Source organism: Nonomuraea maritima (genome assembly GCF_900100395.1).
Lineage (GTDB): Bacteria > Actinomycetota > Actinomycetes > Streptosporangiales > Streptosporangiaceae > Nonomuraea > Nonomuraea maritima.
Window position 1 is genome coordinate 1 of record NZ_FNFB01000005.1, and the last position, 56,614, is coordinate 56,614.

Here is a 56,614-nt window from a genome sequence, read left to right on the forward strand (position 1 = left end):
AGGACCCGGCCGACCGAGTCGATCATCGCTGCGGTGTGGGTGTCCTGGTGAGTGTCCACGCCGCCGGCGACTTCTGGCATCGGCGGGTTTTCGGGTGTAATGGAAGTCATCGTCGTCCTGTCGTCTTGACCGGGGGCAGGGCGGCACGCACCAGCCGGGCAACGCGGACAAGACAGTGATGGGGCCTCTGGCCAGGCTCCTATGAAGTCACGGGCGCCACGTCCGGTGAGTGCAGATGAGCGCCTCCCGGCCAGGGCCGACAGATCCCGTTGAGGACCCAAGGTCAGTCAGTCGCTGGGTCAGACCCTGGCGGGAGACGCTCATCTACATCATCACTGTCAGTCGTGGCCGTGCTCACCAGGTCTCCGCAGTTTGCTCACATTGGACCACAGGCGGCGGCACGCTGGGGAAACCGGGCTGGGCCTGGCCTGCGCGACAAATCTAGCGTGCGGATTTCGTTGCCGTTACAAAGCGCTTTTGCGGATCTCGGTTTTCTTGCAGAGTGTCACGACCGATTCACTTGGCAAACGGGAAGTCACGATGCAGACTGTGATGAGTTCAGACACGAGGGAAGATATTCATGACGCAGCCGGAAAACGACGTCCTGAAGGCCGCTCAGGACCACCTGTGGTTGCACTTCACGAGGCACAGCGCCTATCAGCAGAACGAGATCCCGACCATCGTCCGCGGTGAGGGCTCGTACGTCTACGACATCCATGGCAAGCGTTACCTCGACGGTTTGGCCGGGCTTTTCACGGTCCAGGTCGGCCACGGACGGCAGGAACTCGCCGAGGCCGCCGCCAAGCAGGCGCAGGAGCTGGCCTTCTTCCCGCTCTGGTCGTATGCCCACCCCAAGGCGGCGGAACTGGCCGAGCGACTGACCTCGTACGCTCCTCGCGAACTCAACCGTGTCTTCTTCACCACCGGCGGCGGCGAGGCGGTCGAAACCGCCTGGAAGCTCGCCAAGCAGTACTACAAGCTCGTCGGCAAGCCGCTCAAGCACAAGGTCGTCAGCCGCCAGATCGCCTACCACGGCACCCCGCAGGGAGCACTGTCGCTCACCGGCATCCCCGCGTTCAAGCAGATGTTCGAGCCGCTCGTGCCCGGCTCGATCCGCGTGCCGAACACCAACCACTACCGCGCCGACGAGATCACCGGTGTCCCAGGCATGACGCCCGAGGAGTACGGCCGCTGGGCCGCCGACCGGGTGGCCCGCGCCATCGAGATGGAGGGCCCCGACACGGTCGCCGCCGTCTTCGCCGAGCCCGTGCAGAACGCGGGCGGCTGCTTCCCGCCGCCCCCCGGCTACTTCCAGCGCCTGCGCGAGATCTGCGACGAGTACGACGTGCTGCTCGTCTCCGACGAGGTCATCTGCGCCTTCGGCCGCCTCGGCACCATGTTCGGCAGCCAGAAGTTCGACTTCGTGCCCGACATCATCACCTGCGCCAAGGGCATGACCAGCGGCTACTCGCCGATCGGCGCCATGATCGCGCACGAGCGGCTGTTCGAGCCGTTCAAGAGCGGCGATGCGATGTTCGCCCACGGCTACACGTTCGGCGGCCACCCGGTCTCCGCCGCCGTGGCCCTCGCCAACCTCGACATCTTCGAGCGCGAAGACCTGCTCGCCCACGTGACGGCGAACGAGCCGCGCTTCCGCGAGGCCCTGGAGGGCCTGCACGACCTGCCCATCGTCGGCGACGTGCGCGGCTCCGGCTACTTCTGGGGCATCGAGCTGGTCAAGGACAAGGCCACCAAGGAGACCTTCACCGCCGACGAGTCCGAGCGGCTGCTGCGCGGGTTCCTGTCGAAGGCGCTGTTCGACGCCGGCCTCTACTGCCGCGCCGACGACCGGGGCGACCCGGTCATCCAGTTCTCCCCTCCTCTGATCGCCGGCCAGAAGGAGTTCGACGAGATCGCGTCGATCCTTCGCGGTGTGCTGACCGAGGCGTGGAAACGCCTCTGAACCACTCCGGCGCACTGGGCGCCGGTTCCCGAAAGGATTCACCCTCATGAAGATCGGCGTCCCCGCCGAGGTCAAGAACCACGAATATCGCGTCGCCGCGACCCCGGCGGGTGTGCACGAGCTCGTGCGCGCCGGGCACGAGGTGGCCGTGCAGCGTGGTGCCGGCCTCGGCTCACACATCACGGACGAGGAGTACCTCTCCGCCGGCGCCAAGATCGTCGACAGTGCCGACGACGTGTGGGGTGGCGCCGAGATGGTGCTCAAGGTCAAGGAGCCGATCGCGGAGGAGTACCACCGGCTGCGTGAGGGCCTGGTGCTCTTCACCTACCTCCACCTCGCCGCCTCGCGTCCCTGCACCGACGCGCTGCTGCAGGCCAAGACCACGGCCATCGCGTACGAGACCGTCCAGGTGAACGGCGGGCTGCCGCTGCTCGCCCCCATGTCGGAGGTCGCGGGCCGGCTCGCGCCGCAGGTCGGCGCCTACAACCTGATGCGCTTCAACGGCGGACGGGGTGTGCTGCCTGGCGGCGTGCCCGGCGTCGCCCCCGCCAAGGTCGTCGTGATCGGCGGCGGCGTCTCGGGCCTGAACGCCGCGCAGATCGCCGTCGGCATGGGCGCCGACGTCACCGTGCTCGACACCAACATCGACCGGCTGCGCCACATCGACGCGATCTACCAGGGCCGCCTGAAGACGCTGGTCTCCACCCGGTACGCGATCGAGCAGGAGGTCCTCCAGGCCGACCTCGTCATCGGCGCGGTGCTCATCCCCGGTGCGAAGGCCCCCACCCTGGTCTCCAACGACCTCGTCTCGCGCATGAAGCCGGGCTCCGTGCTCGTGGACATCGCCATCGACCAGGGCGGCTGCTTCGAGGACTCGCGTCCGACCACGCACGCCGAGCCGACGTACAAGGTGCACGAGTCGGTCTTCTACTGCGTGGCGAACATGCCGGGCTCGGTGGCCAACACCTCGACGTACGCGCTGACGAACGCGACCCTGCCGTACGCGCTCAAGCTGGCCAACCTCGGCTGGCGCGACGCGGTGAAGGCCGACGCGGGCCTCGCGGGCGGGCTCAACACGCACGCCGGCCTGCTCACCAACCAGCCGGTCGCCGAGGGACTCGGCCTGGCGTACACGCCGGTCTCCGAGGTCGTCTGAGCACACCGCTGAACGGAGGGTACGGCGCCGCCGTGCCCTCCGTTTCTCGTTTGTGCTCCACCGGGCGCTGATCCGAGTTGAAAATGAAAATCATTCTCTAATAGGGTGACGCTGTCCGTCAGGGGCCGGGCTTCTCGTGCTCCCGGCGGTCACGTACGCCTGAGGAGAGTGTTGTGTCATCAGTGCAGCTCGCACCGGCCCGATCCAGCCCCGCCCACACGGTGGCGGGAGCCCCGTGGAGCGCGCGGCGGCTGCGCACCCCCCTCGCGTTCTTCCTCGTCACGCTGGCCCTGCTCGCCAGCCTGGTGCTGTCGACCGCGTTCGGCGCCGAGGCCCTGTCACCGGCCACCGTGCTCGACGTGCTCGTCAGGCGGATGACCGACAGGCCCGTCGCGGACCTCGCCCACGACACGATCGTGTGGCAGCTGCGGGTGCCCCGCGCGCTGCTGGCGGCTGTCGTCGGCGCCGGCCTCGCGCTGGCCGGGGCCGCCATGCAGACGCTCGTGCGCAACCCGCTGGCCGACCCGTACCTGCTTGGGGTCTCTTCAGGGGCGAGCGTCGGCGCCACCGCGGTGATCACCTCGGGCCTGTTCGCCGGGGCAGGGGCGTTGACGCTGTCCGGGGGCGCGCTGGCCGGCGCGCTCGGCGCCGCGGCGCTGGTGTTCGCGGTCGCCACCGCCCAAGGGGGACTGACGCCGTTGCGGCTGGTCCTCACCGGTACGGTCCTCGGCTCGGCTTTCTCGGCGATCGCGAGCTACCTGGTGTTCCGTAGCCCCGATCCGGCCGCGGCGCAGTCCGTGCTCTTCTGGTTGCTCGGCAGCCTGGCGGGCGCGGAGTGGTACCGCCTGGCCATACCGGCGATCACCGTGGGGGTCGTCGCCGCGGCGCTGCTGGCCGGCAGCGGCTGGCTCGACGCGCTGGCGACAGGTTCCGACACCGCGGCGTCGCTCGGCGTTCCGGTCCGGGCGGTGCGCGCCGGCCTGTTCGTCCTGCTCGCGATTCTGGTCGGCGTGCTCGTCGCGGTCTCCGGCGGCATCGGCTTCGTCGGGCTGGTCGTGCCGCACGCGGCACGGCTGCTGGTCGGAGCCCGGCACCGGGTCCTGCTGCCGGCCTCGGCGATGTGCGGCGCCCTGTTCCTGCTGTGGGTCGACGTGGTCACCCGCATCCTCGTGCGGCCCACCGAGATCCCGCTCAGCGTGGTGTCCGGGCTGATCGGCGCGCCTGCCTTCCTCGTCCTGCTGGGGCGCCGTCGCTACCGCTTCGGGGCTGACGGATGACCGCGCACCTGCGTGCCGAGGGGCTCGCCTGCTCGGTGGGGCAGCGCACCGTCGTACGGGACGTCGACCTCGACATCCGCCCGGGCGAGACGATCGGGATCGTCGGGCCGAACGGCTGCGGCAAGTCCACGCTGCTGCGCGTCCTCGCCGGGCTCCGCGCCCCCTCGGCCGGCCACGTGCTCGTCGGCGGCGTACGGCTGCACCGCCTCGGCGCCCGGCGGCGGGCGCGCGAGGTCGCCCTGGTCGGCCAGGAACAGGACCTCCCCTCCGACCTGCTCGCCCGCGAGGTCGTCGAACTGGGCCTGACCCCCTACCGCGCACCCTGGAACGGGACCGGCCCCCGCGAACGGGCCGCCGTCGCGGCCGCGCTCGCTGCGGTCGAACTCGCCGACCTGGCGGACCGGCCCGTCGACCAGCTGTCCGGCGGCGAACGCCGCAGGGTGCTCCTGGCCCGCGGGCTGGCCCAGCAGACCCCGCTCCTCCTGCTCGACGAACCGACCAACCACCTCGACGTGCGGCATCAGCTGCACCTGATGCGCCTCGTCCGCAGACTCGACCGCACCGTGGTGCTGGCGCTGCACGACCTCACGCTGGCGGCCACGACCTGCGATCGCGTCCTCGTCCTGCACGAGGGCCGCGGCCTGCCGCTCGCACCGCCCTGTGAGGCGCTGAGGCCCGGCGTCGTCGGCGCCGTGTTCGGCGTGGACGCCACCCCGATCCGCCATCCCGTCACCGGTGACACGCACCTGCTGATCGCCCCGCTCACACCGGAGCACACACCATGAACCGAACCGTCCTCCCCGTCGCTCTCGCGGCGGCCGTCTCCCTCACCGCCTGTGGCACCTCCGCGCCCGCGCGGGCCACCCGCGCGGAGATCACGATCACCAACTGCGGTGCGCCCGCGCGGTTCCCCTCGCCCGCCAGAAGGCTGTTCGTCAACGACGGCAACATGATCGCCATGGTGCTGGCCGTCGGGGCCGCCGACGAGGTCGCCGCCGTCTCCAGCCTCCAGCGCGACGCCGTCACCCTGCGCCGCCACTACGGCGACGCCGTCGACCGGCTGAACGTCGTCGCGCCGCAGTACCCTTCCCGCGAGACCGTGCTCGCGCAGCGGCCCGACGTCATGGTCGCCGGCTGGAACTACGGCTACAGCGAGGAGACCCACCTCACCCCCGACTCCCTGCGCGCCCGCGGAATCGCGCCGTACGTGCTCACCGAGAGCTGCCGGCAGCGCGGCGAGCAGCGCAGGGGGATCGCCGAACCCTGGCAGGCCCTGCGCGACGACCTGTCCAACCTCGGGGCGATCACCGGGCGGACCCGGCAGGCGCGCCAGGTCGTCGACGACGTCAACAGGCGGCTGACCGCGCTGCGGAACGCACCACGCCCCGAGAAGCCGCCCACGGTCTTCCTGTTCGACAGCGCGAGCGACACGGTGTTCTCCAGCGGTCGGTTCGGCGCTCCCCAGGCGATCATCGACAGCGCGGGCGGCCGCAACGCGATCGAGGACGTCGACGACAGCTGGACCGCGGTGTCCTGGGAACGCGTCGCCGCGGCGCGGCCTGACGCGTTCGTCTTCGTCGACTACCCGCCGCAGACCTTCGAGCAGAAGGTCGATCTGCTGGAGTCACGGGCGGGCATCAAGGACCTGCCCGCGGTGACCGCCAGGCGCTTCCTCAACCTGCCCTACGCCCTGTGGACCAGCAGCCCGCTGAACATCGACGCCGCCGAGCAGATCCGCAAGGCGCTCGAACGGTGGCACCTGGCGCCGAGGTCCACGATCGTGCCGCGGTCCGACGACCGCGTCGGCGGCGAGCCGGAGTGAGGGCGCTGTGAGCTGCCAGAACGCCGAACAACTGGCGCGCTGCCTGCCGGCGGCGCGCCGGACGCGGCAGCGGGGAGCGGTCCTGCACGTGCTGGTGGACTGCACGGAATTCGTCTCCGCGCAGCAACTGCACGCCCTGATCACCGCCGACGGGATCGCGGTGGGATTGACCACCGTCTACCGCATGCTGCGCGAGCTGGAGGTCTACGACCGGGTCGACGTCGTACGCGATGAGGCCGGAGAGCGGCTCTACCGTCTGCGCCCGTTCGGCGGGCACCGCCACTACCTCGTCTGCCGGTCCTGCGGCCGGAGCCGGCCGGTGGACGCGGAGGTGGTGGAGGCGTGGGTCGACCGGGTCGGCGAGACCACCGGCTACGCCGCCGTCGAGCACACCGTCGAGCTCACCGGCATCTGCGCGACCTGCCGCCCCACCTCCTGAACACAACCCCCACACCCAAGGAGTCCCACCTGATGAGCACCAGCCAACGTGTTCCCGTCACCGTCCTGACCGGCTTTCTCGGCTCGGGCAAGACGACGCTGCTCAACCGCATCCTCACCGAGCGGCACGGGATGCGGATCGCCGTCATCGAGAACGAGTTCGGCGAGATCGGCATCGACGACGCCCTCGTGGTCGACGCCGAGGAAGAGATTTTCGAGATGAACAACGGCTGCATCTGCTGCACCGTGCGCGGCGACCTCATCCGCATCCTGGGCGCGCTCATGCGCAGACGGGAGAAATTCGACCACATCCTCATCGAGACCACCGGTCTGGCCGACCCGGCGCCCGTCGCCCAGACCTTCTTCATGGACGACGAGATCGCCGCCCAGCTGCGTCTGGACGCCATCGTCACCGTGGTCGACGCCGCCCACGTCCTGCGCCATCTGGACGAGGAGAAGCCCGAGCACGTGGAGAACGAGGCTGTCGAGCAGATCGCCTTCGCCGACCGCGTGGTGCTCAACAAGACCGATCTGGCCGACCAGGCCACCGTCGACGAAGTGATCTCCCGCATCCGGGCGGTCAACGCCTCGGTCGAGATCATCCCCACCCGGCACGCCGAGGTCGACCTCGCCCGGATCATGGACGTCGGCGCGTTCGACCTCGACCGGGTGCTCCGCGACGACCCGGCCTTCCTCACCGACACCGAGCACCAGCACGACACCACCGTCACCTCGGTCGGCATCGACCTGCCTGGCGAGCTGGACGAGGACCGACTCAACCGCTGGCTGGGCGACCTGCTGCGCACCAGGGGCGCCGACATCTTCCGCTCCAAGGGCATCCTCGCCCTCGCGGGCGAGCCCCGCCAGTACGTCTTCCAGGGCGTGCACATGCTGCTCGACGGCGACTTCGGCAGGGTCTGGCAGGAGGGCGAGGCGCGCCGCAACCGGCTGGTGTTCATCGGCCGCGGCCTCGACCGCGACGCCCTGGAACGCGGCTTCACCGGCTGCCTGGCCGACGCCGGGGTGGCCGCATGAGCGTCACGACTCCCTCTGCGGCCCCCGCCTGGGAGGCCGCCGTCGACGACGCCCCCGTCGCGATCCACGTCCGACGCGACCTCGTCGCCGTCGCCGGCGCCGAGGGCACGGTCTGGCTGCTGGACGTCGCCTCCGGCGCCGTGACCGAGGCGCTGACGCTGCCGGGCGGGCTGCTTGACGTGGCCCTGGCCCCCGACGCGCGGCACCTGGCGGCCGCCGGCCCGCTCGGCCACGCTTTGTGGGCGCGCGACGGCGGCCGTGCGAGCGTCTTCGAGACCGGCAGCTGGTCGTCCAAGGCGGCCTGGGCCAACATGGAGCGGGTCGCGGTCGTCTCCGGTCGGCGCGCTCTCGTCCTCGACGCCGAGGGACGGGAGCTGTGGGCTCCCGAACCCGCCGCCAGCACCGTCACGGACGTGGCCTGGATGCGCGCCGGCCGCCGCCTGGCCGTGGCGGCCTACGGCGCGGTGCGCTGCCACGAACGCCACACCCCTGCGCCGGTGGCGACCTACCGCTACGTCGGCTCGCACCTGGCGCTGGCCGTCCCCGCCACCGGACGGTGGATCTGCAGCGGCAACCAGGACGCCTCCATCCACATCTGGCGCACCCGCGACGGGTCGGAGCTGACGATGTCCGGTTATCCGGAGAAGGTGTCCCGGCTCGCCTTCGACGACACCGGCACCTGGCTCGCCGCCGACGGGGCGCCCGACGTGACCGTGTGGGACTTCTCCGGCAAGGGCCCGGCCGGCACCGCGCCTCGTACGCTGACCGCCCACGAGACCGTCACCGCGCTGGCCTGGCGGCCCGGCCCGGCCGGGCACCTGGCCAGCGGCGGTGACGACGGCACCGTCGCCCTGTGGCGCGCCACGTCCGGCCGGCCCCAGGCCCGGCTGCGTCCCGCCCGCACTTTCGCCGGCGCGGCCGCCGTGGCCGCGCTGGCCTGGGCCGCCCCCCACCTGCTGATCGCCGCCCACCGCGACGGGCGCGTCGTGGCCCACCGGGTGCCCGACCTGTGACGGTGCTACCGGATGCCGAGGCGGCGGCGCAGGTCGCGGGCGGTGGTGAGCACGTACTGCAGCTCGCCGGGGCTGGGCCAGGGCGCGCTGCCCGGCCGCAGCAACGTGCCGCGTACGGATGCGAGATGCTCGACGGCGCTCTTGTGCACCCCGCTGCGCCGCGTCAGCCAGCCGACGACGTCGGAGTGGTCGTGCAGCGGACGGGTCACCACGTCCCAGGTGCCGAGCACCTCGGTGAGGTCGGCCACGTCCAGCGCGACGCCGCCGGCGCGACCGGTGGCGGCGGCGGCCAGTTCGGCCCGCGCGGTCAGCTCCGGCTCCGCAGGACGCCCCCAGGCAGGCGGCGGCGGATCGGACAGCCACTCCTCGGCCTCGGCCTCCGCCTGGCGGCCCGTCGCCGACAGCAGCCCGCTCAGCTCGACGGCCGCCGCGTGGTGCCCGGCGCGCGCCGCCTGCCGGAACCAGTGCTGGCCACCCGCGAGGTCGCTGTGCTCGGCGATGAGCAGCAGGCCGTAGTTGAACGCCGATTCGGCGTCACCGCCCGCGGCGGCGCGCCCGAACCAGTGGCTGGCCGCCGCGGTGTCGCCCAGCTCGACGCAGACGAACCCGGCCATCCGCTGGTCGTCGACGCGGCCCGCTCCTGCGGCCTGCTCGTACCAGGCGCGTGCCGTACGCAGGTCGCCCCGCGACAGCGCCACCCCGCCGAGCCGGGAGGCGGCTCCTGGGTGCTCGTTCTTGGCGGCCAGCCGGTAGTAGGCCTCGGCGCCCTCGGGGTCGCGGCTGGCGTGCAGGTAAAGACCCATGCAGTACGCGGAGTCGGCGTTGCCGCCCCGGGCCCCGCACTCCCACCAGCGCACGGTCTCCTCGTCGTCGCCCACCGCGTACGCGAGGAACCCGAGGTCGTGGGCCGAGGCCACGTCGCCGTCGGCGGCCGCCTGGCGGTGCCACTCGCGCGCCGCGGCCAGCTCGCCCGCCTCCTCGCACAGCAGCGCCAGCCGGCGGGCGGCCGTCCTCGACCCGGCCATCGCCGCGCTCTCGAACCACACCCGGGCCGCCGCGCTGTCGCCGCGCTGCTCCAGCAGGAGCGTGGCGAGGTTGGTCGCCGCCTCGGCGTCGCCGCTGCTGGCGGCGGCCTCGTACCAGGTGACGGCCTCCTCCAGGGTGCCGTGCTTCTCGTGCCAGATGCCCAGGTTGAAGGCGCTGTCGACGCTGCCGAGGCGCGCTGCCCGCTCCCACCAGAACCTGGCGGCGGCGCGGTCGCCGTGCTGGGCGTAGAGCCTGCCCAGCCGATGCGCCGCCTGGGCGTCGCCCGCACGCGCGGCGGCCAGCAACTCGGGTTCGTCTCCCACGCGCGGCGCCGGTACGGAGGGCGCCGGCGACTGTCCTTGCCAGGCCATGGCGACAGAGTGGCACGTGACGGCCCGGTTGCCCACCGTAATCGACGACAAATGACTCAGGAGAAGGTGATGAAGCCCGCGTACATGCCCATGCCGCAGACGTAGCGCAGCGTGCCGGGCGGCTGCGGCGGCAGCCGGACGGTCGCCGGCAGGGCAACATCGCGCCCCGCGATCGTCACCGTGCCGGTGCACCCGGGGTCGGCGACCTTGAACACCACCTCGACGGGCACGCCCGCGGGCGCGCTCACCATGCCCGGGCGGTACCCGTCGCGCGTCGCCCAGACGGTGACCTTCTGTTGCGGGGTGCCGGCGGCGGCGGGCGCGGGGGTCGCGAGCCAGCCGCCGAGGCTGAGGCCCGTTCCGGCGGTCCACAGCCCGGCGGCGACCGCCACGACCCCGGCCAGCCGGGCCAGCCGGGTGCGCGAGACGCGCCGCAGCACGTAGCCGAGCAGCGCGAACGCGGGCGCCGTACCGAGCACGAACCCCGCCATCGCCGCCGCGCCCGCGAGGGGCGAACCGCTGGAGACGGCGAGCAGCTCGACGCCGAGCGTCACCCCGCACGGCACCAGGATCGTGGCCGCGCCCAGCAGCGGAGCCCGGTAGGCGCGGGGTGGCACGGGCGCGCAGGCCGGTTCGCGTCGCATGAGCCGTACGGCGAAGACGACGATCATGAGCCCGGCGGCGACGAGCAGCGCCGCGCGGGCCTGCGGGGGCAGGCTGACGGCCGAGCCGAGCAGGCCGAGCAGCGCCCCGGCCGTGGTGTGGGAGGCGAGCCGCCCGGCGAGGAACCAGCCCACCGCCGCGCGGTCGCGTCCGCGGCGGCCGTCGACGAGCCCGATGAGCAGCCCACCCTGGGTCGCCGTGCAGGTGGCGGCGCCGGCCACGAGCCCGGCCGCGACGCCGCCGGCGAACAGGGCGGCGGCCTGCGCGCTCAGGGCCGGACGAGGGGCTGGAGGGAGTGCCGGCGGCGGGATGCGCGGAAGAACCTCATCGTCGTCCCCACTCTCCATGAAGTCGTGCACGTAACGTAACGCGACCGCATGGACGTGAACAGTGACTACGCCAGGCAGAACTCGTTGCCCTCTGGGTCGGTCAGCGTCACCCAGTCGTCGTACGTCGCGATCAGCCGGGCGCCGAGGCCGAGCAGCCGGTCGATCTCGGCGTCGCGGTCGTCGGCGCGCAGGTCGAGGTGGAGCCGGTTCTTGACCGTCCTGGGTTCGGGCACCCGCTGGAACCACAGCCGCGGCGGACCGCCGTCGACCAGCACGGTCGGGTCGTCCTCCGGGTCGAGGACGCCCTGCGCGCGCAGCCGCGCGAGCTCCTCCTCGTCGTACGGCGCCACGGCGTAGCCGTCGAGTGCCTGCGCCCAGAACCTGGCCAGCGAGGCCGGATGCCGGCAGTCGACCACCACGTCATGCAGCCGTGCCACCGGACCTCCTCGCCTCGATCAGGAAACGGGAGGAGTGGGCGACGAACGGGCCCTTCGCCTCGATGAGGTCGTGCAGCTCGCGCAGCCGGTCGCCGTAGCGCTCGACGGAGAAGTCGGGCACGGTCCAGATCACCTTGCGCAGGAAGTAGATCACCGCGCCGACGTCGTGGAACTCCATGCGCAGCCGCTCCGAGCGCAGGTCGACGACCTGCAGCCCGGCCTGCTCTGCGGCCTTCACGGCCCTGGCGGGATCGCGGGAGGAGCCGTCGAACGGGCCGATGAAGAACTCGCTCAGCTCGGCCACGCTGTACGGCCCGACCTGCTGCGAGAAGTACGTGCCGCCGGGCCGCAGCACGCGCGCGATCTCCGCCCACCACGTCGAGACCGGATGGCGGCTGGTCACCAGGTCGAAGGACGCGTCACGGAACGGCAGCCGGGGCTCGTCGTCGTCGGCCACCAGCCACGCGCCACGCGGGCGCAGGCGGTCCGCCGCCAGCGGCAGGTTGGGCGGCCACGACTCGGTGGCCACGGTGACCGGGGCCAGCGCGGGCAGGCCGGCGAGGATCTCACCGCCGCCGGTCTGCAGGTCGAGGGCGGCCTGCGCCTCCGCCATCCGCTCGGCCAGCAGCCTGGAGTAGCCCCACGAGGGACGTTCCTCGGTGGCGCGGCCGTCGAGCCAGGAGAAGTCCCAGCCCGCCACGGAAACCGCGTCGGCCTCACGGACCAGATCGTCGTACGAGCGTCCCATGCTCCGACCCTGCCAGCGGGGGAGCTTGCCCAGCAACCGGATTTCCCTCAGATCCAGCCGGGCTTGACCAGGCCCGACTCGTAGGCGATGACGACGAGCTGGGCGCGGTCGCGGGCGTGCAGCTTCGTCATCGTCCGGCTCACGTGGGTCTTGGCGGTGGCGGGCGACACGAACAGCTTGGCCGCGATCTCGTCGTTGGTCATGCCGGTGCCGACCAGGGCGAGCACCTCGCGTTCGCGCTCGGTGAGCTGGTCGAGGCCGTCGGTGGCGACAGGCTCCTTGGAGTGGGAGGCGTACTCGGCGATGAGACGGCGGGTGACGCTCGGCGACAGCAGCGCCTCGCCGGCGGCCACCACCCGCACCGCCTGGATCAGCTCGGCCGGTTCGGTGTCCTTGACCAGGAAGCCGCTGGCGCCGCCGCGCAGCGCCTCGAAGACGTACTCGTCGAGCTCGAACGTCGTCAGGATGATGGTGTGCGGCCCCGGCGGCATCTGCCGGGTGGCGGTCAGGCCGTCGGTGCCCGGCATGCGGATGTCCATCAGCACGACGTCCGGCCCGTGCTCGGCGGCCAGCCGCACCGCCTGCGCGCCGTCGGACGCCTCGGCGACCACGGTCATGTCGGGCTGGGCGTCGAGCAGCGCCTTGAAGCCCGCCCGTACGAGCGCCTGGTCGTCGGCCAGCAGCACCTTGATCATCAGTCTTCCTCGGGTAGGGGGAGCCGCGCCTCCACCTGGAAGCCGGGGCCGGACGGGCCGGCGTGCAGCGTACCGCCGAGCGCGGAGGCCCGTTCGCGCATGCCCGGGATGCCGTTGCCGCTGCCCGACCCGGACAGCACGGCGGGCGTGGTGGCGCCGCTGTCGGTCACCTGGATGACGAGCTCCTTCCCGCCGTACTCCAGGCGCACGCCGACCTCGGCGCCCGGCGCGTGCCGGGCCGCGTTGGTGAACGATTCCTGCACGATCCGGTACGCCGCCCGTTCCACTTGTGGCGGCAGCGCGCGCGAGCCGGTCCGCGCGAGCGTCACCGTGAGCCCGGAGCGCTCGATCAGCTCGTCGAGCCGGTCGAGCCCGGCGGTGGGGGAGCGGGGCGCGCCCTCGCGCAGCACGTTCAGCACCGAGCGCATCTCGCCGAGCACCTCCTTGGAGGCCGTCTTGATCGTGGCGAGCGCCGTTCTCGCCTGCTCGGGGTTGGCGTCCATGAGGTGCAGCGCGGTGCTGGCCTGCACGTGGATGAGCGAGATGTTGTGCGCCAGCACGTCGTGCAGCTCCTGCGCCATGGTCAGGCGCTCCTCGCTGGCCTGCCGCCTGGCCTCCTCCTCGGCGGTGCGCTCCCGCTCGGCCCGGCGCTCCCTGACGATCCTGACCAGCTCCGCCACGACCATCAGCAGCATGACGAACGTGAGGATCCACACGTTGTGGAACCAGTCGCGGTTGCCGACCAGCCAGGCGTAGCTCAGGAACGACAGCAACGTCATCCCCGCCATGGTCCACGCCATCAGCCGGCGTCCCCGGGTGACCAGCAGGAACAGCAGCACGGCCGGGCTGACGAAGCACGGGCCGTAGGGGTACCCGCCGATCAGGTACAGGTCGCAGGCGCCCAGCGCGGCGGCCGTGGTGAGCAGCGGGAAGCGCTTGCTGAGCAGCACCGCGACCGGCCCTGCCCACAACAGCGCGTAGGCGTACGCGTCGAGCGGTTCCCTGGTGTCCTGCTGGCCCCACGCGGCGCCCTCGGCGATCACCATCGTGACCGCCGCCACGACGAGGGCGAGATACGGGTCGAACGTCCTGCGCACGACCTTCACGTTAGGCCAGCGGCGGAAGGGGCGCGTCGTCCCGGCGTGTGACGGGCCACTACCGCGATGGACGTATGTGAGTCATTGTGGACAGATGCGCCGTGCGATCATTCCCACAGCAGCAGTCCTCACCATTTCCCTCCTGCACGCGCCGCCCGCGGCGGCCCATCCGTCCGGCAAGACGCCGGTCGCCGAAGGGTCCGGCGGCGCCGTCGCCACCGTCGATCTGGACGCCAGCAAGGCGGCCATCGCCGTGCTGAAGAAGGGCGGCAACGCCGTGGACGCGGCGGTCGCCGCGGGGGCGGTGCTCGGGGTCACCGAGCCGTACTCCGCGGGCCTGACCGGCGGCGGCTTCATGGTCTACTACGACGCCCGCAAACGTAAAGTCTTCACCATCGACGGGCGCGAGACCGCCCCGAAGGCGATGGGGCCGACCTCCTTCGAAGGCATCCCGTTCGATGAGGGCGTCACCAGCGGCCTGTCGGCGGGCGTGCCAGGCACGGCCGCCACCTGGGACGTCGCCCTGCGTGAGTTCGGCACGCTCTCGCTCGGACAGGCGCTCCAACCGGCGATCGAGGTGGCCTCCCGGGGCTTCGTCGTCGACCAGACCTTCTACGACCAGACGGCCCAGAACGCCGACCGCTTCAAGGACTTCACCTCCACGGCCAAGCTCTACCTGCCGAAGGGCGCCCCGCCGCCCGTCGGCTCGGTGTTCAGGAACCCCGAGCTCGCGGCCACGTACCGGGAGCTGGGCAGGCGCGGGCCAGGGTGGCTGTACGGCGGCCGGCTCGGCAAGGAGATCGTGGCCACCGTCAAGCGCCCGCCGGTCACCCGCGGCAGCACGCGCAACGTGCGGCCCGGCCTGATGGAGCTGTCCGACCTGCGCGACTACCGCGCGCTGCTGCGCCGGCCCACGAAGGTGTCGTACAAGACGCTCGACGTGTACGGCATGGCGCCGCCGTCGTCCGGAGGTTCGACCGTCGGCGAGGCGCTCAACATCATCGAGGCGCTTCCCGAGGCGGGCCTGCACGAGTACCTGGAGGCGTCCCGGCTGGCCTACGCCGACCGGGGCCGGTATGTCGCCGACGTCCCCGGCGTGCCGCTGGAGCAGCTGCTGTCCGACGGGTTCGCCAAGGAGCGGGCCTGCCTGATCGGCGAGCGGGCCATGCCGAGCCCGGCCGCTCCCGGTGACCCCGACGGCTCGTACGGGCCGTGCGAGCAGCCCACGGGCGAGTCCACGCCGGTCGCGAAGGAGGGCCCCGAGACGACGCACCTGGTGGTCGCCGACCGCTGGGGCAACGTGGTCGCCTACAACCTGACGATCGAGTCGACCGGCGGCAACGGCATCGTGGTGCCCGGTCGCGGCGTGCTGCTCAACAACGAGCTGACCGACTTCACGTTCGGGCCCGCGCCCGGCGACCCGAACCTGCCCGGCCCCGGCAAGCGCCCGCGCTCGTCGATGGCGCCGACGCTGGTGCTGAAGAACGACCGGCCCGTGCTCGCGGTCGGCTCGCCCGGCGGTTCCACCATCATCACGACCGTCCTGCAGATCCTGCTCAACCGGTACGAATGGGGCATGGACCTGCCGGAAGCGCTGGCCGCGCCGCGCGCCACCCAGCGCAACACCCCGCAGACGCAGGCGGAGCCGGAGTTCCTGGCGAAGTACCAGGCCGAGCTGGAGGCCAGGGGGCACGCGTTCACGTCGACGCCGGAGATCGGCGCGGCGACGGCGCTGGAGTTCCTCGGCCGCGACCGTGTGCAGGCCGTCGCCGAGCCCGTCCGTCGCGGCGGCGGCAGTGCGCTGGTGGTCCGCCCCAGGAAGTGAGGTCAGCCCTTCGCCGGGCCGGCCTCGGCCCGGCGAGAGGCCGTCCTGTCGACGAGGCGCCGGCCGAGCCGCTGCGCCGGCGCCTCCACCCACCGCCAGGTCAGCGCGCACAGACCGAGCAGCACCGCGTACACGCCCGCCGTCAGCGCCATGCGCGCCGCCACCGGCACGGAGGCCGGGTCGCTCAGAAAGTGCTCGACGCTCTCCATCAGCAGCGGGTGCAGCAGGTAGATCGAGTACGACACCAGCCCCAGCCAGGCCGCCCACGACGGCCAGACGCGGTGGCGCAGCGCCAGCCCGGCCGCGAACGTCAGCCACGCCGCCGCGGTCGCCGTCTCCGTCCCGAGGTCGCCGCGCCCCAGCCACAACCCTGCCAGCGGCACCAGCGCCACCCAGGTGGCGTGCCGGTGGGTGAGCTGGCCTGTGCCGGCCCGGTACAGGGTGCTGCCGGCGAACATGGTGGCCAGGATGAGCAGCCCCTGCCACGGGCCGGGATAGCGCTGGTTGACCGCCAGCAGCAGCACGATGGTGCCCGCGACGGCCACCGCGCCCGCCTGGCGCAGCCGCCCGTGTCCGTACAGCACCGCGGCGAGCCCGGCCGCGAGGACGGCGGTCACCGCGACCACGACCGTGAGCATGCGGCCCGCCGTCCCGAACGACAGCAGCGCCGTCGGCAGCAGCCCCGCGCCCAGCACCGCTCCCGCCGCGAACGTGAGCGCGGCGGGAGTGCTCCGCCGCTGCGCCCCGAGCGCGAACATGGCCGTCAGCAGCAGGTAGAAGGCCATCTCGTACGACAGGGTCCACAGCACGTTGACCAGGTTGGGCACGTCGAGCAGGTTCTGCAGCATGGTGACGTGCGCCAGGACCAGCGCCGTCGGCCGGGTCTGCCACCAGACGTGTGGTTCGTCCCACCCGGCTGCCGACAGCAGGGCCATGCCGGCCGCGCACACCGCGAACAGCGGCCACAGCCGGAAGAGCCGCGAGACCCAGAAGGCCCGCAGGCCGGCCCCGCGCTCCAGGGACGCGGGCACGATGTAACCGCTGACCAGGAAGAAGACCAGCACGCCGTACCAGCCGGGGTCGAAGACGCCCTTGACGTACGGCCGGGCCTCCGGCCACAGCGGTACGAGCGCGTGCTCGAAGACCACGACGGTCGCCGCCGTCCCGCGCAGCGCGTCCAGCCAGGCCGAACGCCGGACGCGCGGGGGAGCGGCCTCGGCCGTGCCGGGAGGGGCTGAGAGCATCCGGCCATCGTAGAGACCCGCCGCCGGCCCGGCGACGATGTGCGGGCGCCCTGCCCACCGAGCCGCAGGGACCGCAGGAAACGGCGAAAACCCGCCACGGCTACCGCGGCGGGTGGCTCTGCCAGGAGGCTTACCGGAGCAGGAGGAAGGCGGCGACGCCGACGATCAGGATCGCGAGGACGACCGCGATGATGGGCAGAACGGGCGACTTCTTGGGCTTCGCCTCGGCGGCTTCCTCTTCGCGCGCCTGCGCGAACGCGCGGAAAGCCTGGGTGTTGCCCGCCGGGTCGATGTGCTGGTCAGCCATGGCCAGCAGCCTAGCGCGGATCGCCTGCGCGGTTTGCACCATATGGCGGTATTCGTAAAAGGACGCATTTACCAGATCGACATGCTTTCCTCGGCCCGGAAGAACCTACGGCGTGGGTTGATTACAGGGGCACGCCCCTCGGCGGATAGCTTTGACGCATGCTGAGGACCCTGCTGTCACCCCGCGTCGTGGGGCTGCACGTGCTGACGATCGGGGTTCTCATCGCCTTCATCCTCCTCGGACGCTGGCAGCTCGGCGTCTTCCAGGATTCCGGCAAGCCGCACGCCGCCACCGACCCCGCACCCGTACCGGTCGCCGGGCTGGCCCCGGTGGGCGCCCAGATGGACGGCACGGTCGCGGGCCGCAGGGTCACCGTCGAAGGCGTCTACGAGGCCGACCGCCAGCTCCTGGTCGCCGACCGGCAGCCCGACGTCGCCGCTCCCGGCGGCAACGTCTCGCGCGACCACGGCTACTGGGTGCTCACGCCGATCCGGCTCGACGACGGCACGGTCATGCCGGTCGTGCGCGGCTGGACGGCCAGGGCCGACGACTCCGCCGTGGCCGACGTGCCGCAGGGCAAGGTCACGGTGGCGGGCCGGCTGCGGCCGCAGGAGGGCACCGACAGCGTGCAGCGGCGCGCGGAGGGCCTGCCCGCGGGCCAGGTGCAGACGGTGTCGACGGGCGAGCTGGTCAACCTGTGGGCCGGGCAGCGGGTGCGCACGGGGTACGTCGTCGCGGCGCCGCCCTCGGGCACGCTCACGCAGGTGAAGGTCACCGCGCCAGTGGTCGGAGGCGCGCTGACCTGGCGTAATCTGGCATACGCCGCCAACTGGTGGATTTTCGCGGGATTCGCCGTCTTCATGTGGTTCCACTTCGTGCGCGACGCCGTGCGAACAGACCGCGAGCGCGGCGAGTCCACCCCCGAGATGGTTCTGGAAGGTTGAAACGGTGGAATCGGCTCTCAAGCCCTTCCGGGTGCTCGCCTACGTGGTCGGTTGCATGCTGCTCGTGCTCTGCGTGGGCATGGTGCTGCGCTACGGCTTCGACCAGGCGTCGCTGTCGAAGGTGATCGCCCCCATCCACGGCGGCCTCTACATGCTCTACCTCGTCGCGGTCATGAACCTCGGCATGAAGTCGCGCTGGGCGTGGCCGTACATGCTGGGTGTCATGCTCGGGGGCACGGTGCCGTTCCTGTCGTTCTACATCGAGCGGCGCGTGACCCGGCGCGTGCAGACGGCGGCGCAGGCCGCGGCGGGAGCCTGACCGGCCCCCGCCGCCGCGGGGTCAGCGGCCGAGGCCGCGCCGGCGGGCCCTCTTGAGCCGCTCGCGCTGCGACGGGTCGAGCATCAGGTAGCCGACCACCGGGGCCGCGACCACGCCCAGCACGACCAGCAGGGTGATGAATCCGGTGCCGAAAATGATCAGGGAGAGCAGCACCGCGGCGCCCGCGCCGATGGCGTACTTCTGAATTGGCGACATCCTGGCTTCCTCCGAACGCGGAGCGCTCGCCCCGCCTCTCACACATTCTGCGTCGCCGGTCCAACGTGTGGACCCATGCCTGAGGTTCCTGGACGCGATGTATCGCAAATGTTAGACCGGGCGGCCGGCGACGGCGAGCAGCTCGCGCCGCAGGTCGTCGATCACCGGACGCTGCGACGGGTCACGCGACAGCAGCCTGAGCAGGACGGGCCCGAGCGGGCCCGCGCCGCCGAGCGGCGTGCCCGGCGCAGGTGGACGGCCCTGCACGGCGGTGAACAGCGTCGCGCCCAGCGACCACAGGTCGGCGGCGTGCGTCGGCGCGGCCTCGGGAGCCGTGTACGCGAGCAGCGTTCCCATGCGCGCCAGCGGCAGCAGCCGGGCCCGGCCGTCCGCGTCGACGACGACGTTGCCCGGCTGCACCCCGCCGTGGAACCAGCCCGGCGCGAGCCCGTCGAGCACCCCGAGCCCGATCGCGGCCACCCGGGCGGGCGGCAGCGGTCCTGAGGCCGCGAGAAGCGCGTCGAGCGGCCGGTCCACGGCCAGCCGGTGCAGCGTCTCGCGCACCACGTTCAGCGGCGGTGTCCCCGACGGGTGCAGCATCGCCCTGATCAGCGACTTGAGCGGGCCTGGCCCCGCGGGCGCCACCTGGCCGGGCGGGCGTCCCTCGACCGCGAAGTGCAGCGTCGCGGCCAGCGACCACAGATCGGCGGACGGCAGCACGCTGAGGCTCGGTGCGCCGTACCCGGTCAGCAGCGCCCGCCCGGTCGTCGTGAGCAGCACCTTGCCCGGATCGACCCGCCCGTGCACGATGCCCGCCTCGTGTGCGGCGGTCAGCGCCGACAGCACGCACACGCCCATCCTGGCGGCCTGCGCGGTGGGCAGCGGGCCTGCCCCGCGTACGGTCTGCTCCAGTGACACGCCCGCGACGAACTCCATGACCAGCCACGGCCTGCCCCCGTCGACCAGCACGTCGAGGACCGGCACGGCGAGCGGGTGCCGCAGCGCCATGGCGCGGCGCGCCTCGCTCACCGCCGCGTCGCGCAGCTCGGGCAGCACCCACACCTCCCTGACCGCCACGTCGCGGTGCTCGGCCTCGTCGAAGGCCAGGCGCACGGACGTGCCCAAGGAGTTCAGCAGCCGGTAGCGGCCGTTCAGTTTCCTGGTCTCAGCCATGCGTGTCCATCAGGGCGAGCCCGCCGCCAGCCAGCCCTCGTGGGCCGCGCTCACCTTGAGCCAGAGCTGCTCCTTCTCGTCGGCGGAGAGGTCGTCCAGGGGCAGCCGGAAGATGTCCGCCAGGGCCGCGTAGTAGTCGAGGGCCGACGTCAGCGTGACGTACCGCCGCTCGGCGCCGAGGCGCGTCAGCAGCAGCCCGCGCAGGATGTCCACCCCGTACGCGTCGCGCCGCTGCACCGTCGCCACCCGGACGAACCCCGACGTCGGCGACGTGCTCAGGTGCTCGTGCATGCCGTCGAAGGCCGTCATCTCCGCCGGTTCGGTCCCGAAGTCCATCCCGGCGAACGAGCCGCGCGAGTCGTGGTCGAAACGCCAGCCGCCCGGCACGATCTCCGACGGCCGCAGCGCGTACGTGAAGGGGCCCTGCCGGTACGTGCCCGCCACCAGGGGCAGCGGCTCGTGCAGCGCGTCGCCGAGCCCGACGTCCACCAGCCACGCGCCGCCGGGGTTGTCGGCGGACGGCAGCCCGCGCACGGTGAGCGCCAGGTGGTTGCCGGTGATCCCGGGCTCGCCGCCGTGCGGCTGGACGCCCGACACGTGCCGGGTCACGTCGTAGCCGAGGGCGGTGAGCAACTGCGAGAAGGCGCCGTTGAGGTGGTAGCAGTAGCCGCCGCGCCCCAGGCAGACGCGCGCGGCCGACTCGACAGGATCGACCGTCGTCGTCCTGCCCAGCCAGATCTCCAGCACCTCGTACGCGACGTTCTCGACATGGGCGGTGTGCAGGGCTCGGAGGGACTCAGCGCTCGGGGGGGCTTGCGGCGACTCGGGCAGGCCGAGCCGGGCAAGGTACGCGGCTGTGTTCACCATCACAGTCTGCACCGTTTGTGCACGAACAGTGGAGTGTGGAGTGCACAGAGCCCTTCTAGGCTTTCGTCCGTGGCAGAGCAACGACGCGTCCTCGTGGTCGAGGACGACGAGACGATCGCGTCCGCGGTACGGAACCGGCTGGCCGCCGAGGGTTTCAACGTCAGGGTGGCCGGCGACGGGCAGGACGCCCTCGTCCAGTACGCCAGGGCGGAACCCGACCTGGTGATCCTCGACCGCCTGCTGCCCGGGCTCGACGGCCTGGAGGTGTGCCGCCGGATGCAGGCCGCGAGGCCGGTGCCCGTGCTCATGCTGACCGCGCTCGGCGACGAGACCGACGTGCTCGTGGGCCTCGGCGTCGGGGCCGACGACTACCTGGCCAAGCCGTTCAGCATGCGCGAGCTCGTGGCCAGGATCCACGCGCTGCTGCGCCGGGTCGAGCGGGCGGCCCAGCTCGCCGCCGAGGACACCGTGATCAGGGTCGGCGAGGTCGAGATCGACACCGCGGCCAGGCGGGTGTTCGTGCGGGGCGTCGAGGCGCAGCTCACCCGTACCGAGTTCGACCTGCTGCGGCGGCTGGCCGAGCGCCCTGGACAGGTCTTCGAGCGGGGACGGCTGCTGTCGGACGTCTGGGGCTTCTCGGAGGCGGCGGCGACCAGGACCGTCGACAGCCACGTCCGCGCGCTGCGCCGCAAGCTCGGCTCCGACGTGGTACGGACCGTCCACGGCGTCGGCTACGCCCTGGTACGTCCATGAGACCCCTCGACTTCCTCGGGCGGATCAAGGTCAAGCTCGGCATCGTCATCGTGCTCGCCGTCGCGACCGCGTTCGCGGTGAACGAGCTCGGCCTCAGCTCGGGGCTCTCCCGCGAGCTGCGCATCGCGGTCGCCGTCGTCCTGGCGTTGATCATGGTGCAGGTGCTGGCCAGGGGCATGACCAAGCCGCTGCGCGAGCTGGCGCGCGCCGCCCAGACCATCGCCAAGGGCCGCTACTCGCTGCGCGTCCGCGCCACCTCCAGGGACGAGGTAGGGGAGCTCGCCAGGGCGTTCAACGCGATGGCGGCCGACCTCGGGGAGGTGGACCGGCAGCGGCGCGAGCTGATCGCCAACGTCAGCCACGAGCTGCGCACGCCGATCACGGGGTTGCGGGCCGTCCTGGAGAACGTGGTGGACGGCGTCTCCGCGCCCGACCCCGTCACCATGCGGACCGCGCTCGCCCAGACCGAGCGCCTCGGCCGGCTCGTCGCCCAGCTCCTCGACCTGTCGCGGCTCGACTCGGGGGTGCGGCTCATCGAGGCCGAGGCCGTCGAGCCGGCCCGGCTGGTCGAGCAGGCGGTGCTGGAGGCGTCGCTGGCGCGCGACGACGTCGTCATCAGGGCCTCGGTGCCGGGCGACCTCGTGGTGCGCGCCGACCCCGACCTGCTGGCGCAGGTCCTCGCGAACCTCCTCGACAACGCCGTACGGCACAGCCCGTCCGGCGGGGTGGTCACCGTGAGCGGCGAGCCCGAGCGGGACGGGGTCCGGATCGTCGTGGCCGACCAGGGCCCCGGCATCCCGGCCGCGGCGCGGGCCCGGGTGTTCGAACGCTTCTCCCGCCTGGACGCCGGGCGCGCCGCGGACAGCGGCGGCGCCGGGCTCGGACTCGCCATCGTCAAGGAGATCGTCGAGCTGCACGGCGGAACGGTCCACATCGACGACGGCACGGGCTGCCGCATGGTCGTCACCCTCCCGGGCAGGACGGAGCTGCCCGCCGACGCGGGCCCGGCCGCCGCCGAGACCTCGTCGCCCGGACCGTCCGGCGCGGGCACGACCCCGGCCGCCGTGGCCGTCCTGACGACCACGGCCGGGAGCGCGGTGGGCGAGAAGCCCGCCGCGGGGGGGCCCGCCAGAACGAGCGCCGCCGCGCCGCCGTCGAGAGCCGCGGCGCACGGCGTGGACCCCGCGATCGGCGGGGGAGGCGCCTCGCAGGGCTCGAAGGCGGCCGGACGAGGGGAGACGTCCGAGTACGTGCCGCCGCCGTTGTTCCCGCGGCCGGTGGTGCCTGCGACGCCGGGATGGGTGCTGCCCGTGGCGGCAGCGGTCGGGGTGTTCGCGGCGCTCGTGCTGCCGGACGCGGAGATCGGGCTCGGGTTCGTGCTGGTCGTGACGGCGATCGCCGCGGCCGCGCTGTTCGCGGTGCGGTGGCGGATGACGCCGTGGACGGCCGCCTTCGCGCTGATCGCGTACGTCATGATCTCCATGGCGGCGGTGCGGGACGCCGACTGGCTGGTCGCGATCCTGCTCCTCGCGGGGGCCGCGCTGGGCGCGCTGGCCGTGTCGGGCGCGGGGGCGGGCTGGCTGGGCGTGCTCAAGGGCGTCGCGTCCGTCGCGCTCGCGCTCGGCCCCGTGCCGTGGTTCCTCGCCGGGCCGCTGAAGCGGCTCACGAGCCGGCGGCGCGTGTGGGCGGTCGTGGCCACGCTGGGCCTCACGGGGGTGCTGCTGGCGGTGTTCGGGCTGCTGTTCGCCTCGGCGGACGCGGTGTTCGCCTCGTACGTGACGTGGCTCACCACCACGCCCGAGTGGGCCGAGTCGCTGCCGGGGCGCTTCATCCTGTTCGGGGTGTTCGCGGTGTTGCCGGCCACGGTCGTCCTCGTGGGGCTCCGTCCCGTGGCCGAACCCGTGGGGCAGGTGACGAAGCTCGTCGTGGCGCGCGGCGTCTGGCTGGTGCCGCTCACGGCGGTGAACCTGCTGTTCGCCGCGTTCGTGGCGGTGCAGATCACGGCGCTGTTCGGCGGCGACGCGCTGGTGCTGCGCACGGCGGGCCTGACCTACGCCGAGTACGCCAGGCAGGGCTTCTTCCAGCTCGTGGTGGTCAGCGTGTTCGTGCTGGGCGTCGTGGCGGTCGCCGCCGGGCTGCTCAGGGTGGAGCGGCGCGAGCGCCGGGTGCTCTACGTGCTGCTCGGCGTGCTGTGCGGGCTGACCATGGTGGTGCTGGTCTCGGCCCTGCACCGGCTGCACCTCTACACCGACGCCTACGGCCTGTCGCGGCTGCGCCTGTCGGTGGAGGCGGCGGTGTGGTGGCTGGGCGCGCTGTTCGTGCTGGTCCTGGTGGCGGGCGCGGCACGGCTGGCGGGCCGCGGGTCCGGGTGGCTGCCCCGTACGGCCGTGCTGGTCACCGGCCTCGGCCTGGTCGCGTTCGCCGTCGCCAACCCCGACCTGCGGGTCGCGCGGTCGCAGATCGAGACGCGCGGCGTCGCCAGGATGGACGCCGTCTACCTCAGCTCCCTCAGCGCCGACGCGGTGCCGGCGCTCGACCGGCTGCCCGAGCCGCGGCGCAGCTGCGTGCTCTCCCGCCTGCTCCAGGTGAACCACCTGCTGGAGACGGACCCGTGGAACGGCTGGAACCTCGCCCGCGCGCAGGCCACGGCGCTGCCGGCGGAACGGCCCGTCGACAAAGCCGGACGCTGCCCTCCGGCCGGCTCTGATTGAATCAATCGGGTGAGCTTCGACGTAGTGATCAGCGGCGGCCGGGTGCTCGACGGAACGGGCGCCCCGCCGTACCGGGCGGACGTGGGCATCGCGGGTGACCGCGTCGAAGCGGTCGGCAGGCTGGACGGCGCCGCGGCCCGTACGGTGATCGACGCGACCGGGCGGCTGGTCGCGCCCGGCTTCGTCGACTGCCACGCGCACGGCGACGCGGCCGTCTTCGACCCGGCCGTGCAGCGGGCGGCGCTGCGGCAGGGGGTGACCACGTTCGTGCTCGGCCAGGACGGGCTGTCGTTCGCGCCGGGCTCGGCCGAGACGGTGGCGTACGCCTCGCGCTACTTCGCCGCCGTCAACGGCTCACTCAAGCGGGACGAGGGTCCGCTCACCGTGGGCGAGCTGCTCGGCGGCTACGACAGGGCCGTCGCGCTCAACACCGCCTACCTGCTGCCCCACGGCACGATCCGCTACGACGTCATGGGCGCCTCGCCCGCACCGGCCGGGCCCGACGACCTCGCGGCGATGCTGCGCCACGTGGAGCGCGGGCTGTCGGAGGGCGCCGTCGGACTGTCGAGCGGGCTCGAATACCTGCCAGGACGCCACGCCGGCGCCGACGAGCTGGCCGCCCTGTGCGCGCCGCTGGGCGGGCTGCCGTACGTCACCCACATGCGGGCCTACGGCGATCGGGCCGGGGTGGGGATGGCCGAGGTCATGGACATCGCCCGCCGGTCGGGCGCCGCCGTGCACGTCTCGCACCTGCACGGCCCGGCCGACGTGCTGCTGCCGCTGGTCGAGGAGGCGCTCGCACGAGGCGTGGACCTCACCTTCGACACCTATCCCTACCTGCGCGGCAACACGATCCTCGCGATGGTGGTGCTGCCGTCCGAGGTGCCCGGCGCCGAGCCCGACCGGGCCCTGGAGATGATCGCCTCGTCCGTGCTGGACGACCACTGGCCGACGCTCGACGCGGTCTGGCCCCGGCTGACCGTCTCGCACGCGCCCGGCCTGGAATGGGCCGAGGGCATGACCATGGTGGCGGCGGCCGAGCGCGCCGGGATGCGGCCCGCCGACTTCTGCCGCCGCCTGCTGACGGAGACGCGGCTGGAGGCGGGCGTCGTCTCCGCGCGTCCCGACGAGGGTCCGCAGGGCGAGGAGTCCGTACGGCGCATGCTGCGCCACCCCTCGCAGACCGGCGGCTCCGACGGCATCTACGTGGGCGGCCACCCCCACCCGCGCGGGTTCGGGGCGTTCGCCCGCTTCCTCGGCCGGCACGTCAGGGAGCTGGGCGACTGGACGTGGGAGCAGGCGGCCGTGCATCTTGCCGCCCACCCCGCGCGCCGCTTCGGGCTGGCCGACCGAGGGTTGCTGCGGCGCGGGTTCGCGGCCGACGTGGTGGTGTTCGACCCGGCCGCGGTCACCGACCGGGCGACGTACGAGGCCCCGCGCGAGCCCGCCGAGGGAGTCGGCGACGTGCTCGTCTCCGGCGTGCCGGTGCTGGCCGGGGGCGAGCTCACCGGGGCGACGCCCGGTCGCGCGCTCCGCCCGTGACACGCGCCTGGGATAGGGTCTGACGCGAACAAAGGGGGGTTCTGTGCCGGCGATCCTCGGTCAGTCGATCTTCGATGGCGGCATCGCGTTTCCCGTGATGGTGGCCCACCGGGACGCCCTGGAGCACAATGTGGCGACGATGGCGGCCTTCGCCCGTGACCACGGTCTGGAGTTCGCCCCCCACGCCAAGACCCACCTGTCGCCCGAGATCGCCGCCATGCAGCTGGCCGCCGGCGCCTGGGGCCTGACGGTGGCGACGCTCCGCCAGGCCGAGACGGTCAGGGGGTTCGGCGCCCGCCGCGTCCTGGTGGCCAACCAGGTCGTCGATCCTGCGGGGCTCGCCTGGGCCGCCGCCGAGCTGGAGCGCGACCCCGACTTCGAGTTCCTGTGCTTCGCCGACTCGGTGGCCGGCCTCGACATCCTCGCCCGCCACGCGGGCGCGCGCCCGTTCCGGGTGCTCGCCGAGCTGGGCCACGCGGGCGGCAGGGCCGGCTGCCGGACGCTGGAGGAGCTGCTCGAGGTCGTCGCGCACGCGCAGGCGACGCCGGGCGTCGAACTGGCCGGGGTCGCCGGGTACGAGGGCGGGCTGAAGGACGCCGCGCAGGTCCGCACGTACCTGTTCGCGCTGCAGGACGCCGTCGAGCACGTCCGCGTCCGCACGCCCGTCCTGTCGGTGGGCGGCAGCCAGTGGTTCGACGTGATCGGGCGCGAGCTGGCCGGCAGCCGCGCCAGGGTCCTGCTGCGCAGCGGCGCGTACGTCAGCCACGACGACGGCTTCTACCGCGAGCGCACGCCGTTCAACCGGATCGACGGCGAGCTGCGCCCGGCGCTGGAGGTGTGGGCGCACGTGCTGTCCACGCCGGAGCCGGGCCTCGCGATCGTCGGCATGGGCAAGCGCGACGCCCCGTACGACGAGGGGCTGCCGATCCCGCGCCGCGACGGCGTGACCGTGCTGAAGATGCAGGACCAGCACACCGTCGTCCGGGCCGAGGGCCTCAGGCCGGGCGACCTGCTGGCGTTCGGGATCTCCCACCCGTGCACGGCGTTCGACAAGTGGCGCGTGCTCCCGCTGGTGGACCAGGACTACCGTGTCGTTGGCACGATACACACCTACTTCTAGGGAGATTTCGTGAAAAAGGAGCTCAGGACGACGGAAGGCGCCGCCCCCATCGGCGCCTACTCCCAGGGTCTCGTGGTGGGCGACTTCGTCTACACCTCGGGCATGGGCCCCCTCGACCCGCACACCGGCGAGATCGTCGGCGACGACGTCGCCACCCAGACCCACCAGGTCATGCGCAACCTCGGCGCGATCCTCGCCGCCCACGGCCTGGGCTTCGACGACGTGATCAAGGCGACCGTCCACCTCCAGCACGTCAAGGAGGACTTCGCCGCCTACAACGAGGTCTACAAGTCGTACTTCAACCCGCCCTACCCCGTCCGCACCACCGTCGGGTCGGAGCTCATGAACATCCTCGTGGAGATCGACTTCGTCGCGTACAAGAGCGCGTAGGGTTCGCTCGTGGCCAGTGTGGACAGTTCGGTGTACGTCTTCGCCGAGGACCTGCTCGGTGAGGGCGTCGAGCGGGTGCTCGACAGGATCAGCGGCTACGGCGTGGCCGGCGTCACCGTCGGCGCCGTCCACCACGCCACCCATGACGTCACCCCGCACGGGCTGTCCCGGCTGACCCTGCGCCGCGACGGCGCCCACTTCACCCCGCCGCCCGACCTGTTCGAGGGGCTGCGGCTGGCTCCCGTCCCCGGAGACGCGAAGGTCTTCGACGGCCTGCGCGAGGCGTGCGCGGAACGCTCGCTCAAGCTGCACGGCTGGACGGTCTTCCTGCGCAACGCGACGCTCGGCGCCGCGCACCCCGACGTGACCGTGCACGACTGCTTCGGCGACCGCGGCTCGCCCGCCGCCCTGTGCCCCGCCCACCCCGACGTGCGCGACTACGCCGTCGCGCTCGCGCGGGCGGTGGCGCGGCTCGGGGTCGACAGCGTGGTCGCCGAGGCGCTGCACTTCCGCCCGCTGCGCGCGGAGCGCTCCTTCGTGCCGCTCGGCCCGATGGACGCCTACCTGTTCGGCCTCTGCTTCTGCGACCACTGCATGCGCCGGGCGACCGACCTCGGCGTCAAGGCCCAGGTGGCGCGCGAGGAGTGCGCGCGGATCCTCGGCGGGGTGTTCGGCGGCGACCCGCCCGCGCAGGGCGAGGTGACCAGGGCGGCGCTGACCGCCTACGCCGGGCCCGACCTCGTCGCCTACGCGCGGGCCCGCTCAGAGACGGTCACCACGCTGGTGTCCGAGGTGTCCGCGGCGGTCGCCGGGGAGGGCTCGAAGCTGGTGTTCCTCGACGCGACCGGCGCGGTCAAGGGGTACGCGGACGGGCTGCCCACGCCGGGCCTGGCCGCGTACGACGCCTGGCAGCTCGGCGTCGACCTGGTGGCGCTCGGCGACCTGGTGCCCGCGTTCGGGGTGCTCGCGTACGCGCGGGACGCGGCGCGCGTGGCCGACGACGTGGGCGCCTACCTGCGCTCGGTGGGCCAGGACCGCGAGGTCAGGGCCGTGCTGCGGCCCGGACACCCCGACAGCGACTCGACCGACCGGCTCGTGGCCAAGGCCAGGGGAGCCAGGGCCGCGGGGGCGGCGGCCCTCGACTTCTACGCCTACGGGCTGGTGCCGTACCCGGTGCTCGACCGGATCACCGCGGCGCTGTCGGAGACGCCGTGACCAGGGTGGCCACGCCGAGCCCGAGATAGACCAGACCGCTCACGTACCGCAGGGTCGTGGCGGCGCGGGCGAGGCGGTGGCCGAGGGTGCCGGCGGTGAGCGCGTACGCGATGTCGCAGACCAGGCCGACGAGCAGCACCGTGAGGCCGAGCAGCAGCACCTGCAGCGCGGGGGAGCCCGCGCGGGCGTCCACGAACTGCGGCAGGAACGCCAGGAAGAGCAGGACCGTCTTGGGGTTGAGCAGGTTGACCAGCACGCCTTCGAGGAACACCGCGCGCAGCGACTGCGGCGCGGGCGCGGCGGTGCCGTCCTGCTTGCCGGTGAGCGCCCGCACGCCCAGATAGATCAGGTACGCGGCGCCCGCCCACTTGATGACCGAGAACAGCGTCGCCGACCGCGCGAGCACGTACGACAGCCCGGCGGCGGCCGCCGCGACGTGCACGAGCGTGCCGGTCTCCACGCCGAGCGCGCTCGCCAGTCCGGCGGCCCGCCCCTGGGCGATCCCGCGGGCCGCGATGTAGAGGTGGTTCGGGCCCGGGATGAGCACCAGCGCGAGCGTGGCGGTCGCGAAGAGGGCGAAAGTCGTCAGAGGAATCACGGAAGAGCAGCGTATGGCGTTTTTGGTCCCGCGAATAAGGCCAATATGTCCCCCAAATTATGGACCAATCGGTTGTCGGTATGGCATGGCATAGTTCATGGCGTGAACGGTCTCCTTGTCGGTCGCTCGGTCGAGCTGGCCGGGCTTTCGCGCGTGCTCCAGTCCGCGGCCGGCGGCGTCGCCGGGGTGGCGCTCGTGGGCGGCGACGCGGGCATCGGCAAGTCGCGGCTGGCCGCCGAACTCGTCGCCGAGGCCCGCGAACGCGGCTTCAACGTACTGGTCGGCCAGTGCGCCGAACTCGGCGACGCGCTGCCGTACCTGCCGCTGGCCGATGCGCTGCGCAGCGCCGAGCAGGCCGTGCGGGACGCCGCCGCCGCCCACCCCATGCTGGGCCAGCTCCTGCCGGGGTCGGAGTCCGCGCCCGCCGCCGGGCTCACCCAGCAGCGGCTGTTCGGCTCGCTGCTCGGGTTGCTCGCCGACGTGCAGCCCGTGCTGTTCGTGATCGAGGACCTGCACTGGGCCGACCGCTCCACCCGTGACCTGCTGGTCTTCCTCAGCCGCATGGTGCAGAGCGAGCGGGTCTGCGTCGTCGGCACCTACCGCACCGACGACCTGCACCGCCGCCACCCCCTGCGACCCGTGCTGGCCGAGCTGAAGCGGCTGCCCGCCGTGATGAGCGTCGAGCTGGGCCCGCTCGCCCCCGAGGCGCTGGCCGACTACGTCGTCACCCTCGGCGACGTCGACCCGCAGAGCCTCGGCCTCATCGTGTCGCGGGCCGAGGGCAACCCGTTCTACGCCGAAGAGCTGTTCGCGGCCGTGGCCGAGGGCGAGATCCTGCCTGACGGCCTGGCCAGCCTGCTGATGTCGCGGGTGGAGGTGCTGTCGGAGGCCGGGCAGGCGGTGCTGCGGGCCGCCGCCGTGGCCGGCCGCCGGGTCGAGGACGAGCTGCTGCGCGAGGTGTCGGGGCTGCCGCTCGCCGAGTTCGAGGAGGCGGTCAGGGAGATCCTCTCGCGCGGGCTGCTGCGGGTCGACGGCCGCGGCTACGCCTTCCGTCACGCCCTCCTGCAGGAGGCCGTCTACACCGATCTGCTGCCCGGCGAGCGCACCCGCCTGCACGCGGCTTTCGCCCGCCTGCTCACCTCGCCGGCCGAGCTGGCCCACCACCATCTCGCCGGCCACGACCTGGCCGGGGCGCTGGCCGCCTCGGTCGAGGCGGGGCGCGCCGCCGAGCGCATCGGCGCGCCCGCCGAGGCCCACCGCCACTACGACCGGGCGCTCGGCCTGTGGGAGCGGGTGGCCGACCCCGGGAGCCTGACCGGCGAGAGCTACGAGAAGCTGGCCTTCCGCAGCGCCGTCATGGCCGCCGACAGCGGCGACAACCACCGCGCCGTCGCCCAGCTGCGCGCACTGCCCCAGACGTCCGAGGTGAGCGAGCGGCTCGCGTACTACCTCGCCGAGGTGGACGACTCGGCCGAGGAGCTGGCCGCGGCCGAGCGCGCCGTCGACAGCGCGACCACCACGTGCGAGCTGGCCCGCGCCCTCGCGACCTACGCCCGCTGCCTGCTGTGGAGCTCCCGGCACCACGAGGTCGAGGCGTACTGCACGCGGGCGCTGGAGACCGCCCGCGCGGCCGGGGCGCGCGACGCCGAGGCCAGCGCCATGCTCACGCTCGCCATCTTCCTTGAGGTGCGCGGCGACATGGCCAGGGCCCACGAGCTGGTCCACGCCGCCGCCGAGGAGAGCAGCGGCGACCTCGCCATCGATCTGCGGGCGCGCTACCAGCACGCCCGCATCCACTACGAGCAGGGCTATCTGTCCGCGGCCGCCGAGACGGCCGACGACGGCATCAAGCTGGCCGCCGGGAACGGGCTCAAATGGAGCACGTACGGCACCGACCTGCGCTTCCTTCGCTTCCTCATCCACTACGCGGCCGGCGAGTGGGACCAGGCCGAGACCGTGGCGGCCGGCTTCGGCGCGCGGGTGGGCACGCCGCACGAGGCGCTGCTTTCGTCGGTCGCGCTGTTCGTCGAGGTGGGGCGCGACCTGCCCGCCGTCGGGAACCGGCTCGACCTGTTGCGGCCCTTCTGGGACGACGAACTGACGGAGTACATGTCGCGGGGCATGGCCGCGGAGCACGCGCTGTGGCACGGCGACCCGGCCACGGCGCTCGAGCACGTGCGCGCGGCCATGGCCCGGCCGGCCGAGGGCGAGGCCGTCCTGGTCCGGCTGGCCGCCGTCGCGCTGTGGGCGCTGGCGGAGCTGGGCACCACAGAGGGCGCCGACGAACTGCTGCAGCACGCCCGCTTCGCCGTCACCGTGGGCCCCACCGGCGACGGGGGACACGTCGGCCCTGAAGGGAGGGCCTGGGCGCTGCGGGCGGAGGCCGAGTGGCACCGCGTGCACGGACGGCTCGACGTGGAGCTGTGGCGGCGGGTGGTCGAGGCGTTCGACTTCGGATTCGTCTACGAGACCGCGAGGGCCCGGTGGCGGCTGGCCGAGGCGCTGTTCGCCGCCGGTGACCGGGCGGCGGCTCTCGCCGAGTGGGAACTCGCCCGCGAGGCGGCGGCCCGGCTGCGGGCCGCCCCGCTGGAGAAGGCGCTGCTGCAGTTCGGGCGGCGGGCCCGCTTCGGCGTCCCCACGGACGACGGTGCTCTCCCGAGCGGGCTGACCGCCAGGGAGAACGAGGTGCTGAAGCTGGTCGCCGAGGGGCTGACCAACCGGGAGATCGCCGAACGGCTGTTCATCGCGCAGAAGACGGTGAGCGTGCACGTCTCCAACATCCTGGGCAAGCTGCGGGTCTCCACCCGTACGCAGGCGGCGGCGACCGCCCGCCGGCACGGCCTGCTGGGCTGACCTCCGGGAAGCCTGTGCAGGCGGCGGCGGCCGCCCCGCACGTGACCTCCGGGAAGCGTGGGGTGCCACGGGGCGACGCTTGGGAGGGTCTTTGCGGCCCGGCTCGTAGCGTCCGACGAGGTTTCCTCGTGTCGCGAAAGGAGCGTCTCGTTGTCCGCTCTCGCCCGGGCGCTGCCCGCCTTCCTCGCCCTGCCGCTGCTCGCCGCGCCGTCTCCCGCGCGGGCCGACACGGAGGTCTCCTGCCGCGCGTCGGGGAACGCGCACTTCCTGCCGGGGGTGCAGTCGGCGCCGCAGGCCCAGCACGTCACCTACACCGGCGTCCTGCAGGAGTGCGTCGACCACAGCGCGCTCGGCATCACCGGGGTCCGCTTCAGCGCCGTCTTCACCGACCTGCGCCTCGGCTGCGCCGACCGTGACTTCCCCGGCGCCGGCACCGGCACCGTGACCCTCCAGTGGCGGCTGGGCCGGGCCAAGCCGACGAGCACGGCGGAGGTCACGATGGGGCAGGCCGTACTCAACCGGGTCACCCTGTCGGGCGTGGTCCGCGACGGCGCGTTCCCGGGACGGCAGTTCACCGGCGAGTTCGACACGAACCTGCTCGGCGCGCCCGGACGGTGCGAGTCGGGCGCGCTCTTCGGCCCCGTCCACAGCGCTCCGTTCCAGGGCGACTTCACGCTCGGGTGAGGGCGCGGCCGGTCACATGTCCCGGAAGACGTAGTAGGCGGCGTGGTCGGACTGCAGCATCCTGTGGAACCCCTGGGCCGACGCGCGGGCAGAGGAGTCGGCGGTGACGATCGTGATGACGACGTACTTCCCCGTCGGCCCCGACAGCATCTTGGCGTAGACGGGATTCGTGAGCGTCTTGTCCTCGCGCCACTTGATGCCCTGCCCCTTGGCCTTGTCCAGCCGCTTGGCCGCCGCCTGCGCCGACCGCTCGTTCGGGAAGGACGCGGTGATGAGGATCGCCTTCAGGTGCCCGCTGTACGCGGTGTAGGCGATCTCGGTGGACCGGTCGCAGTCGAGGAGGCCCGTGGGGTCGATCGGATCGCACGAGTCGTACGTCCAGCCGCCCACCTTCTTGGCGTTGTATTTGGTCGAGTCCAGCCGGAAGTTCCAGTCGTCGAACTCGTCGTCGTTGATCGGCGATCCCGGCTCGGGCCGGTCGTCGGTGGCCGACTCGGAGGGCGTGGGGGACGGCTCCGGCGGCTCGGACGTCGGTGGCGGGGTCGGTGGGTCGGTGTCCGGCAGGGTGGTGACGGTCGGCAGGGCGATCGTGGGCACGACGTCGGGCTTGTTGCGGAGATAGGTGTACGCACCGACGCCGACGCCCGCGAGCAGCAGTACCGCGACCCCCGCGATCACCAGGCCGAGGACCAGGCCGTTGTTGTTCTTGGGCGGCGGGCCGGGATACCCGCCGGGCGGGCCCCCGTACGGCGGCCCGCCGGGAGGCTGGAACCCGCCGTGGGGTCCGCCCGCCTGCGGGTGCGGCCCCGGGCCCGGCTGCTGGTAGGGGCCAGGCTGGTAAGGGCCGGGTTGCTGGTGCGGGCCCGGCTGGTACGGGCCGGGCTGTTGGTGCGCGCCTGGCTGCTGGTACGCGTCCTGGCCGTCCGGCCGGCCGTAGGGGCCCTGTTGCTGGGGTCCCGGTCCGTACTGGGCCTGCTGGTACGGGCCCGGTCCGTACGGTGCGCCGGGTGGCGGGCCGTAGGCGGGGCCCTCGGGGCCGGGCTGGGGCGGGCCGTACCCGGGTGCCGCCCCCTGGCCACCTGAATCACCCGGCTGTTGGGGGTGAGGGTAGGGCTGTGGGGGCTGCGGAGGGTGTGCCATAACCCCATTCTGGTGCATTCTCTTCTGCCCCAACCACCCCATTGGTTGCGTTTGTGCTCCTCAGCGTACGGACCCGAGCTCCGAACCGGCGGTGTGGTGCCGGCCGATCGGGATGATGAGCGGGGCGCCGCTGACCGGGTCGGCGGTCACCCGGCAGCGCAGGCCGAACACGTCCTCGACCGTCTCGGCGGTGATGACGTCGGCGGGCGCCCCCTGCGCCGCGATCCGGCCCGCCTTCATGGCGATCACGTGGTCGGCGTAGCGGCACGCCTGGTTGAGGTCGTGCAGCACCATCACGATCGTCCGGCCCTCGTTGCGGTTGAGGTCGGTGATCAGGTCGAGGACGTCCATCTGGTGGGCCAGATCCAGGTACGTCGTGGGCTCGTCCAGCAGCAACAGGGGAGTGCCCTGGGCGACCGCCATGGCGATCCAGGCGCGCTGCCGCTGCCCGCCCGACAGCTCGTCGACCGCCCGTCCGGCCAGCTCGGTCATCCCGGTGGCGGCCAGCGCGTCGCGTACCGCCTGCTCGTCGGACGCCGACCACTGACGCCACCAGGTCTGGTGCGGCGCCCGGCCCCGGCCGACGAGATCCAGCACGGTGATGCCCTCCGGCGCGGGCGGCGACTGGGGCAGGATGCCGAGCCGCCGGGCCAGCTCCCGGGTCGGGATGGACTGCAGGGCCCGGCCGTCCAGCCGCACGGCGCCCTCGCGGGGGGCGAGCAGCCGCGCCATGGCCCGCAGCAGCGTGGACTTGCCGCACGCGTTGGCGCCGACGATGACGGTGATCCGGCCGCGCGGGATGGCCAGGTCGAGCCCGTCGACGACCACCCGGTCGTCGTACGCCAGGCGCAGGCCGTCGGCCCGCAGGTCGGGGTCGGTGGTCGTCATGGTCAGCCTTCCGAGTCGGCGCGGTAGGCGCGGGCGAGCAGCCAGATGAGGACGGGCGCGCCGAGGACCCCGGTGACCACGCCGACCGGCAGCTCGACGCCGGCGATCAGGGTCCGGGCCACGACGTCGGCGAAGAGCACGACCACGGCGCCGGTCAGGCCCGAGGCGACCAGCGGCGGCCAGGCCGCGCCGGCCAGCCGCTGGGCGATCTGCGGCGCGGCGAGCGCCACGAAGGCGATCGGACCGGCCGCGGCCGTGCCGAACGCGACCAGCCCGACCGCGGCGGCGAGCAGCGCGAGCCGGACCGACTGGACGCGGGTGCCGACGCCGGTGGCGACCTCGTCGCCGAGCTGGAGGGTGCGCATCAGCCGGCCGAGCAGCAGCGCGACCGGGAGCAGCACGGTCATGGCGGCGGCCAGCGGCACCGCCGCCGACCAGTCGCGGCCGTTCAGGTCGCCGACCAGCCAGCCGAGGGCTTCCTGGGCCTGGAAGCGGCCGCCCCTGGCGACGAGGTAGTCGGTGGCGCTGGTGCAGATCCACGACACCCCGATGCCGACGAGGATGATGCGGTAGCCGGTCGTGCCCCGGCGCCACGCCAGCACGTACACGACCAGCGCGGTCAGCGCGGCGCCTGCCAGGCCGACGCCCTGGATGCCGAGCGGCCCGCCGCCCCAGCCGAGCACGATCGAGGCGGTCACGGCGGTGCCCGCGCCCTGGGTCAGCCCGATCATGTCGGGGCTCGCCAGCGGGTTCCTCGTCATCGTCTGCAGCAGCGCGCCGGAGACGCCGAACGCGACGCCCACCAGCAGGGCGACCACGGCTCTCGGCAGCCGCAGCTCACGCACGACCACGAGCGTGCCGGGGTCGCCCGCGCCGGCCAGCGCGCGCATCACGTCGGTCAGCCCGATCGGGTAGTCGCCGACGGTCACGTCCCAGCTGAGCACCAGGAAGGCGAGGACGGCGAGCACCGCCGACACCGCGACGGTCCTGGGCCGCAGGACGCCGGAGACGGGCGGGACCGCGAGCCGGAAGTGGGGGATCCTGGGTTCGGTGTGCAGGGACATGCTCACAGCTCCGCGAGTCGGCGCCGCCGGACCAGCGCGAGGAAGACCGGGCCGCCGACGAACGCGACCAGCACCCCGGCCTGGATCTCCAGCGGCTCGGCGACGAGGCGTCCCACGATGTCGGCGGCGAGCAGCAGGCAGGGCGCCAGCGCCGCCGACAGCGGCATGAGCCAGCGGTGGTCGGGGCCGATCCCGGCGCTCTGGGTGAGGATCCTGGCCAGGTGCGGCACCACCAGCCCGACGAACACCACCGGGCCGATGACCGCGACCGCGCCGCCGGTCAGCAGCATGACGGCGACGACGCTCTGTAACCGCACCAGGCCGAGCCGGCGGCCCAGCGACGCGGCGACGTCCTCGCCCAGCGCGAGGCTGTTCAGCGCGGGCGCGGCGGCCATCGCGAGGACGGCCCCGGCGGCGACGAACGGCAGGATCCGCGCCGCCAGGTCGCCGTCGGCCGAGGCGAGCGACCCGGCCGACCAGAACCGGAACCGGTCCAGCGCGTCCGGGTCGGTCAGGACGAACGCGCTCGTGATCGACGACAGCAGCGAGGTGACGGCGACGCCCGCTAGCGCCAGCTTGACCGGCGTGAGCCCGGCGCGGCCCAGCCGGCCGAGCAGGTAGACGAGCACGCTCGCGACCAGCGCACCGGCGAAGGCGAACCAGATGTAGCCGTACAGCGTGCGCAGGCCCAGCACCGCGATCGACAGCACGATCGCGAACGACGCGCCGGAGCTCACGCCGAGCAGTCCAGGGTCGGCTAGCGGGTTGCGGGTCAGCGCCTGCATGAGGTTCCCCGACAGGCCGAGCGCGGCCCCGGCGATCAGGCCGATCGCGGTACGGGGCACGCGCACCGACCACACGACGTTCTCCACCTGACGGCTCTGCGGGCTGCCGAGCAGCCCGCCCATCGCCTGGCCGAAGGAGAGCCCGGAGGCGCCGAAGGCGAGCGAGGCCAGGCAGAGCAGCGCGAGCAGGGCGCAGACGCCCACGACCAGCAGGACGGGACGGACGCCGACGCGTGAGGTCACCGGAACTCTCCTACGCGGATGCCGGTCAGGAGGCCGGGGGCGCGACCTTGGTCGCGGGATCGCCGTCCACGGCCGCGGCGAGCTGCGGCACCAGCCGGTCCAGCACGTACGGCAGGCTCAGCACGCTGACGAACGAGAACGCCGAGCCGTAGGCGCTGCCCTCGCCGACGAAGACCTCCCGGCCCTCCTTCACCACGGGCAGGTCACCGTAGACAGGGTCCTTGTGCAGCGTCGCGCTGTCCTTGTCGACGTCGGGCACCGTCCAGACGGCCACGTCCTGGTCGAGCAGGTCGGTGCGCTCCTTGCTGACGCTCGCGCCGAACTGGTCGCCGAGCGCCTTGTCGAGGTCGGCGGGCAGCTTGAAGCCGAGCGAGGTGAGGGTGCGCGTGCGCAGGTCCTCGCTGCCGTACACGAAGAATCCCTCGTACAGGGTGAGCACCAGGCCCGTCGCATCGGCGAACTCGGGGTGCTCGGCGCGTTCGTCGGCGAACCTGGCCTCGACCCCGGCCACGAGACTCCTGGCCTCGTCCGCCCTGCCGAGCGCGCGGCCGACGGTCTCGGTGAGCACCTGCCACGGGATGCCGTAGTCCTTGTACCGCGCCGGGGGCGCGACGACGGGGGCGAACTTCGACAGCGTCTCGTACTGCTCCTTGGACAGGCCGGAGTACAGGGCGAGGATCAGGTCGGGTCTGAGCGCGGCGATCTTCTCCACCTGCGGGCCGCTGCCGGTGTCGGTGAGCACCGTGGGCACCGGGCGCCCGGCCAGCTCGTCCTCCGCCCACGGGCCGATGGCGCCCTTGAAGCCGCCGAACCACTCCGTCGTGCCGACCGGGACCTCGCCGAGGGCGAGCACGGCGTCCTGGTCGGTCAGGCCGACCGTGACGATGCGCTGTGGCTTGGCGGGGATGGTGGTGCTGCCGTACTTGTGCTCGATGCTCACCGGGTACGGGCCGCCGGCGGCCGTGGCGGTGGACGGTTCGGGCTGGGGCGCCGTCGTGGTGGCCGGCGCGGCGCCGCAGGCGGCCACGGTGGCGACCAGGAACACCGCCAGAGCGTTCAACGCGGCGAGCCGGGCGTCCTTCCAGGAGGGCTTCATGTGGCGAGGGGGTCCTTCCAGTCACAAGGGCACGGCGGGGTCGTCGCGATCTAGTTAGGTGAGGCTAGCCTAACCATGGTCCCTCATGTCAAACCAGATCCGGGGTCGCTTCGGACGATGGGATGTCCGGGCGGCGGCGTATGATCCCCGGGCGGCACGCGGCCCACCCGAGAGGAGACAGGTGACGGTTTCGGAGCAGCTCGTACGCGTCGGCCCGGCGGTGGAACTGTTCGTCGCGCGGACCACGGAAGCGCCCGGATCGTGCCCTTTGCTGGTGATCCACGGCGGGCCGGACTGGGACCACTCCTACCTGCGCGAGCCCATCGTCGAACGCGCCAGCCGCCACGACCTGATATTTCCTGACCTGCGGGGTTGTGGGCGATCCACCCGCGGCTTGCCCGACGACCACTACACCCCCGACGCGGCGACGGCCGACCTCGTCGCGCTGCTCGACGCGCTCGGCGTCCGGCAGGCCGACGTGCTCGGCTTCTCCTACGGCGGCTACTTCGCGCAACGCCTCACCCTCGCCGCCCCTGAACGGGTGCGGCGGCTCGTGGTCGCCTCCAGCGCCGTGCTCCCCGTACCCCCTGACGCGTTCGACGGCTGGGCGGAGCGCGACCGGCGGCGCGCCGCCGAGGCCGAGGTCTGGGCCGACCCGTCGCTCTCCGGGCCAGACCTCACCCGCGCGGCCGCGCTCGCCGGGGCCGAGGCGAACGTCTGGCGTCCCGAGGTCCTCGACGCCTCCCGCGAGCGCGTCTCCCGCGTCCGTTTCTCGGCCGAGTGGGCGCGTCCCTATCTGGCGGGCACCCTGCCGACCGCCCGGGTCGACCGCGCACCCGAGCGGCTCGCCGCGCTCGGCCTGCCTATCCTGTTGCTGCACGGCCGGCAGGACATGACCTTCCCCGCCGAGCTCGCCGAACAGGCCGCGAAGCTGATCCCGTCGGCGCGGGCCGTCGTGCTCGACGAGGCGGGACACATGGCCCACGTCGACCAGCCCGCCCGCTGGACGGCCGCCCTCGCCGACTTCCTCGACCGACCCTGACCCGCGCGAAGGAGCAGCAAGCATGACGAACGCACTGCCGGTGACCCTGGACGACGTCCACGACGCCGCGGCCCGGCTCAAGGGCGTCGCCCACCGCACGCCCGTCCTGCGCTCGCGCACCCTGGACGCCCTGGTGGGCGCCGAGGTCCTCGTCAAGTGCGAGAACTTCCAGCGCATCGGCGCGTTCAAGTTCCGTGGCGCGTACAACGCCATCTCGCGGCTGTCGCCCGCGCAGCTGGCCAGGGGCATCGCGGCGTACTCGTCGGGCAACCACGCCCAGGCCGTCGCCCTGGCCGCGCGCGAGCTCGGCAGCAGCGCCGTGATCGTCATGCCCGAGGACACCCCCCGTATCAAGCGGGAGGCCACCGCCGGGTACGGCGCCGAGATCGTCACCTACGACCGCTACACCGGCGACCGCGTGGCCATCGGCGAGGCGCTGGCCGCCGAGCGCGGGCTCACGCTGATCCCCCCGTACGACCACCCCCACGTGATCGCCGGGCAGGGCACCGCCGCGCTGGAGCTGATCGAGGAGGTCGGCGAGCTCGACATGCTGGTGGTGCCGGTCGGCGGTGGCGGGCTGATCGCGGGCAGCGCCACCGCGGCGAAGGGGCTGCTGCCGGGCGTCACCGTGGTGGGCGTCGAGCCGGAGGGCGGTGACGACACCAAGCGGTCGCTGGCGGCGGGGGAGCGGGTGTCCGTCCCGGTGTCGCGGACGATCGCCGACGGGCTGGCGGCGGAGATCCCGGGCGAGCTGACGTTCTCCGTCAACAGGCGGCTGGTGGACGACGTCGTGGTGGTGAGCGACGCCGACATCGTCGCGGCCATGCGGTGGGCGTTCGAACGCATGAAGGTCGTCATGGAGCCGAGCGGCGCCGTCCCGCTGGCCGCGCTGCTGGCCGGGCGGCTGCCGGACGTCCCGCGCCGGATCGGCCTGATCATCTCCGGCGGCAACATCGACGTGCGGCGGTTCGCCGAGCTGTGCGCGTCGTGATCACCTCTGGACGCGGGCGCGCCGCTGGGTGACACTGTGCCCGTGCGTGAACCTGGCGGGCCCGGCATCAACGTCGACGAGCTGATGGCCGTCGACGTCCACACTCATGTAGAGGTCTCCAAGGACGGGCACGGGTCCCTCAGCCCGCACCTGTTCGGCGCGTCCGAGCAGTACTTCGGCTCGCACGAGCGACCCACCATCGCCGAGATGGCGGCCTACTACCGGGCCCGCAGGATGGCCGCGGTGGTGTTCACCGTGGACGCCGAGCACGCCACCGGTCACCCGCGCATCTCCAACCAGGAGATCGCCGAGAGCTGCGCGGAGCACGCCGACGTGCTGATCCCGTTCGCGAGCGTCGACCCGTGGAAGGGGCGGGCGGGCGTCCGCGAGGCCGTCCGGCTGGTGACCGAGCACGGCGTGCGGGGCTTCAAGTTCCACCCCGCCATCCAGGGCTTCTCGCCCGACGACCGGATGGCCTACCCGCTGTACGAGGCCATCGAGGAGCTGGGCGCGATCGCGCTGTTCCACACCGGCCAGACCGGCATCGGCGCGGGCGTGCCAGGCGGGGCCGGCATCCGGCTGAAGTACGGCAACCCGATGCTGGTGGACGACGTCGCCGCCGACTTCCCGAACCTGAAGATCATCCTGGCGCACCCGTCGTTCCCGTGGCAGGACGAGGCCCTCGCGGTCGCCGTCCACAAGCCGACCGTGTACATCGACCTGTCGGGCTGGTCGCCGAAGTACTTCCCGCCGCAGCTCGTCCGGTACGCCAACACCCTGCTCAAGGACAAGGTCCTCTTCGGCTCCGACTACCCGGTGATCTCCCCGGACCGCTGGCTCGCCGACTTCGACCGGCTCGACATCAAGCCCGAGGTCCGTCCCAGGATCCTCAAGGACAACGCCGTCCGCCTCCTCGGCCTCGGTTCTTGACCTGGAGTCCGCTCCAGGTGGCAGGGTTGGGCCCGTCACTACCTGCGGAGGAGATGTGTGATGAGCGTTCGGACTCTGGGCCGGAGCGGGATCAGCGTGAGCGCGATCGGTTTCGGGGCGTGGGCGATCGGCGGCCCGTTCGTCTCCGGAGGCAAGCCGGCGGGCTGGGGCGAGGTGGACGACGACGTGTCGGTGGCGGCCGTGCACCGGGCGCTCGACCTCGGCGTCACGTTCTTCGACACCGCCGACGTGTACGGCGCCGGCCACAGCGAGCGGGTGCTCGCCCGCGCGCTCGCGGGGCGCCGCGACGAGGTGGTCATCGCCACCAAGTTCGGCAACGTCTTCGACCCGGCCACCCGCACCGTCACCGACCGCGACTTCTCGGCGGCCTACGTCCGGCAGGCGTGCCGGGCGTCGCTCGACCGGCTCGGCACCGACCGCATCGACCTCTACCAGCTGCACCTCGGCGACGCGCCGCTGGAGCAGGTCGACGACCTGATCGCCACGCTGGAGGAGCTCGTCGACGAGGGCCTGATCCGCTCGTACGGCTGGAGCACCGACGACCCGGCGCGGGCCGCCGCGTTCGCCAAGGGGCCGCACTGCGCCGCCGTGCAGCACCAGCTCAACGTCCTGAACGACACCCCGGCGATGCTGGCCGCGTGCGACACCCACGACCTCGCCTCGGTCAACCGCGGGCCGCTCGCGATGGGGCTGCTGTCCGGCAAGTACGGCTCCGCCTCGCGGCTGCCGATGGACGACGTACGCGGTGACTCCCCGGCCTGGATGACCTACTTCAAGGACGGCCGGCCCGCGCCCGAGTTCCTCGCCGCGATGGACGCGATCCGCGACATCCTGACCTCAGGCGGGCGCACCCCCGCCCAGGGCGCCCTGGCCTGGCTGCTCGCCCGCAGCGGGCGTACGGTGCCGATCCCCGGCATCAGGACGGTCGAGCAGGCCGAGCAGAACGCCGGCGCGCTCCAGCACGGCCCGCTCGACCAGGCTCAGCTCCGGCAGATCGACGAGCTCCTCGGGCGGGCGGCCGGCTGACCGGTGAGCCCGGCTGACCGGCGCCCGTCACGGGGCGGACGCTCCGGCCTGGAGGCGCAGCACCGCCCAGTTGGCGGCCCACAGCGCCAGCCCGACGAGCAGCAGCACGCCCGCCCTGACGTACACCTCGACGGGACGGCCGGTCAGCGGGCTGGCCAGCACGAGCGCCAGCACCGCGCCGGCCACCGGCACCGCCGTGGGCACCCGGAAGTGCTGGTGCCCGACGCGGTCCTTGCGCAGCACGAGCACCGCCACGTTGACCACCGTGAAGACGCACAGCAACAGGAACGCCGTGGTGTCGCCGAGCCCCCGGATCTCGCCGGTGGAGATCAGCGCGATCGCGAGGGCCGTGGTGAACAGGATGCCGATCACCGGCGTACGGCGGCGGGGGTCGACCCAGCCGAGCCCGCTCGGCACGACCCGTTCGTTGGCCAGGCCGTACACGAGCCGGGACGCCATCATCATGTTGATCAGCGCCGAGTTGGCCACGGCGACGACGGCGATCGCGGCGAAGAGCTGCGGCGGGAAGGTGATGCCGCCCGCCTTCACCACCTCCAGCAGCGGCCCGGACGACTCCTTCAGCACGGCGGTCGGCACGAGGAGCGAGGAGGTGATCGCCACGAGGATGTAGACGGTGCTGGTGATCGCCACGCCGAGGAAGATCGCCCGGGGGAAGTTGCGCGAGGGGTCCTGCGTCTCCTCGGCCATGTTCACGGAGTCCTCGAACCCGACGAACGCGAAGAAGGCCAGCGCCGTGCTGCCGAGCAGGGCGTACATCAGCCCGCCCGCCTCCTCGGCGTGGATCTCGGTCAGCCGGGACGGCTCGCCGCCGCCCGTGAGGACCGCGTACACGCCGATCGCGACGATCAACAGCAGGCCGGAGAGCTCGATCAGGGTGAACACGATGTTGGTCTTGACCGACTCGGAGACGCCCCGGTAGTTCAGCGCCGCGACCGCGAGGATGAACAGGATGCTGACCAGCAGGCCGGGCGTCGTGACGAACTCCCGCAGGTAGTCGCCGCCGATGGCGCGGGCCGCGGCGCTGGCCGAGGTGAGCCCTGAGCACATCACCGTGAACGCCACCATGAAGGTGAAAAAAGGTTTACCGAATGCGCGCTGTGTGTAGAGGGCGGCTCCAGCGGCTTTTGGGTACTTCGTGACGAGTTCGACGTACGACATCGCTGTCAGCACCGCGATGACGAAGGCGAACAGGAACGGCACCCACAGAGCGCCGCCGATCTCGCCCGCCACGGAGCCGGTGAGGGCGTAGACGCCCGTGCCCAGAATGTCGCCGACGATGAAAAGGATGAGGAGCTTGGGGCCGATCGCCCGCTTGAGCGAAACGTTGCCGGCTTCGGGTTCGAGGGGCGCCATGGCCATTCTCGTTCCCCGTGACCGCTTGCCTGACACGGAGTCGTGACCCGCGTGTGGGAGTGCGGAACGCTCACCTGTAAACCCCCCTGAACGCGATATGCATCACAGTTTCGCTACATTTCGGGACAAATCGGTCGAAAACGGGCAAGGCTAGAAGAGTCCGGAACTGAGGGGGACTCAGAACATGTGTGGCATAGCAGGGTGGATCGACTTCCAGCAGGACCTGCGAGGCGCCCGTGACGCAGCTCAGGCGATGACCGACACGATGGCCTGCCGCGGGCCCGACGACCAAGGGCTCTGGACCGGCGCCCACGCCGCGATAGGACACCGCAGACTCGCCATCATCGACCTCTCCGGCGGGCGGCAGCCCATGATCGCCTCCCGCGACGAGACCCAGAAGCCGGCCGTACTCACCTACAGCGGCGAGGTCTACAACTACCGCGAGCTCCGCTCCGAGCTCACGGCCAGGGGCCACCGCTTCCGCACCGAGAGCGACACCGAGGTCGTGGTGCACGCCTACCTCGAATGGGGAGCCGACCTCGCCGAGCACCTGAACGGCATGTTCGCCTTCGCCATCTGGGACGAAAGGACCGAGGAGCTGCTCCTGGTCCGCGACCGCATGGGCATCAAGCCGCTGTACTACTACCCGACGCCGCACGGCGTGCTGTTCGGCTCGGAGCCGAAGGCCATCCTCGCCAACCCGCTCGCCCGGCGGGCGATCGACGGCGACGGGCTGTGCGAGCTGCTCGCGTTCGTCAAGACGCCCGAGCACGGCATCTTCGAGGGCATGTACGAGGTGCGGCCCGGCCAGATCGTCCAGGTCGACCGGGACGGGCTGCGCAAGCGCCGCTACTGGAAGCTGGAGTCGTACGAGCACCCGGACGACGTCGACTCGACCGTCAAGAACGTCCGCGGCCTGCTGGAGGACATCGTCTCCCGCCAGCTCATCAGCGACGTGCCCCTGTGCACCCTGCTGTCGGGCGGGCTCGACTCCAGTGTGGTCACCGCGCTCGCCGCCAAGGACCTGCGCCAGCAGCACCTCGGCACCGTGCGCTCCTTCGCCGTCGACTTCGTCGGGTACGCCGAGAACTTCCACCCCGACCAGCTGCGCTCGACGCCCGACACGCCGTACGTCCACGCGCTCGCCGAGCACGTCGCCTCCGACCACACCGACATCGTGCTGAACTCGGGCGACATGATGGACCCCGCCGTGCGCTCCGAGGTGCTGCGCGCGCGTGACGTGCCGATCGGCATCGGCGACATGGACTCCTCGCTCTACCTGCTGTTCAAGGCGATCCGCCGGCACTCGACGGTAGCACTGTCGGGCGAGTCGGCCGACGAGGTGTTCGGCGGCTACCGGTGGTTCCACGACCCCGAGGTGGTCGCGGCCGACGCCTTCCCGTGGATCGGCCCCGCCGCGATGGGCAACGAACACCTGGGCGCGGACCTGCTGCTCAGGGACGACGTCGCCGAGCGGATCGGCTTCGCCGGCTACCGCGACCGGCGCTACCGCGAGGCGATCGAGGAGGTGCCGAGGCTGGCGGGGGAGACCGGGCTGGAGCGGCGCATGCGGGAGATCAGCTACCTGCACCTCACCCGGTTCGTGCAGGTCCTGCTCGACCGCAAGGACCGCATGAGCATGCGCGTCGGCCTCGAGGTCCGGGTGCCGTTCTGCGACCACCGCCTGGTGGAGTACGTCTTCAACGCGCCGTGGGCGTTCAAGACCTACGACGGGCGGGAGAAGAGCCTGCTGCGCGGGGCCGCCACCGACCTGCTGCCGGATTCCGTCCTGCAGCGCGTCAAGAGCCCGTATCCGGCCACGCAGGACCCCACGTACGACGAGGTGCTGCGTCAGCGGGTCGAGCACCTGCTCCGTGACCCGAACGCGCCCGCCGCCCAGGTGCTCGACTGGGACAAGGCCCGCGCGATGGTGGGGCGGCCCGTCGCCGGACCCTCGCTCAACAGGGCGGCGCTGGAACGGCTGCTGCAGCTGGACGAATGGCTGCGGGAGTACCGCGTGGAGCTCGCGTTCTGATCGCGACCCTCACGATTTCCGGCCCGTTCCGATCGCCCAGACGCCCGGAGCGGGCCGGTACCATGCCCGCCCGGCGTCAGCTCGTGTAGAGCAGCGACAGCGGCTGGGGCGGGTCGGGGTGGGCCAGCCGGGTGGCGGTGCGGCCTATGTAGCGGGACAGTGAGCGGGCCAGGTGGGGCTGGTCGAAGTAGCCGAGCTCGTGGATCACGTCGTGGACCGGCGCCCCGCCGCGGATCAGGACCGCGGCCCGCCTGGCGCGGCCGATCTGCCGGACGGCGCTTCGCGTGAGGCCCGTCACCGCGGCGAAACGCCGCTGCAGGGTGCGCTCTGACACGCCGACCGGCTCGCCCGCGAGCGCCGCCGCCACCACCGGGTCACGCTCCAGGACGTCTTCGTGGACGAGCCGCCGCACGAACTGCTCGGCGTTGTCGTAGTCGGGCAGGCGCCAGCTCGACCCCTTGAGCCGGAACGACCTGCGCGTCGCCCCCGGCAGCTCGGTGGCGGCGTCGACCCGGATCGGCAGGTGCGGCATCGACGTGCCGAGCGCGAACGTGATGCCGAAGAACGTCGTCTCGTCGGGCACGGGCGCCGTGGCCGCCCTCGACTCAGGCCCCTGCACGGTCACGCTCACCTCGCCGGCCCGCCCCCAGAACACGAGGTCCCACGTGGCCGCCGCGACCGCGGTCATCCGGTCGACACCCTGACTGCGGCTGCGCCACACCCGCTCGACGTACGGCGAGTCGGACGCCCGGCTCTCGATCTCCAACGTCACCCGCTCACCTCCTTCGAGGTCAGAGCGTACGACGCGGCTCCGACATTCCTGCTCAGTGGCCCACGCTCTGCCCGCCGTCCACATGGAGGATCTCGCCCGTCACGAACGGCGCCCTCTCCAGGTAGACGACCGCCTGCACGACGTCGGAGATCTCCCCCATGCGGCCGACGGGGTGCAGGGACGCCGCGAACTCGTACGTCTCCGGCGGGTTCATCGGGGTCTTCACGATGCCAGGGGAGACGGCGTTGACGCGGAGCCCGCGACCGGCGTACTCGATGGCGAGGGACCTGGTGGCCGCCTGCAGGCCGCCCTTGGTGAGCGAGGCGAGCACCGAGGGCACGCGGGAGAGCGGGTGGTCGACGAGGCTCGTGGTGATGGTCACGATGTGGCCGTCCCCGTGGGCCAGCAGGTGCGGGACCGCCCGGCGGGTGACGTGGAAGAACCCCCTGACGTTCACGCCCAGGTACGTGTCGAGGTCCTCGTCGGTGTAGTCGGTGAACGGCTTGCTGATGAAGATCCCCGCGTTGTTGACCACGGTGTCGATCCGTCCGTACGCCTCCATCGCGGTGTCCACGACCCGTTCGGCGGTGGCGGGGTCGGCGAGGTCGCCCGGCACGGTGAGCACCTCGGAAAGCTGGTGCCGCGTGATGCCGCGCGCCGTCGCGACGACGGCGTAGCCGAGCTTGCGGTACGCCTCCACGAGCGCCGCCCCGATGCCCTGCGACGCTCCGGTGATGACCGCGACCTTGTCCATGGGTTCGTCCTTACGGGTGCGCTGCCGCGACGAGATGACGCTCCACCTCGCCCTCGCCGCCCACCTGCCCGGCAGCCCCTCGTGAACGCACCACCCGGCAACGGATCCCTTCAGCTGCGGGTCCCGGTTGGGTAGCGGCCCCACCCGCTCGTTGACGCTGCGGTAGATCCCCCGCAGCAACCGCCGAGAGCACCCACTCGGCGCTCAGGAGGGCACCCCACCCCCCGGGAAGCGCCCGGCGCTCTGCAAAAAGTGGAGTAATGTTCTGGAATTGTGGGATCTGAGAGAGAAAAACCGGTCGAGTACCGGCAGGGCCGGTTCCGCACGCCACCAGGGGCCACCGAGATCATGCTGGTCCGGCACGGCGAGTCGCAGCCCGCGCGCCCCGACCGCCCGTTCCCCCTGGTGGACGGCCAGGGCGATCCTGAGCTGGCGCCGGAGGGCCGCGAGCAGGCCGAGCGGGTGGCCCTGCGGTTCGCCGCCGAGCGGGTCGACGCGATCTACGTGAGCTCTTTGCGCCGTACGCACGATACCGCCGCGCCGCTCGCCGCCCGGCTCGGGCTGACCCCCGCGGTCGAGCCCGACCTGCGCGAGGTGCACCTCGGGGAGTGGGAGGGCGGACTGTTCCGGCGCATGGTCGCCGAGGGCCACCCGATCACGAAGCGCATGACGGACGAGGAACGCTGGGACGTGATCCCCGGCGCGGAGCCCGCAGAAGCGTTCTCCGGCCGCGTCCGCGCGGTGCTGGGCAAGCTCACTGCCGCCCACCCCGACCAGCGGATCGTCGTGGTCACCCACGGCGGCTTCATCGCCGAGGCGCTGGCGGCGGCCACGGGCTCACGGCCGTTCGCGTTCCTCGGCGCCGACAACGCGTCGGTGTCACACCTGGTGGTGACCGAGGCCAGGTGGATCCTGCGCCGCTTCAACGACACCGCGCACCTCGACGGGTCCTTCTCCACCGGGGCCGCCCTGCCCACGTGACTGCTCGATCAGCCGGCGGTGCGGCTCGAGCAGGCCCTCCGGCAGGTCGTCCGGGGAGCACCAGCGCGCGTCCAGGATCTCCGTCGGGTCGAGCCGCAGCGTGCCGTCGCCTGCGTACCGGGCGGCGTACGCGACCTCGACGCGCAGCCGGAACCCGCTCCTGAGGTGCACCAGCTCGCCCACGCTCACCTCGAGCCCGGTCTCCTCCCGTACCTCGCGGACGACCGTCTGCTCGAACGTCTCGCCGCGCTTCGCGCCGCCCGTCGGCAGGCCCCACTGCCGGTGCTCGGGCCAGAAGCGGTGCCGCAACAGCAGGACGTTGCCGTCGCGGTCGCGGACGACTCCCGTCACCCCGACCACGAACTTGGCCTGCGACAGGTAGAGCAGCCGCCACTGCACGGGCCCGCGGAGCCCGCGCCAGAGCCGCGCGAGCAGCCTTCTCACCGGCATCCTCCAAGATCGCCTCGTCGCAGCGTACCGCCCCGGACCGTCCCACGAGGTGCCACCGTACGTGGGCGCACCACCGTCCGTCGCGCCACGCCGGGAGACCCGCGCACCTGACCCGCACAAGGCCGGCCTACGCCTGACCGCCCGCGCCGGGGTCCTCGCGCGCTCCCCGCACGCCGTCCCCCGCACGCCCGGCGGCGTGCGAGGGGCGGGCATAGGCTGGAGGTATGTCTGTCCAGCTGAACCACACCATCGTGCATGCCGGAGACAGAGACGAGACCGCCGCGTTCCTGGTCGACGTGCTGGGGCTGGAACCCGCCCCGGTCTACGGACCCTTCCGGGTCGTCACCCTCTCCAACGGCGTCTCGCTGGACGTCGTCCAGGCGGGCGACGCGGTGCCGCCGCAGCACTACGCCTTCCTGGTCGGCGACGAGGAGTTCGACCAGATCTGGGGCCGGATCAAGGAACGCGGCCTGACGTACTGGGCCGATCCGCACCACCAGCGTCCTAATCAGATCAACACCAACGACGGCGGCCGTGGCCTCTACTGGTCCGATCCGAACGGCCACAACCTGGAGATCATCACCGTCCCGTACGGCGGCGGCTGACCCGCCGGTCCGGCCGCGCGCCTGCTCAGGCAGGCGCGGGCCGGTCACTTCCCGTCGAGCGCCAGGTTGAGTTCCAGGACGTTCACCGCCGGCTCGCCCATGAAGCCGAGCGCCCGGCCCGTGGTGTGCGACCGGATGAGGTCGCGCACCTGGTCGAGCGGCATGCCGCGCTCGCGGGCGACGCGCGGCGCCTGGAGGTCGGCGTAGGCGACGGAGATGTCCGGGTCGAGGCCCGACCCACTCGCCGTGACGGCGTCCGCGGGCACCTGGGGCGGTCCCGCGTCGCCCCGGATCGGGACGGTGCGCCCGGCCGCGTAGTCCTCGCCGGGCACGGCGCACTCCACCTCCAGCCCTTTGTACGCGGTGACGAACGGCTTGGCGGGACACGCCTGGTTGACGCTGACCGCGTGGCCGGGGAAGACCTTCAGCACCGCGCCGACCCCGTCCGGAGTGCAGTACGGACGGGCGCCGCTGACGCCCTCCAGCTCGCCGATCGCCTTCGACCTGGCGCACACCCGGGTGAGCAGCGACTGCCGGCCCTCCTCACCGTGCGCGGGCAGGGTGTCCACGACGTCGTCGGGGCCGAGGTTGCTCGCGCCCGTCGACGTCGGGTCGTAGCCGTCGCCGGCGGCGGACGGGCGGGACTGGAAATACTTCCTGATCGGGTTGCCGTCGGCGTCGGTGAACGACTGGCCGATGAGCGCGCTGCCCACCGGCCTGTCGTCCCGGTCGACGATCGAGCCGTTGGCGTGGCCGTTGAACAGCGCCTGGGCCACGCCGGTGGTGACCACCGGGTAGACCAGGCCCAGCAGCACGGTGAGGACGGCCACGGCTCGCAGCGCGGCCAGGTGCCTGCGGAGCAGGCTCGGCAGACGTTTCATCAGGACATCCCAGGAAGGAGGTGGATGAGCAGGTCGATGAGCTTGATGCCGACGAACGGCGCGATGATGCCGCCCAGCCCGTAGACGTACAGGTTGCGTGACAGCAGCTTGGAGGCGCTGGACGGGCGGTAGCGGACGCCGCGCAAAGCCAGAGGGATCAGCACGACGATGACGATCGCGTTGAAGATGACCGCGGACATGACCGCCGACTGCGGGCTGGACAACCGCATGACGTTGAGTGCGTCCAGGCCGGGGTAGACGGCGGCGAACATGGCCGGGATGATCGCGAAGTACTTGGCGACGTCGTTGGCGATGGAGAACGTCGTCAGCGCGCCGCGCGTGATCAGCAACTGCTTGCCGATCTCCACGATCTCGATGAGCTTCGTCGGGTTGGAGTCGAGGTCGACCATGTTGCCGGCCTCCTTGGCGGCCGACGTGCCCGTGTTCATGGCCACGCCGACGTCCGCCTGGGCCAGGGCGGGGGCGTCGTTGGTGCCGTCGCCCGTCATCGCGACCAGGCGGCCGCCTTCCTGCTCCTGCTTGATGAGCGCGAGCTTGTCCTCGGGGGTGGCCTCGGCCAGGAAGTCGTCGACCCCTGCCTCCTCGGCGATGGCGCGGGCGGTCAGCGGATTGTCCCCGGTGATCATGACGGTGCGGATGCCCATGCGGCGCATCTCGTCGAACCGTTCGCGAAGGCCCTGCTTGACGACGTCCTTGAGGTGGATGACGCCGAGGACGCGGCCGCGTTCGGCGACGACGAGCGGGGTGCCGCCGGAGGCGGAGATGCCGTCCACGATCCGGCCGACCTCGTCGGTGGGGTGGCCGCCCTGGTCGCGGACCCACCGCAGGACGGCGGACGCGGCGCCCTTGCGGATCTGGCGTTCTCCCAGGTTCACGCCGGACATGCGGGTCTGGGCGGTGAAGTGCACCCACTCGGCGCCGTGGAGCTCGCGCTCGCGCAGGCCGTGGCGCTCCTTGGCGAACACCACGATCGAGCGGCCCTCGGGCGTCTCGTCGGCCAGGCTCGACAGCTGCGCGGCCTCGGCCAGCTCGGCCTCGCTCACCCCGGCCACCGGGACGAACTCGCCCGCCTGCCGGTTGCCGAGGGTGATCGTGCCGGTCTTGTCCAGCAGCAGCGTGGACACGTCCCCGGCGGCCTCGACCGCGCGGCCGGACATCGCGAGGACGTTGCGCTGCACCAGCCGGTCCATCCCGGCGATGCCGATGGCGGACAGCAGCGCGCCGATCGTCGTCGGGATCAGGCACACGATGAGCGACACGAGCACGATGCCGGTGACGCCGTCGGAGGTCAGCGCGACGGAGTCGGGGACGCCCGGGTTGACCAGCTTGGAGTAGATCGCCAGCGGCTGCATCGTCGCGGTGGCCACGAGGAAGACGATGGTCAGCGCGGCGAGCAGGATGTTCAGCGCGATCTCGTTCGGGGTCCGCTGCCGGTCGGCGCCCTCCACGAGGGCGATCATCCGGTCGATGAAGCTCTCGCCCGGCTTCTGCGTGATCCGTACGATGATCTTGTCGGACAACACCTTCGTGCCACCCGTCACCGCCGAGCGGTCGCCGCCGGACTCGCGGATCACCGGTGCGGACTCGCCGGTGATGGCCGACTCGTCCACCGAGGCGATGCCCTCGACCACGTCGCCGTCACCGGGGACGACCTCGCCGGCCTCGACGACCACGAAGTCGCCCGGCCGCAGCTCGGCCGCGCCCACGACGTCCCCATCGACCGCGTCGCTGCTCCTGAGCCGGCGGGCCGTGGTGTCGCGCTTGGCCGCGCGCAGCGTGGCCGCCTGCGCCTTGCCGCGGCCCTCGGCCACCGCCTCGGCCAGGTTCGCGAAGATCACGGTCAGCCACAGCCACACCACGATCGCCCACGCGAAGAACGACGGGTCGGCGACCGCCAGCACGGTGGTGAACACCGCGCCGACCTCGACGACGAACATCACCGGGTTACGCCACAGCGTGACCGGGTTGAGCTTTCTGAGCGCGTCGGGCAGCGACCTGATGAGCTGCCGGGGATCCAGCAGGCCGCCGCCCACCCGGCCGTTCTTCTTCGGTGCCGGCACCTGGCTCGGCGTCTCGAGCACTTGTGTCGACATCAGGACAGCCCTTCTGCGATGGGGCCGAGCGCGAGCGCCGGCAGGTAGGTGAGCGCGACCAGGACGATCGTCACGCCGACGACCATGCCGACGAACTGCGGCCGGTGCGTGGGCAGCGTGCCCGCCGACGCGGGCACCGGGGACTGGCGGGCCAGGGAACCGGCCAGCGCCAGCACGAGGATGATCGGCAGGAACCGGCCGAACGCCATGCAGAGCCCGAGGGCCACGTCCCACCACGGGGTGTTCACCGTGAGCCCGGCGAACGCCGATCCGTTGTTGTTGGAGGCGCTCGTGAACGCGTACAGCACCTCGGACAGCCCGTGCGGGCCGCTGTTGAGCATGCTCGCGCGCTGCACGGACGAGGCCATCGCCGCGGCGGTGCCGATCAGCACCAGCGCCGGTGTGACGAGGAAGTACATCGAGGCGAGCTTGATCTCCCGCGCGCCGATCTTCTTGCCGAGGTACTCGGGCGTGCGGCCGACCATGAGGCCCGCGACGAACACCGTGATGACGGCCAGGACGAGCATGCCGTACAGGCCCGCGCCCACGCCGCCCGGCGCGACCTCGCCGAGCATCATGTCGACCATCGTCATCATGCCGCCGAACGGCGTGTAGGAGTCGTGGAAGGAGTTGACCGCGCCGGTCGAGGTCAGCGTGGTGACCGCGCCGAACGTGGCCGAGTTCGAGACCCCGAAGCGGACCTCCTTGCCCTCCATCGCCGCCCCCACCGCCTGCGGGACGGTCGCGTGGGCCGACAGCTCGAACGCGTTGGTCAGCAGCACACCGGCCAGCGCCAGCACGCCCATCACCGCGAGGATCGCGTAGCCCTGGCGGACCTGACCGACCATCCGGCCGAACGTGCGCGGCAGCGCGAACGGGATCAGCAGGATGAGGAACAGCTCCACCCAGTTGGTCCAGCTCGTGGCGTTCTCGAACGGGTGGGCGGAGTTGGCGTTGTAGAAGCCGCCGCCGTTGGTGCCGAGCTCCTTGATCGCCTCCTGCGAGGCGACCGGGCCGCCGGTGATCGCCTGGTGGCCGCCGGCGAGCGTGGCGATGTCGTGCGGCGCGGCGAAGTTCTGGATCACTCCGGCGGCCACCAGCACCACCGCTCCGACGAAGGCGATCGGCAGCAGGATGCGTACGCAGCCGCGTACGAGGTCCACCCAGAAGTTGCCCAGGTGTTCGGTGCGGCTGCGGGCGAAGCCGCGCACCAGCGCGACCGCGACCGCCATGCCGACCGCGGCCGACACGAAGTTCTGCACCGCCAGCGCGCCCATCTGGGTCAGGTGGCCCATGGTGGACTCGCCGGAGTAGGACTGCCAGTTGGTGTTGGTGACGAAGCTGATCGCGGTGTTCCACGCGATGTGGTCGGTCACCGGGGCCATCCCCACCGACAGCGGCAGCTTGTCCTGCAGTCGCTGGATGCCGTACACGGCTAGGACCGAGACCAGCGAGAACGCCAGCAGGCCGCGGGCGTAGACGCCCCAGCTCTGCTCGGTGTCGGGGCGGATGCCGAGCAGCCGGTAGATCCACCGCTCGACGGCGGTGTGCCTGGGCGTCGTGTAGACGCGGTGCATGTAGTCGCCCAGCGGTTTGTGGACCAGGGCGAGCGCGAGGACGAGGGAGACGATGAAGATCATCCCTGCGGCGGTCGTGCTCATCAGAACCGCTCCGGGAACAGCAGGGCCACGACCGTGAAGATCACGAGAGCGACGATGACCACGAGGCCGGTGGCATTGACCGCGTTCACAGTCGTTCCACCGCCTTCACCACCAGCCCGAAGACCACGAAGATCGCGATCGTCAGGGCGACGAAGACGACGTCGGCCATCCCCACTCCTTTGCAGCACGATGGTGGGCCGCACCGGATCGGGCGGCCTCTCAACGGCCAGCAAACCGCGACTTTGGTGGGTATTTAGCTTTTTTGACGGCATTCCTACGGCGATTCCGTTTTTCTTGACGGGCTCCCTACGGGGTGGGACGTTCCTCGCGGGAAGCCGGACGGGTCATGGCCTGGATTGGGTGGACGATAGGGACGAAGCAATCAATCAGGAGCTTTTTCATGTCCCTTGGGAGTACGCCCACTTCTGATATCGGTGACCGGATGCCCGGCACCTCGCCGCGAGTGGCCCGCGACGGCGGGTCGCGCGTCTCATGAGGGCCGCGGGCGAGTGGTTCTGGGCGGCGCGCGGGCACCGGCCGCCCGGACTCGCGGTCCTCGTGGCGCTCGTCGCCGCCGCCGTCGCCGGGCTGCTGACCGCCGGCTCGCTGATGCGGGACGCGGACGCCTACCGGGCCGGCCACCGGCAGGTCGCCGCGCACCTCGCCGGGGAGCGCGCCGGCACGTACCACCTCACCTGGGACGACGGGCGCTCCGGCGCCTGGACCCGGGAGCCGCCGGAGCGGGTCTCCGGCTCGACCGCGGTGATCTGGCTCGACAGCAGGAACCGTCCCGCGCCGCCGCCGCCCGGCGCGGCGGGGATCGTCCTCGGCGCCCTGCTCGCCGCCGTCGCCGCGGGGGCGGCCGGCTGGCTGGTCGTGCGGGTCGTGCTGCCGTGGTGGGGCGCCCGCCGAGCCTGCCGGCGGCTCGACCGGGAATGGCGCGACCTCGACGGGTCCCCGTAGCCGGGCTCGAAAGAGCAGGAGTTTCGCGGGAAATCGTCCGGCGTCAATGTCCCGTCAGTATTCCGGGGCCACGCGTCCGGAACGCGTAGCGATCGAGGAATTCCCGGTTTCCCGGCTTTAGCGTCGGCCTGTACTGCTCTTCCCCAGGAGGAAAAGATGTCAGAGCCCCGTTGGTGCGTGCCGGTCAAGTCGAGCGGTCGCGTCCTGAGCCTTCGGCTGTTCCGCACGCCCGCGGGCAGGCGGACGGCGGTCGCGTTCAGCTCGCCGCTCAAGCTGGCCAAGGTGCTGGGAACGGACCAGAGATGGGTGCTGCTCACCGCTCCCGCGCTGCGCGACATGCTCGCCGAGCTGGGCGTCACCGGCATCGTCGTCGACCCCGCGGGCACGATGTCCAGCCGCGCGGCGGCGGTGGCCTGATGTGCGTCCTGCAGCAGGAACAGGCGAGGCAGGAGCCGCCCCTGGCGCTCGCCCCCGTCACAGCAGCCACACGAAGGCGGCGGAAAACCACGCGTGAACACCGGGAACGCGGCGGCCCAGCGACCGGTCAGAAGAAATTCAAGGGCGAGGAATTTGGCGCCGGAAAAGGTGAGCGGTCCGGCTCCAGGGCATAGGGCCACGTGCACGGCAATTCCCGGATCGCATCCAGGAGGAAGTCATGTACGGATACCTGCCAGTCGAGGCTTACCGGCCGGCCCCACGCACGGGCGTACGTCGCTGGTACGAGGCGATCCTGCTCGGTGAGCGGGGCTGAGAAAAGGGATTGCTGCGGCCGGGACTTTCGGCCGCAGCACATCCATGGAACCGTCGGAAAGGCCTTTCTCCATGGTGCGACCCCGTTATCCACAGGCCTGGCGCAATGGCACGGTCGACATTCTGTGCGGTTTCTCGGTTCCTGACCCCTACCGCTGGCTGGAGGCCTCCGACGACCCGCGCGTACGGGTCTGGGCGGCCCAGCAGGACGCCCTGTTCGCGGCGCATCGCGGCGTATGGCCCGAGGCCGAGGGCTGGAGGTCGATGATCGAGGAGCTGTCGGCGTTCGGCGTGTCGGACCCGCCGCTGGTGCGGGGATCGCTGATGTTCGTCAACGAGCAGCTGCGTGACGACGAGCAACGCCGGCTCGTCGTGGTCGCCGCCGACGGCACGGACCGGCGCGTGCTGGTCGACCCCGTGGCGATCGACCCGTCGGGCCGCACGCGGCTGCACGCGTGGTGGCCGTCGCGGGAGGGCCGGCGGGTGGCGGTCCAGCTGGAGGTCGCGGAACGGCCCGCCGACGAGATCGTGGTGCTGGACGTCCGCACCGGCGAGACGGTGGACGGCCCGCTGCGCCGCGCGCGCAACACCTCGCTCGCCTGGCTCCCCGGCGAGGACGCGTTCTACTACGTCAGCCGGGTGCCCGACGACGAGCTCGCCCCGGGCGACCAGCGGCTGCACCGGCGCGTCCGCCTGCACCGGATCGGGACGCCGCCCGAGGCCGACCCCGTCGTGTTCGGCGGGCCCGACGCCCCCGACTGCTACTACGGGCTCGCCGCGAGCCCGGACGGGCGCCACGTCGCGATCACGGTCGCCGACGGCCCCGTCCCGTACAACGACGTGTGGATCGCCGACCCGGCCGAGCCGGCGAACCCCCGCCTCGTACGGACCGTCGACGGGCTCGCCACGCGCGCCCGCGTCCTGCCGCGCTTCCTGCCGGACGGCGGCCTGCTGCTGGTCACCGACCACGAGGCTCCGTGCGGGAGGATCTGTACGACGCCCGCGTTCGACGCCGACCCGTCCCAGTGGCGGACGCTCGTGCCGGAGGACACCGATGCGCCCCTCGACGAGTGCGTCGTCCTCGACGACCCGGCGCTGCCGAGCCCCGTCCTGGTGGTGGCCCGCGCCCGCCACGGCGTCTCGACGCTGACGGTGCACGACCTCGACAGCGGCCTGCCGCTCACCACGGTGCCGCTGCCCGGCGCCGGCGTGGCCAC

General features: G+C 72.4%; 54 protein-coding genes (1 of these 54 cut by a window edge). 29 read left to right on the forward strand and 25 right to left on the reverse strand.

What is annotated here, in order from left to right; genetic code table 11:
• The first annotated feature begins 580 nt into the window (after positions 1-580).
• The 8 genes from BLR04_RS10690 (at position 581) to BLR04_RS10725 (ending at position 8,704) form a co-directional block, all read left to right on the forward strand.
• Positions 581-1,963: an aspartate aminotransferase family protein gene (locus BLR04_RS10690; protein WP_090762325.1), complete on the forward strand. Its 1,383-nt coding sequence runs from the start codon at positions 581-583 to the stop codon at positions 1,961-1,963.
• A gap of 46 nt (positions 1,964-2,009) precedes the next feature.
• Entirely contained in the window at positions 2,010-3,119 is a 1,110-nt protein-coding gene (gene ald, locus BLR04_RS10695) for an alanine dehydrogenase (RefSeq protein WP_090762326.1), read from the forward strand.
• A gap of 173 nt (positions 3,120-3,292) precedes the next feature.
• Positions 3,293-4,396 carry a FecCD family ABC transporter permease gene (locus BLR04_RS10700; protein ID WP_245740167.1) on the forward strand — a complete coding sequence of 368 codons (1,104 nt, stop codon included), beginning with the start codon at positions 3,293-3,295 and terminating at the stop codon, positions 4,394-4,396.
• Positions 4,393-5,181: an ABC transporter ATP-binding protein gene (locus BLR04_RS10705; RefSeq protein WP_090762328.1), complete on the forward strand. Its 789-nt coding sequence runs from the start codon at positions 4,393-4,395 to the stop codon at positions 5,179-5,181. The genes BLR04_RS10700 and BLR04_RS10705 overlap by 4 nt, the downstream gene beginning before the upstream one ends.
• Complete coding sequence (locus BLR04_RS10710) at positions 5,178-6,218, forward strand: ABC transporter substrate-binding protein (protein WP_090762331.1); 1,041 nt, start codon at positions 5,178-5,180, stop codon at positions 6,216-6,218. The genes BLR04_RS10705 and BLR04_RS10710 overlap by 4 nt, the downstream gene beginning before the upstream one ends.
• A gap of 7 nt (positions 6,219-6,225) precedes the next feature.
• Positions 6,226-6,657, forward strand: a complete 432-nt coding sequence (locus BLR04_RS10715; RefSeq protein WP_176903023.1) for a Fur family transcriptional regulator — start codon at positions 6,226-6,228, stop codon at positions 6,655-6,657.
• Between the two features lie 32 nt (positions 6,658-6,689).
• Positions 6,690-7,691, forward strand: coding sequence for a CobW family GTP-binding protein (locus BLR04_RS10720; protein WP_090762333.1), 1,002 nt, complete (start codon positions 6,690-6,692; stop codon positions 7,689-7,691).
• Positions 7,688-8,704, forward strand: coding sequence for a WD40 repeat domain-containing protein (locus tag BLR04_RS10725; protein WP_090762335.1), 1,017 nt, complete (start codon positions 7,688-7,690; stop codon positions 8,702-8,704). Before BLR04_RS10720 ends, BLR04_RS10725 begins: the two co-directional genes overlap by 4 nt.
• 5 nt (positions 8,705-8,709) lie before the next feature.
• On the opposite strand, the gene BLR04_RS10730 is transcribed toward BLR04_RS10725, so the two are convergent.
• From BLR04_RS10730 to BLR04_RS10755, 6 genes are all read right to left on the reverse strand, one after another.
• The gene (locus BLR04_RS10730) at positions 8,710-10,053 is read right to left on the reverse strand and encodes a tetratricopeptide repeat protein (protein WP_245740168.1); all 1,344 of its coding nucleotides are present in this window, start codon (positions 10,051-10,053) and stop codon (positions 8,710-8,712) included.
• Positions 10,054-10,157: 104 nt separating this feature from the next.
• Positions 10,158-11,123: an urease accessory protein UreH domain-containing protein gene (locus BLR04_RS10735; protein ID WP_218128818.1), complete on the reverse strand. Its 966-nt coding sequence runs from the start codon at positions 11,121-11,123 to the stop codon at positions 10,158-10,160.
• A gap of 35 nt (positions 11,124-11,158) precedes the next feature.
• Positions 11,159-11,530, reverse strand: a complete 372-nt coding sequence (locus BLR04_RS10740) for a VOC family protein (protein WP_090762337.1) — start codon at positions 11,528-11,530, stop codon at positions 11,159-11,161.
• Positions 11,514-12,278 carry a class I SAM-dependent methyltransferase gene (locus BLR04_RS10745; protein ID WP_090762942.1) on the reverse strand — a complete coding sequence of 255 codons (765 nt, stop codon included), beginning with the start codon at positions 12,276-12,278 and terminating at the stop codon, positions 11,514-11,516. Before BLR04_RS10745 ends, BLR04_RS10740 begins: the two co-directional genes overlap by 17 nt.
• Before the next feature lie 47 nt (positions 12,279-12,325).
• Positions 12,326-12,973: a response regulator transcription factor gene (locus tag BLR04_RS10750; protein WP_090762339.1), complete on the reverse strand. Its 648-nt coding sequence runs from the start codon at positions 12,971-12,973 to the stop codon at positions 12,326-12,328.
• On the reverse strand, positions 12,973-14,070 hold the full coding sequence (locus BLR04_RS10755; RefSeq protein ID WP_245740169.1) for a sensor histidine kinase: 1,098 nt from the start codon (positions 14,068-14,070) through the stop codon (positions 12,973-12,975). The genes BLR04_RS10750 and BLR04_RS10755 overlap by 1 nt, the downstream gene beginning before the upstream one ends.
• 94 nt (positions 14,071-14,164) lie before the next feature.
• Between BLR04_RS10755 and BLR04_RS10760 the strand changes: the two genes are divergently transcribed.
• Positions 14,165-15,895, forward strand: coding sequence for a gamma-glutamyltransferase family protein (locus BLR04_RS10760; RefSeq protein WP_090762340.1), 1,731 nt, complete (start codon positions 14,165-14,167; stop codon positions 15,893-15,895).
• A gap of 2 nt (positions 15,896-15,897) precedes the next feature.
• Here the strand turns inward: BLR04_RS10760 and BLR04_RS10765 are convergent, their stop codons facing one another.
• Entirely contained in the window at positions 15,898-17,139 is a 1,242-nt protein-coding gene (locus tag BLR04_RS10765; RefSeq protein WP_090762342.1) for an acyltransferase family protein, read from the reverse strand.
• Between the two features lie 130 nt (positions 17,140-17,269).
• Positions 17,270-17,446, reverse strand: a complete 177-nt coding sequence (locus tag BLR04_RS40525; protein WP_176903024.1) for a hypothetical protein — start codon at positions 17,444-17,446, stop codon at positions 17,270-17,272.
• A 158-nt stretch (positions 17,447-17,604) separates the two neighbouring features.
• Here BLR04_RS40525 and BLR04_RS10775 point away from each other — a divergent pair, with 158 nt between their 5' ends.
• Positions 17,605-18,390: an SURF1 family protein gene (locus BLR04_RS10775; protein WP_176903025.1), complete on the forward strand. Its 786-nt coding sequence runs from the start codon at positions 17,605-17,607 to the stop codon at positions 18,388-18,390.
• Positions 18,391-18,394: 4 nt separating this feature from the next.
• Positions 18,395-18,709 carry a DUF3817 domain-containing protein gene (locus BLR04_RS10780; protein WP_090762346.1) on the forward strand — a complete coding sequence of 105 codons (315 nt, stop codon included), beginning with the start codon at positions 18,395-18,397 and terminating at the stop codon, positions 18,707-18,709.
• A 21-nt stretch (positions 18,710-18,730) separates the two neighbouring features.
• Here BLR04_RS10780 and BLR04_RS10785 read toward each other — a convergent pair whose 3' ends face one another.
• The 3 genes from BLR04_RS10785 to BLR04_RS10795 form a co-directional block, all read right to left on the reverse strand.
• Positions 18,731-18,925 (reverse strand): hypothetical protein, encoded by a 195-nt coding sequence (locus tag BLR04_RS10785; RefSeq protein WP_090762348.1) that lies wholly within the window; start codon positions 18,923-18,925, stop codon positions 18,731-18,733.
• A gap of 111 nt (positions 18,926-19,036) precedes the next feature.
• Positions 19,037-20,098, reverse strand: a complete 1,062-nt coding sequence (locus BLR04_RS10790; protein ID WP_090762350.1) for a protein kinase domain-containing protein — start codon at positions 20,096-20,098, stop codon at positions 19,037-19,039.
• Between the two features lie 9 nt (positions 20,099-20,107).
• A complete protein-coding gene (locus tag BLR04_RS10795; RefSeq protein WP_090762352.1) occupies positions 20,108-20,965 on the reverse strand; it encodes an arylamine N-acetyltransferase family protein in 858 nt (285 codons plus the stop codon).
• Between the two features lie 69 nt (positions 20,966-21,034).
• Here BLR04_RS10795 and BLR04_RS10800 point away from each other — a divergent pair, with 69 nt between their 5' ends.
• The 6 genes from BLR04_RS10800 to BLR04_RS10825 are packed head-to-tail and all read left to right on the forward strand — an operon-like array spanning position 21,035 to position 28,696.
• Complete coding sequence (locus BLR04_RS10800; protein WP_218128819.1) at positions 21,035-21,718, forward strand: response regulator transcription factor; 684 nt, start codon at positions 21,035-21,037, stop codon at positions 21,716-21,718.
• Positions 21,715-24,429 (forward strand): DUF4153 domain-containing protein, encoded by a 2,715-nt coding sequence (locus BLR04_RS10805; protein ID WP_090762356.1) that lies wholly within the window; start codon positions 21,715-21,717, stop codon positions 24,427-24,429. Before BLR04_RS10800 ends, BLR04_RS10805 begins: the two co-directional genes overlap by 4 nt.
• Before the next feature lie 9 nt (positions 24,430-24,438).
• Positions 24,439-25,971, forward strand: a complete 1,533-nt coding sequence (locus tag BLR04_RS10810; protein WP_090762358.1) for an N-acyl-D-amino-acid deacylase family protein — start codon at positions 24,439-24,441, stop codon at positions 25,969-25,971.
• 43 nt (positions 25,972-26,014) lie between these two features.
• A complete protein-coding gene (locus tag BLR04_RS10815) occupies positions 26,015-27,091 on the forward strand; it encodes an alanine racemase (protein WP_245740170.1) in 1,077 nt (358 codons plus the stop codon).
• Positions 27,092-27,100: 9 nt separating this feature from the next.
• A complete protein-coding gene (locus BLR04_RS10820; RefSeq protein WP_090762360.1) occupies positions 27,101-27,481 on the forward strand; it encodes a RidA family protein in 381 nt (126 codons plus the stop codon).
• Positions 27,482-27,490: 9 nt separating this feature from the next.
• Entirely contained in the window at positions 27,491-28,696 is a 1,206-nt protein-coding gene (locus BLR04_RS10825) for a hypothetical protein (protein ID WP_245740171.1), read from the forward strand.
• On the opposite strand, the gene BLR04_RS10830 is transcribed toward BLR04_RS10825, so the two are convergent.
• A complete protein-coding gene (locus tag BLR04_RS10830) occupies positions 28,668-29,294 on the reverse strand; it encodes a LysE family translocator (protein ID WP_090762364.1) in 627 nt (208 codons plus the stop codon). The two genes, BLR04_RS10825 and BLR04_RS10830, sit on opposite strands and share 29 nt — an antisense overlap.
• A gap of 102 nt (positions 29,295-29,396) precedes the next feature.
• Here BLR04_RS10830 and BLR04_RS10835 point away from each other — a divergent pair, with 102 nt between their 5' ends.
• Both BLR04_RS10835 and BLR04_RS10840 read left to right on the forward strand, forming a co-directional pair.
• Complete coding sequence (locus tag BLR04_RS10835; RefSeq protein ID WP_245740172.1) at positions 29,397-32,147, forward strand: ATP-binding protein; 2,751 nt, start codon at positions 29,397-29,399, stop codon at positions 32,145-32,147.
• Positions 32,148-32,297: 150 nt separating this feature from the next.
• The gene (locus BLR04_RS10840) at positions 32,298-32,831 is read left to right on the forward strand and encodes a hypothetical protein (RefSeq protein WP_090762369.1); all 534 of its coding nucleotides are present in this window, start codon (positions 32,298-32,300) and stop codon (positions 32,829-32,831) included.
• 12 nt (positions 32,832-32,843) lie between these two features.
• Here BLR04_RS10840 and BLR04_RS40530 read toward each other — a convergent pair whose 3' ends face one another.
• Genes BLR04_RS40530 through BLR04_RS10870 form a run of 5 tightly spaced genes read right to left on the reverse strand, consistent with a single transcriptional unit; the run spans position 32,844 to position 38,047 of the window.
• Positions 32,844-33,971 carry a hypothetical protein gene (locus BLR04_RS40530; protein WP_176903026.1) on the reverse strand — a complete coding sequence of 376 codons (1,128 nt, stop codon included), beginning with the start codon at positions 33,969-33,971 and terminating at the stop codon, positions 32,844-32,846.
• Positions 33,972-34,031: 60 nt separating this feature from the next.
• Positions 34,032-34,859 carry an ABC transporter ATP-binding protein gene (locus BLR04_RS10855; protein ID WP_090762374.1) on the reverse strand — a complete coding sequence of 276 codons (828 nt, stop codon included), beginning with the start codon at positions 34,857-34,859 and terminating at the stop codon, positions 34,032-34,034.
• A 2-nt stretch (positions 34,860-34,861) separates the two neighbouring features.
• Positions 34,862-35,923: a FecCD family ABC transporter permease gene (locus BLR04_RS10860; RefSeq protein ID WP_090762376.1), complete on the reverse strand. Its 1,062-nt coding sequence runs from the start codon at positions 35,921-35,923 to the stop codon at positions 34,862-34,864.
• 2 nt (positions 35,924-35,925) lie between these two features.
• A complete protein-coding gene (locus tag BLR04_RS10865) occupies positions 35,926-36,951 on the reverse strand; it encodes a FecCD family ABC transporter permease (RefSeq protein ID WP_090762378.1) in 1,026 nt (341 codons plus the stop codon).
• A 25-nt stretch (positions 36,952-36,976) separates the two neighbouring features.
• Positions 36,977-38,047, reverse strand: a complete 1,071-nt coding sequence (locus BLR04_RS10870; protein WP_090762380.1) for an iron-siderophore ABC transporter substrate-binding protein — start codon at positions 38,045-38,047, stop codon at positions 36,977-36,979.
• Positions 38,048-38,228: 181 nt separating this feature from the next.
• Here BLR04_RS10870 and BLR04_RS10875 point away from each other — a divergent pair, with 181 nt between their 5' ends.
• From BLR04_RS10875 to BLR04_RS10890, 4 genes are read left to right on the forward strand one after another with little or no spacing between them, the layout of a single operon-like run.
• Positions 38,229-39,089: an alpha/beta fold hydrolase gene (locus BLR04_RS10875; protein ID WP_245740173.1), complete on the forward strand. Its 861-nt coding sequence runs from the start codon at positions 38,229-38,231 to the stop codon at positions 39,087-39,089.
• Between the two features lie 22 nt (positions 39,090-39,111).
• The gene (locus BLR04_RS10880; RefSeq protein WP_090762383.1) at positions 39,112-40,080 is read left to right on the forward strand and encodes a threo-3-hydroxy-L-aspartate ammonia-lyase; all 969 of its coding nucleotides are present in this window, start codon (positions 39,112-39,114) and stop codon (positions 40,078-40,080) included.
• A 42-nt stretch (positions 40,081-40,122) separates the two neighbouring features.
• Positions 40,123-41,010 carry an amidohydrolase family protein gene (locus tag BLR04_RS10885; RefSeq protein ID WP_281191382.1) on the forward strand — a complete coding sequence of 296 codons (888 nt, stop codon included), beginning with the start codon at positions 40,123-40,125 and terminating at the stop codon, positions 41,008-41,010.
• A 60-nt stretch (positions 41,011-41,070) separates the two neighbouring features.
• A complete protein-coding gene (locus BLR04_RS10890) occupies positions 41,071-42,057 on the forward strand; it encodes an aldo/keto reductase (protein ID WP_090762385.1) in 987 nt (328 codons plus the stop codon).
• 27 nt (positions 42,058-42,084) lie between these two features.
• Here BLR04_RS10890 and BLR04_RS10895 read toward each other — a convergent pair whose 3' ends face one another.
• Positions 42,085-43,431 (reverse strand): APC family permease, encoded by a 1,347-nt coding sequence (locus tag BLR04_RS10895; protein ID WP_218128820.1) that lies wholly within the window; start codon positions 43,429-43,431, stop codon positions 42,085-42,087.
• Between the two features lie 184 nt (positions 43,432-43,615).
• On the opposite strand from BLR04_RS10895, the gene asnB reads away from it, so the two are divergent.
• On the forward strand, positions 43,616-45,466 hold the full coding sequence (gene asnB, locus BLR04_RS10900; RefSeq protein WP_090762389.1) for an asparagine synthase (glutamine-hydrolyzing): 1,851 nt from the start codon (positions 43,616-43,618) through the stop codon (positions 45,464-45,466).
• A 76-nt stretch (positions 45,467-45,542) separates the two neighbouring features.
• Here asnB and BLR04_RS10905 read toward each other — a convergent pair whose 3' ends face one another.
• Positions 45,543-46,238, reverse strand: coding sequence for a helix-turn-helix domain-containing protein (locus BLR04_RS10905; protein WP_176903027.1), 696 nt, complete (start codon positions 46,236-46,238; stop codon positions 45,543-45,545).
• Positions 46,239-46,290: 52 nt separating this feature from the next.
• Entirely contained in the window at positions 46,291-46,992 is a 702-nt protein-coding gene (locus tag BLR04_RS10910) for an SDR family NAD(P)-dependent oxidoreductase (RefSeq protein ID WP_090762393.1), read from the reverse strand.
• Positions 46,993-47,265: 273 nt separating this feature from the next.
• On the opposite strand from BLR04_RS10910, the gene BLR04_RS10915 reads away from it, so the two are divergent.
• Complete coding sequence (locus tag BLR04_RS10915) at positions 47,266-47,973, forward strand: histidine phosphatase family protein (RefSeq protein WP_245740174.1); 708 nt, start codon at positions 47,266-47,268, stop codon at positions 47,971-47,973.
• Here BLR04_RS10915 and BLR04_RS10920 read toward each other — a convergent pair.
• Positions 47,872-48,417, reverse strand: a complete 546-nt coding sequence (locus BLR04_RS10920) for an NUDIX hydrolase (RefSeq protein WP_090762956.1) — start codon at positions 48,415-48,417, stop codon at positions 47,872-47,874. The two genes, BLR04_RS10915 and BLR04_RS10920, sit on opposite strands and share 102 nt — an antisense overlap.
• A 230-nt stretch (positions 48,418-48,647) precedes the next feature.
• Between BLR04_RS10920 and BLR04_RS10925 the strand changes: the two genes are divergently transcribed.
• On the forward strand, positions 48,648-49,028 hold the full coding sequence (locus tag BLR04_RS10925; protein ID WP_090762397.1) for a VOC family protein: 381 nt from the start codon (positions 48,648-48,650) through the stop codon (positions 49,026-49,028).
• Positions 49,029-49,072: 44 nt separating this feature from the next.
• Here BLR04_RS10925 and BLR04_RS10930 read toward each other — a convergent pair whose 3' ends face one another.
• Genes BLR04_RS10930 through kdpF form a run of 4 tightly spaced genes read right to left on the reverse strand, consistent with a single transcriptional unit; the run spans position 49,073 to position 53,773 of the window.
• Positions 49,073-49,909 carry a potassium-transporting ATPase subunit C gene (locus BLR04_RS10930; protein ID WP_090762399.1) on the reverse strand — a complete coding sequence of 279 codons (837 nt, stop codon included), beginning with the start codon at positions 49,907-49,909 and terminating at the stop codon, positions 49,073-49,075.
• Positions 49,909-52,023 (reverse strand): potassium-transporting ATPase subunit KdpB, encoded by a 2,115-nt coding sequence (gene kdpB / locus BLR04_RS10935; protein WP_090762401.1) that lies wholly within the window; start codon positions 52,021-52,023, stop codon positions 49,909-49,911. Before kdpB ends, BLR04_RS10930 begins: the two co-directional genes overlap by 1 nt.
• A complete protein-coding gene (gene kdpA, locus BLR04_RS10940) occupies positions 52,023-53,684 on the reverse strand; it encodes a potassium-transporting ATPase subunit KdpA (RefSeq protein WP_090762403.1) in 1,662 nt (553 codons plus the stop codon). The genes kdpB and kdpA overlap by 1 nt, the downstream gene beginning before the upstream one ends.
• Positions 53,684-53,773 (reverse strand): K(+)-transporting ATPase subunit F, encoded by a 90-nt coding sequence (gene kdpF, locus BLR04_RS10945; RefSeq protein WP_090762405.1) that lies wholly within the window; start codon positions 53,771-53,773, stop codon positions 53,684-53,686. The genes kdpA and kdpF overlap by 1 nt, the downstream gene beginning before the upstream one ends.
• 403 nt (positions 53,774-54,176) lie before the next feature.
• Between kdpF and BLR04_RS10950 the strand changes: the two genes are divergently transcribed.
• From BLR04_RS10950 to BLR04_RS10960, 3 genes are all read left to right on the forward strand, one after another.
• Positions 54,177-54,647, forward strand: coding sequence for a hypothetical protein (locus BLR04_RS10950; protein ID WP_090762407.1), 471 nt, complete (start codon positions 54,177-54,179; stop codon positions 54,645-54,647).
• A 156-nt stretch (positions 54,648-54,803) separates the two neighbouring features.
• Positions 54,804-55,064, forward strand: coding sequence for an SAV_915 family protein (locus tag BLR04_RS10955; protein WP_143022009.1), 261 nt, complete (start codon positions 54,804-54,806; stop codon positions 55,062-55,064).
• 405 nt (positions 55,065-55,469) lie between these two features.
• Positions 55,470-56,614: the 5' portion of a prolyl oligopeptidase family serine peptidase gene (locus tag BLR04_RS10960; protein WP_176903028.1), read on the forward strand. It continues 991 nt past the right edge of the window; the window shows 1,145 of its 2,136 coding nt (coding positions 1-1,145); its start codon is at positions 55,470-55,472; its stop codon lies off the right edge, out of view.

What these genes read in the sequence shown, in the direction of transcription:
- BLR04_RS10690 (WP_090762325.1), top strand. Translation starts at nt 581, where the DNA reads ATGACGCAGCCGGAAAACGACGTCCTGAAGGCCGCTCAGGACCACCTG.
- ald (WP_090762326.1), top strand. Translation starts at nt 2,010, where the DNA reads ATGAAGATCGGCGTCCCCGCCGAGGTCAAGAACCACGAATATCGCGTC.
- BLR04_RS10705 (WP_090762328.1), top strand. Translation starts at nt 4,393, where the DNA reads ATGACCGCGCACCTGCGTGCCGAGGGGCTCGCCTGCTCGGTGGGGCAG.
- BLR04_RS10710 (WP_090762331.1), top strand. Translation starts at nt 5,178, where the DNA reads ATGAACCGAACCGTCCTCCCCGTCGCTCTCGCGGCGGCCGTCTCCCTC.
- BLR04_RS10720 (WP_090762333.1), top strand. Translation starts at nt 6,690, where the DNA reads ATGAGCACCAGCCAACGTGTTCCCGTCACCGTCCTGACCGGCTTTCTC.
- BLR04_RS10725 (WP_090762335.1), top strand. Translation starts at nt 7,688, where the DNA reads ATGAGCGTCACGACTCCCTCTGCGGCCCCCGCCTGGGAGGCCGCCGTC.
- BLR04_RS10745 (WP_090762942.1), bottom strand. Translation starts at nt 12,278, where the DNA reads ATGGGACGCTCGTACGACGATCTGGTCCGTGAGGCCGACGCGGTTTCC.
- BLR04_RS10750 (WP_090762339.1), bottom strand. Translation starts at nt 12,973, where the DNA reads ATGATCAAGGTGCTGCTGGCCGACGACCAGGCGCTCGTACGGGCGGGC.
- BLR04_RS10760 (WP_090762340.1), top strand. Translation starts at nt 14,165, where the DNA reads ATGCGCCGTGCGATCATTCCCACAGCAGCAGTCCTCACCATTTCCCTC.
- BLR04_RS10765 (WP_090762342.1), bottom strand. Translation starts at nt 17,139, where the DNA reads ATGCTCTCAGCCCCTCCCGGCACGGCCGAGGCCGCTCCCCCGCGCGTC.
- BLR04_RS40525 (WP_176903024.1), bottom strand. Translation starts at nt 17,446, where the DNA reads ATGGCTGACCAGCACATCGACCCGGCGGGCAACACCCAGGCTTTCCGC.
- BLR04_RS10775 (WP_176903025.1), top strand. Translation starts at nt 17,605, where the DNA reads ATGCTGAGGACCCTGCTGTCACCCCGCGTCGTGGGGCTGCACGTGCTG.
- BLR04_RS10785 (WP_090762348.1), bottom strand. Translation starts at nt 18,925, where the DNA reads ATGTCGCCAATTCAGAAGTACGCCATCGGCGCGGGCGCCGCGGTGCTG.
- BLR04_RS10790 (WP_090762350.1), bottom strand. Translation starts at nt 20,098, where the DNA reads ATGGCTGAGACCAGGAAACTGAACGGCCGCTACCGGCTGCTGAACTCC.
- BLR04_RS10795 (WP_090762352.1), bottom strand. Translation starts at nt 20,965, where the DNA reads ATGGTGAACACAGCCGCGTACCTTGCCCGGCTCGGCCTGCCCGAGTCG.
- BLR04_RS10805 (WP_090762356.1), top strand. Translation starts at nt 21,715, where the DNA reads ATGAGACCCCTCGACTTCCTCGGGCGGATCAAGGTCAAGCTCGGCATC.
- BLR04_RS40530 (WP_176903026.1), bottom strand. Translation starts at nt 33,971, where the DNA reads ATGGCACACCCTCCGCAGCCCCCACAGCCCTACCCTCACCCCCAACAG.
- BLR04_RS10855 (WP_090762374.1), bottom strand. Translation starts at nt 34,859, where the DNA reads ATGACGACCACCGACCCCGACCTGCGGGCCGACGGCCTGCGCCTGGCG.
- BLR04_RS10860 (WP_090762376.1), bottom strand. Translation starts at nt 35,923, where the DNA reads ATGTCCCTGCACACCGAACCCAGGATCCCCCACTTCCGGCTCGCGGTC.
- BLR04_RS10870 (WP_090762380.1), bottom strand. Translation starts at nt 38,047, where the DNA reads ATGAAGCCCTCCTGGAAGGACGCCCGGCTCGCCGCGTTGAACGCTCTG.
- BLR04_RS10880 (WP_090762383.1), top strand. Translation starts at nt 39,112, where the DNA reads ATGACGAACGCACTGCCGGTGACCCTGGACGACGTCCACGACGCCGCG.
- BLR04_RS10890 (WP_090762385.1), top strand. Translation starts at nt 41,071, where the DNA reads ATGAGCGTTCGGACTCTGGGCCGGAGCGGGATCAGCGTGAGCGCGATC.
- BLR04_RS10895 (WP_218128820.1), bottom strand. Translation starts at nt 43,431, where the DNA reads ATGGCGCCCCTCGAACCCGAAGCCGGCAACGTTTCGCTCAAGCGGGCG.
- asnB (WP_090762389.1), top strand. Translation starts at nt 43,616, where the DNA reads ATGTGTGGCATAGCAGGGTGGATCGACTTCCAGCAGGACCTGCGAGGC.
- BLR04_RS10910 (WP_090762393.1), bottom strand. Translation starts at nt 46,992, where the DNA reads ATGGACAAGGTCGCGGTCATCACCGGAGCGTCGCAGGGCATCGGGGCG.
- BLR04_RS10925 (WP_090762397.1), top strand. Translation starts at nt 48,648, where the DNA reads ATGTCTGTCCAGCTGAACCACACCATCGTGCATGCCGGAGACAGAGAC.
- BLR04_RS10930 (WP_090762399.1), bottom strand. Translation starts at nt 49,909, where the DNA reads ATGAAACGTCTGCCGAGCCTGCTCCGCAGGCACCTGGCCGCGCTGCGA.
- kdpB (WP_090762401.1), bottom strand. Translation starts at nt 52,023, where the DNA reads ATGTCGACACAAGTGCTCGAGACGCCGAGCCAGGTGCCGGCACCGAAG.
- kdpA (WP_090762403.1), bottom strand. Translation starts at nt 53,684, where the DNA reads ATGAGCACGACCGCCGCAGGGATGATCTTCATCGTCTCCCTCGTCCTC.
- BLR04_RS10950 (WP_090762407.1), top strand. Translation starts at nt 54,177, where the DNA reads ATGAGGGCCGCGGGCGAGTGGTTCTGGGCGGCGCGCGGGCACCGGCCG.
- BLR04_RS10955 (WP_143022009.1), top strand. Translation starts at nt 54,804, where the DNA reads ATGTCAGAGCCCCGTTGGTGCGTGCCGGTCAAGTCGAGCGGTCGCGTC.